Source organism: Campylobacter sp. 2018MI13, assembly GCF_018501135.1.
GTDB lineage: Bacteria > Campylobacterota > Campylobacteria > Campylobacterales > Campylobacteraceae > Campylobacter_E.
In genome coordinates this window covers 1-57,671 of record NZ_JAHCZC010000002.1, presented here as the reverse complement: position 1 = coordinate 57,671, position 57,671 = coordinate 1, and the positions used below count along the sequence as shown (strand labels likewise).

Sequence of the window (57,671 nt, the reverse complement as noted above, 5' to 3'; positions counted from 1 at the left end):
GTGCTAAAAAAATAATAGAAGCGTCTAAAAGTATTGCTGAAGTTAAAGATTATAAGGCTGATTTTAATTCTAAAGATTTAGTTATTACTTTTGCTAAAGATGTAGATATTAAAGCAATAGTAGAAAAAATCAACGAAATCGGCTATAAAGCAGTGCAACAATGAAAGCATTTTTTATAATGCTTTTAGCACTTAATCTTAATGCAAATGTTTATTTTATAAAAGATATGGCTTGTGAAGTTTGTGTTGATTTTATTAGTTTTTGTGCTAGTAAAGTTAGCAAAAATTATAAAGTAGATTTAAATTCTAAAACTCTAAAAATAAGTGATAAAACTTATGATGAAAAATCACTTTTAAAATGTTTAGCAAAAGATGGCTATGAAGCAATTTTGCAAAAATAAAATTAGGCTAAGCATATTTTTAGCTACATATATTTATGCAAATACCTTAGATGAAATCAATATTAATGCAGTGCAAAATATTGATTATTTAGAATTTTCTAACACTATTTACAATAAAGCCTATCTTAATACTCAAATAAAACAAAATCACACTTTAGATGAACTTATCAAAAATCATACAAATATAAGAATTACTACTAAAGATAGCGATAATTCAAATTCTTTAAAGCCAGATGATTTTTCAATCAATGGTGCTAAAACCTATCAAAATCAAATGTTTATAGATGGAATAAACATAACAAGCACCATTCAACCAGCTATGTCAAAAACGCTATATAAAAATGTCTGGTATAACCCATCTCTTGGTTCATATTCGCTTAATATAGATAGCGAAATTATAGATAATTTAAGCATTTATGATAGTTTTGTAAGTGCTAGTTATGGTGGATTTTTAGGTGGAGTAATTGATGCAAAAATCAAAAGCCCATCAAAAAATCCAAGTGGTGGATTTAGTCTTGGATATAGCTTTCAAGATAATATTTTTATAGATGATAAAATAAGGCAAAAATATTCTAGTGGATATGGTTATCAAGATTTTAGTAATTATTATAAAAGATATTTCAGTGCTAATTTTAGCTCATATTTAAATGATACTTTTGGAATTTTATTTTTTATAAGTAGTAATTATTCAAATACAAAAATAAAACAAAAAGATATATACACAATAAATAAAATCAGCGATACAAATAACTTAATTTTGCTAAAAACTCAAAAAGATTATGATAACCATATTCTTAGCTCAACTTTTATTTATAATCCTTATTTAATAAATCAATTTCAAGAAGGCGTAATTGATTCTAATATGAAAGTAAATTATGGTGGATTTAGCCTAGCTTTTAATCTTGAAAGTGAATTAAAAAATATAAATCTTAATCAGCATTTATCATTTTTAAAATCAAATTCTTCAAGAATTTATGATAAAAAAGTTCAGTATCAATTCATCTTACCTTCAGGTATAAAGCAAAGTTATGGTGGGCTAGGAGATACCTTACAAACTGAAAAATCATATCAATATAAATTAGACGCTAAAACTAATGAATTTAAAAATAATGATTTAGAATATAGCTTTAATTTTGGTTTTGAACTTAGTAAAAATCAAGGCAAAATAAATAGAATTAATCCTTATACAAGATATGAAAAACCAATTGATATTCTAGCTTGTAAAGAAAATGATATTAGTTGCATAAATAATCAATATTTTTCATATTATGAAACACATTTTGCAAAAGCTAAAAAATCAATAAATAACTACGCTCAATTTATACAAAGCGATATTAAATATCATAATTTTAGATTTAGATTAGGTCTTAGAAATGATTATGATAGCCTTAGCAAAAGATTTAATATAGCCCCTAGAACAGGACTTGAGTATTATTTAAATGATAATCAATTTTTAGGATTTGGATTTAATAAATATTATGATAAAGGGCTTTTAGCTTATATTTTATATGATGATTATTTTAGTGGATATGAAGAGTATTCAAGAATTGATTATAATAGCCCTTGGATACAAGATACAAAATGGCAAAAAGATAGAGTTTTTATGGGATTAAAAAGCCCTTATGCTAATGAGTTTAGCCTATATTACAACGCAGAATTTAAATATTTTAAAATGCTATTAAAATACATTAAACGCAAAACTTATAATGAAATTTATTCAGCAAATCAAGAAGAATTAGGCTTAGAAAATATAAAAGATACTGATAATAATTATAAAGTTTATTATAATGGCAAAAAAACAGCTAATGATATTATAAGTCTTAATTTATCTAGCAATGAAATTAGTATATTTAATACTAAAAATTATTTTGATTTCAATCTTAGCTATTTACATAAAAAAGGTAGTGCGACTAATTATTTAAGCACAACTGGTAAAAACATAATCTATAATGGTAAAACTATAAAATCAAGTGAATTGCCATTTGTTTATGAGCCTTTTATAGCTAATTTTACTCATAATTTATTTTATGATAATTTTAACTTGATTAATGAAATCACTTATCATTCAGCGAAAAATGATTTATACTCACAATACGATAAGAATTTAAATATGCAAATATTTAGCGATACTAAACTTAAGTCATATTTGAATTGGAATTTAGGATTTGGCTATACTAAAAATATTAAAAATACTAAATTAAAAATAAGTTTTAATATCTTAAATATTTTAAATAGCAAAAATAAAATCAGCGTATTTAATTGCAATAACGAATTATGTTATAAATACGCTAATTCAAGGCTATATACTTTTAATCTAAATTATAATTTTTAAATTAGTGCAATTAAGCACTAATTTTTAATGTAAACTAAACTTAAGCGGCACACTAATATCTAAAACTCTTTCATAACGCTTAAATTTCGCTATCTCAACGCTTTTAATTCCTGCTTGATTTAGATTTTCATATTTTGATGGCTTAAGTATTTTTATATTTTTTGCCTTACCATAATCATAGGTAAATCCTACAACCACTACTCCTTGCTCACGCCTTTTTCTTGAACTCATAGGATAATTGCTCTTAGCAGTTTTATTTAAAACTGATTGAATATGAGAGATTAATTCATCTTGATTATTCCCACCTGCAGGAGTATTATTACTAATTGTAGTAGTTGGTTTAGCTTCATTTATCTTACTTGCTAAAGGTTCGTTTTTAGGTGTGATTGGCTCATCTTGAGTTTTTTTTATTTCTTTTACTTCTTGCTTTGGTTTTGGTTTTTTATGGTGCTTTTTTTTAGGTTTTAAAGCAAATTTTTCTTCTTTTATCTCTTCTTTGATTATTTCTTCTTTTATTTCTTTTACTTCTTCAATTATTTCTTCTTTAACAGCATTTTGGGGTATGCTAGGAGCATAAAAAAGCACTGCTAAAGCTTTATCATTTTTAATCTCACTTGTCTTTACATCAATTCTAAAAAAACACGCCAACAAAACCGCATGAACTAAAAAGGAGATGAAAAATGCGATTTTATTTTTCTGTTGCAATAGCAAAATTTTCATGCTTTAACTCTTTTAAAATATCCACTATTTTTACAAAATGTTTATAACTAGCGTTCTCATCAGAGCGTAAAATTACAATTTCATCTTTACTAATGCTTGATAATTTTGTCTTTAATTCATCTACGCTAAGCAAACTTTCATTATAAAATATCTCGCCAGTTTCATTAATACTTATAAATACTTTTTGCTTATCATCAATGCTTACGCTATTTTCTGATTTTGGTAAGTTTATAGCGATTTTTTCTTCTGCTATAAAGGTGCTAACACTTAAAACAATGCAAAGTAAAACTAGCATAATATCAATAAATGGAACTAGATTTAAGCCTTCTTTATTTACTCTCATTATTTTCCTTAAATCTTGATAATACAACATCAACTTTTCTAATAAATGCGTTATATATCATAAGAGTTGGGATTGCCACAACAAGTCCAAGTGCTGTTGCTTTTAGTGCTAGCGAAAGCCCTAGCATAATACTTTTTGTGTCCATAGTAGCCGCATTTGCCATATCATAAAATGTAATCATTATGCCTATTACCGTGCCAAGCAAACCTATATAAGGAGCGTTTTGATAAACGATGTAAAGACAGGTGAGATTTTTACTAAGTGCTATTTCTAATTCATCTTTACATTTATAATTTTTAATATCAATATTTTTAAAAAATATTAGCCTTTCAATACTAAATGCCAAAACTAAAAAGCTCATAAAAAATAATATCGCAAACACAAAATAATCTAAATATTCTTTTAAAAATTCCACATTTTCTCCTAATAATTGATATTCTAAAAAAGGCTAAAAAGCCTTTTTTAGTTTAGAATTTGTAACTAAAGCCTAGTTTTATATTTCTTCCTGCTTCATAGTCATTTGCAGTCTCAACCCCAAATCTTCTTTGAGAATGTGAAACATAAGTTTTATCAAATAGATTGCCAACGCTTAAGTTTATTTCAAGATTTTGAGTAGGCATATAACTTGCATATATTTCGCTTACTCCATAACCTGCTTTTTTAGTTCCATCTTCTAAAGTCTTACCAGCAAAAGCTATTAGGTTATAACCAAATAATGTATCAATTGGACTAGCAAAATATTCAGCATTAAATGTATATTTATCCCCACTATCACTATATGCCATTACGCCACCAACTTTACTTTTATCTTTATGTTTTGTTGTTTGATGAGTATAACTTGCACTAAATTTTAAATTCTCATAAGCATAAGAAGCATATAATTCAACCCCACGAACATTAGATTTACCCATATTCATACGATTATAATTATTTGTAACATTTTGTCCGTTTTGAGTAGTTGTTACGCTTACATTTTCTTTAATTAAATTCTTATAATCAGTATAAAAATACTTAGCTACAAAATTAACATTATGTTCATTAAAGTTATTTTTATACCCAAATCCAGCTTCATAAGCATCACCTGTTTCAGGCTCTAAATTCTCATCAATATAATTTGTATTAAATGTATTTTCACTAAGTCTTAAAGCTTCAATCGGATCAGGCCCTCTAAATACTTTTGAATACCCAGCAAATAAATTAATGCCGTTTTCTGCCTTATAATCAAGTGCTAACGCAGGGCTAAAATTATTAAATCCTTGAGTTTTCTTACCAAAATTATCTATAGTAAATCTATCAAATCTAACTCCAGGAATTATGCTAAATCCACCTATTTGAATAGTATCTTGTAAAAATACTGATAGGTTGTTTGCTACTTCTTTAGGATGATTTTTAGTAGGAGTTACCGAAATTGCTCCATTTGTTGCATCTTTTAAACTTGAATGATTTTTTCTAAAGCTTGTAGTTTGATACCACTCAAGTCCATAAAATACTTCTTGATTAAAGCTAGTATTTTCAAATCTTGATTTATTGTTTAAATAAGCACCTGTGGTTTTTACTCCATCATTTGATAAAAATGCTTTACCACCTGATTTTTTAAATTCTGCATAATTTGGAACTTCATCTTTTATAAGCCTATGCTCTGTATGATAAACTCTAAATTCGCTATCAATTAATTCATTTGGATTGTAATTGTAATTAAATGTATAGGTATCTCTTTGCATTTTTTGAGGCAAAATAGGTTGAGCTCTTTCTCCTGCTTTTAGTGTGCCTGTATCAAATGCCACCGAGCCACCAAACTCACCTCTAAATGGAAAATCACCATCATATTCAGTATGCTCATAGCTAAGACCTGCTTTATGCTCATCTTTTTCATAATTTACTTTAAATAAATAGCTTAAATCATGACCCTTACCACCAATATCATTGCCATTTCCATCTTTTCCAAAGCCATAATTTTTATGATTGATATATGCTAAAAGACCAAAATTATTATCAGTTTTACCATAAGCCATTATGCTTTTTTGCCATTCTTTATTATTAGTTGAATAGCCTGTCTTAAACTTACCACCAAAACTCTCATCACCTTCTAATAAATCAAATGCACTTGCAGTCTTAAACGCAACCGAACCACCTAAAGCACCTGAGTTATTAGCAACACTTAAAACACCCACGCCAACATCAATAGCTTTTAATAAATCAACATCTAAAACTAAATCAGCCGAGTGATGAAAAATATTTCCACGTTGTCTTGCACCATCAATAGTAATATTAATACCCCTATCATTTACGCCACGCATATAAAGTTTTTGATTAAACTGATTTGTCCCTGCTACATAAACACCTGGAATATCACGCATAACATCTCTTATTGCACCTGCGTTTTTGTTTGAGATTTTTAGCGAATCAACATTAGAATATCCAATTGAACTAGCATTTACTTCAATAGTATCAAGATTAGCATTCTCATTAGCCAATAAGCCAACACCACCAAATAAGCATAAAGCCAAAGAAAGTTTTAAAGATTTTCTCAAAATATCTCCTTAATTGATAATAAAAATGATATTCTATAATATTTTTAGTTAATAACAAAAATAATTATCATAATATTTATAAGTTTTAAATAAATGATAGTTATATTGATAATAAATTTTATTTAAAATTCAAATTCATTGTAATATTGTTTAAGATTTTTAAAATAAAGAATTTAATTTAGCTTTTGTAGTTTTATAATTTTTTAGAAAATACTTCGTATAATAAATCTATTTCGCCATCTTCAAATATAGCTGAATTTTTATTTTTTAGATAATCTTTCATCTTAATTTTATTGATACTTACACTCACTTTACAACCCCTACAATACATTAAAAATCCTTCTCCTAAAGAAAAAAAATCATTTAATTCTTTATTGCATTCCGTGCAAGTTTCACTAAAATAAAGCCTGCCTTCATACTCAATCATCAAGGCATAAGCATCTAAAAATACTCTTTTATAATGTTGAGTTTTTAATCTATTAATTATTCTTAAACTTAAATCATAATAAAAACTTCCGCACTCTTGATTATCTTTTAAATGCTCATACAAAAGCACACAAAAACTCTGCCAAGCTTTAATAATCTCATAATCATTCCAAGGTAAGGCTAATTGCATTGTTGAGTGTAGTTTTGGCAAAAATAAAGGCTGAATACTTAGCTCATAATCAATAATATTTCCGACTATTAAATGTGAGTGTCTAACTCCGTAAAATCTATAGCATTTTACTAATTCTTCGCTGCTTAGGATAAAGACTATTAAATCTTTATCCCTAACGCTAAAGGTATTTAAAATTATTCCTTGCAATAATTAGCACCTTCGTTTGCAAAAAAAGTATCATAATGAATGTTAAAAAAGGCGTTTTCAAGGCTTTTAAATAATTTTGGATTTTGTGCTTCAAGACTTGCTAAAAGCTCTTTTGTTTCTGCTCTTGCGTGTGGCATTTTCACATCAAATCTCATAGCAGGGCAAGCTTCATCACCTATTGTTTTAAGACCATTTTTAATAGCATTTTCTCTTAACATTCTTTCACGAACAAATATCAAAGGACGAATTACGGTAATTCCTTGTGCTGAAGTGAATTTCGCAGCAAGTGTTCTTAAAGCCCCATTATAAGTAAAATTCATAAAAAAGCTCTCAATAGCATCATCTAAATGGTGTCCTAAAGCTAATTTATTAAAACCATTTTCCTTAGCATAAGTATATAAATATCCCCTTCTCATACGAGAGAAAAACGAGCAAAAGCTTGAATTTTGACGGATTTTTTCGCTAGAAATCTCATAAATATTACTTTCAATTATTGTATGCTTTATACCTAAAATCTTGCAATAATTACTTAGATATTTATAATCTTCACCCATTCCATAACTAAGCGTTACTGCTTCAAATTCAAACTTAAACGGTACTGCTCTTTGCATATGTTTAAGTAGCATTAGTAAGCTTAAGCTATCTTTTCCACCGCTAAGTCCTACTAAAACCTTATCGCCTTCTTCAATCAAATTAAACTTATCACAAGCTCTTGCTACTTCTTTAATAAGTCTTTTGCTAAGCTCATTTTTAAACAAATGTTCGCACATTTTTAAGACAAATCTAGCACTATTTTTAGCAGCTAGTTCTAAAAACTCATCAAAACTAACATCAGCATTTCCACCTGCATCATCGCTAATTGCTCTTAGTATAAAACAAGGCACATTAAGGCTTTCGCAAACTAAAGCAACGCTTGCTCCTTCCATCTCAACCGCATCAGCATTAAAAGTATCTTTAATCCAATTTTTCTTAGTTTCATCGCAAATAAATTGGTCTGATGTCGCAATAATGCCGCTAACTACATTTAAATCAAGCTCTTTTGCTACTTTTTTAGCAATATTATTTAATTTTTCACTTGTTTTTATAAAAACGCTAGTTTCAGGAACATAGCCAGGTTTGTGTCCGAATGCTGTTATATCTATATCGTGCTGCACTAATTCTTCTGCAATTAATAAATCACCTATTTTTAAATTAGGATTAAGCGACCCTGCAACGCCTGTAAAAAGCAAACAATCAGCCTTATATTTTTCTATCATTACACTAGCACTTAGGGCTGAATTTACTTTGCCTATTTTTGAATAAGCAATAATTAGTTCATGACCTGCGTAATCAATGAAATAATAAGTATTATTTGCATATTTACTCTCTTTATAAGAATACTCATTTAAAATTGGCTCAATTTCTTCACGCATAGCACCTAAAATTGCTATTTTCATAGGTTTTCCTTAAATGTTTTTATAAAATTTTCAATATCTTCTAGGCTTTTTATACTAATACTTGGTTTGTTTGTTATTTTTTTATTAAGTCCGCATAAAACACTGCTTCCAAATTCTATAAAACCATCAACGCTATTTTCTATACTTTTTATGCTTTGTTTATATAACACAGGCTTAATAAGTTGCTCTTTTATAGCTAAAATAGCTTCATTTTTAGTGCTATAAGGCTTTGTAAAAGCATTTGAGATTACTGGTATGAAATCATCATTAAATAACAATTCTTTTTCTAATTTATTAGCTGCACTTTGCATTAAAGGGCAATGACTTGCTACGCTCATATTAAGTAGCATTGCTCTTTTTGCTCCAGCATTTTTAAAATCATCTATGCTATTTTCTAAATCTTTTTTAAGCCCAGCTACAACTATTTGACCATCACAATTGTAATTTGCCGCATAGATTTGCTTATTTTCCTTATTTGCTTTAGCACAAATTTCTTCTACTAAATTATCATCTAAACCTAAAATAACCATCATAGAAGCAGGATTTTCGCTACTTGCACATTCTTGCATATATTTTCCACGCATATTTACTAGCTTTAAAGCATTTTTTAATTCAAGTGCATTATTTGCACATAAAGCCGAAAATTCTCCTAAAGAATGTCCTAAAGATGGAGTGTTTTCATAACTAATAAAAGGCTTTATATCATCTTTTTTTCTTAAAGAAATTCCATTTTCTTCTAATAATTTTTCAAATACTTTATAATACATAATACTATTTAGTAATATTGCAGGTTGGGTAAATTCACTTATATCTAATCTATCATTTTTACTAAAAATTAATTCTTGAAAATCAATACCACAAAAACTACTAACTTCATCATAAGTTTTTCTTACAAACTCAAAATTATCAAATAATTCTTGACCCATAAAAGCACTTTGAGAACCTTGACCTGGGTATAAAAATGCGTAATTCATATTTTTCCTTTTTAATTTATTTTATTATCAAATCTTATAATACAAGTATTAAAATCTTTTAATTACAGCTATTATAAATCTTTTTTACATTTTGTATAATATTATAAAAATATACATTCCATTATTAAAATAATAAACGAAGTTTAACTTGCAATACTAATACATTCTATATTTTTAATATCATAATTTTAGCACTTTTTTATGATTGAATTAAAAATCAAGTTAAAAATAATAAGTTTTGTATATTTATAACTTACGATTATATATTCAAGATTGCTTGTAATTTATGAATTTGATAGCAATAAATGTATTTTAAAGATTTGACATAAAAAATAAAATTATAAAAATGATTAATTTTAAAAAACTGAATACTTTGAGTATATAATAAATATTAGTATAAGGCGAAATAAATCGCCTTATATTTTAGCTAAACCTTAGCTCTTAACCTCTGCAACAACCGCCGCCGTGATGATGGTGGTGATGATCATCTTCATCATCATGATGATGACCGCAACTTCCATCGCCTTTGCAACCACTATGTCCGTGATTTCCACATCCACATCCACCAGCTTGTGCTACTGCACCACTTTCTAATTCTTCAGGAGTAGCATCTCTTACTTCTTTAATATTTACGGTAAATAATAAATCTCTTCCTGCATAAGGATGATTATAATCAATTACTACGCTACTATCTTTGATTTCTTTAACAACAACTCTAACTGTTGAGCCATCTTCGTTTTCTCCGAATAATTCTAAGCCAACATTTAAATCAATGCCTGCGAATTGTTCTTTTGGTAATTCTTGAACCAAATTCTCATCATATTCTTGCCAAGCTTTATCTTTAGTGATTAAAATATCACTTTCATCACCCTCATTTAGTTTAGCAATTTCATCTTCTAAAGCCTCTAATACTTGATTTCTACCTAATAAAAATGAAATAGGATGAAAATCAGTATTATTTTCTAACACTTCATTAGTTTTTGCATCACGCAATATAAAATTAAGTGATACTACGCTGTCTTTTTTTATAGCCATTTTTAATCCTTTCTATTAATTTATACTTTTAGCTTCACTTGAATCTGGAAATTGTTTTTTAAGTGCTGCATAAAAATTATTTGCTTTTTCTGTTTCATTAATTGCCTTCAACGAATTTGCGGTATTTAATAAAATTAAAGGCATATTAGGAGCTTTTACCCCTTGATTATTATATAAATCTGAACTTGTTTTGTAATAATATATAGCATTTTTATAGTCTTTTTGTGCGTATGCAATTTGTCCTAAATAAAAATTACATTGTGCAGGTTTATGTTTTGCATTTGCTAATTCTTCAAAAATTTTTGCGGAATTTTCATAATCTTTACTATTATATAAACTTATAGCATTTGCCATTTTTTGAGCTGGAGTTTCATTTTTAGCTGCAACCTCATTTGCTACTACTTGCTGAGTTGTAGATTTTACAGCTTTATTCTCGCCCAAACTACTAACTAAATTTGTTAATTCACTTAAAGCCTTTTTTAACTGATTAATGCTGTTTTTTTGATTTTTTAATTCTTGTTTTATTTCAGAAATATCTTTATCATAAATATCAAGTTTTTCTTTTGAAAACTTTTCTACTTCTAATAATTTACCTTCAAAATTATAAGTTTTGTTATTCAAATCATCAACTACACTTTGAATACCTTCAATTCTTTCTAAAGCCTTATTTGTTTTAAAATCAACACCAGTATAATCTTTACTAAGAGTTTCAACCTTTTTTTTGTTCTCTAGTAAAACTTTTTCATTTTCTGTTAGCCCATAAGGCTCTTTAATATTTATATTACCTGCATTAAAGGCTGAAGTTTCTGCGTAAATAATAGGGGCTAAAGCCCCTATAAAAAGTATTTGTTTTAGCATAAATTAAAACTGAACTTTTGTTTCTGCTCTACGATTTTGAGCATCGCATTCTTTTGTTTTATCATTACATACTGGGTTGTTTTCGCCATAGCTTTTAATTGTAATTCTTGAGCTGCTAACTCCTTGAGATTCTAAACCATCTTTAACAGCTTTAGCTCTTTTTAAACCTAAAGCTTGGTTATATTCTTCACTACCCCACTCGTCGCAGTTACCTTCAACAACAATATTTAAATCTTTACCATCTTGATTTAATAAACTTGCGTTATTTGATACTACGCCATACATATCTGAACGAATATCATATTTGTCAAAGTCAAAATATACTTTACCTAAAGAATTATTAATTCTTTCTAGTTTAGTATTAATATCTTCCTTAACATCTACATTCATATCTGGAGCAACCTCCACTTTTTTTGGAGCCTCAACTGTAGCCTTTTGACTACAACCAACAACTAAAGCTGCTAAAGCAACTGCATAAGCTAATTTTTTCATTTTTTTCCTTTCATAAAAAGTAATTGAAATTATAATTTCCAAAACTAAAAATTTATTTAATTACCAATCCAAAGTTGAAATTTTACCAACTTTTAGTGGGAAATGATACACTTTATTCTCATCAAGTCTTAAAATTCCTAAAGAACTTTGCATTCCTAATAATTTTATAAACATAATCGTCTTACCATCGCTACTAAAATTAGGGAAAATATTTCTACCATTTAATGTCAATTGTCTTACATATTGCGAATCAGTTGCCATAACATATAAGTTAAAATCTCCTGATTTTTCACGACTTGAATAAACTATATAATTATTATAAACACTAAAGGCAGAATTGTTTTTACCATGATAAACTAATTGAGTTGCATTAGTTTTATCAAGACCTTGTAAATATAAATTAGGATAAGAACTTCTATCGCTAACAAAAGCAAAACTATCACTACCTACAAATCTTGCACTAACATCTATTCCTTTATACATAGTAAGTCTTTTTGTATTTTTAGTATTTAAATCTAATAAAAATATTTCTGGTTGATCTTCCGTTGTTTTAGTAATTAATGCTTTAGTTCCATCTTTGCTAATATCACTAAGTGCTAACATACCAGAACCTTGAGTAATTAAAGTTTTTTGATTATTCAATAAATTATATTTATATATACTCAAAATATCTTTATTATAATCTGTATAATAAAATTCATTTTGATTGCTATTTGCCCATTTTGCAAATAAATTTAACCCACCTTGCATAATAATTTTTTGATAATTTAAAGTGTAATCTGCAATAAGAATTTGACTTTGCTTAGCAGCTATTTTTCTAGTAATTAAAATCTTTTTATTCATCCAATCTAAATCTGCTAATTTTAAGTCCTTAAACATTTGTGAAATTGCTTTGTGAGATAAAAACACATAAGCACTTTTTGGATAAGTAAAAGTATTGTTATACTTAATTTCGTTATTCATACCCTTAAGAGTTATGCTTAACTCATAATTATTTCCTACAGGATTTAAATTATAATTTAATTCATAATTTGCATTATTTTCATTAGTAATTTCAAATTTAGAACTTACTAAAACATCATTTTTAATTACCTTATCAAAATCAAAATTAACCAAACTACTTGTAGTTATTCTAATCTTAGGCAACACCTCTTGCTCGCTAACCACATCCATAATAATATCAGCAGTTAAGCATACTAAACTAAAACATAATAAAAATATCTTTTTCATTTTATCTCCTTGATACTTAATATAACCGAAAGCCTTAAACTACCACTATAATCTTGTTGATTTGGTGGAATTCCTAAATTTTTGTTTTGTTGATTAATAGTTTGTATAAAAATTCTTGCCTTTTGTCTTAAAGCAGAGCTTTCATTAAAACCATTATCTTTGATTTTTATTATACCATTTTTTGATATTGTAAAAGCTACTTCAAAAATTTCCTTATCATTAATATCTGAACTATTAGCAGTTACTAAACTCCAAACATTTTTCAAATACGCATTCACTCTACCAAAATATTCATCATAAATTCCAGAAACCTTAGCAGATGTTTGTGTAGTCTCTGAATTATTATTTGACTTAATTGTTGTATTAGCTAATTGTGATTGTATTTTTTTTAAAGCATCTAATTGTGATTGATTTAATTTATTTTCTTCTTGCTTAGTTTCCTTTTTTGGATTTTTTCTTTCACTTTTGCTAACTTTTAAATCCCCAAACAAACTACTTAAATCACTATCACTATCTTTACTATCAGTTTGTTGTTCTACTTTTTCATTTTGTTCAATTACTTTATTTTGATTATCTTTTGTAGCATTATCATTGCTTGTATTTTCTGGACTTTTATTTATTTTTTTTGCTACTTCTTTAGTATAGTCTTGTTTAACCTCGGCTGGAGTTTCAACATTATCTTCTACGAACAATATATCCACTTCACTATTGCCATATTTAATAACTTCTTCATTTTTAGCAAAAATATTTATTAGCAAAATAAATATTAATATAGTAAGCACATATATTAAACAAGATAATAAAAAAGCTTTTGATTTACTCATTTTGTTTGAAGTGAAATTTTTACAAATCCTGCTTTTGAAAAAGTTGACAATACTTGCATTAGCTTATCGTAACTTATATCTTTATCTCCAGATATATAAACTATTTTATCTTTATCAAATTGATTTTTAATTAAACTAAAATTATCAAAAAAAGCAATATAAGGATATTTTTTCTTATTTAAAACTACTTCATCTTTTGTAATACTTACGAAAATATCATCTTTTTTTGCTTTGCTAACACTTGATTTTGAGCCATTTGGTAAATTAATATTTTCATCATATTTTAAATTAGGAATTACTAACATTAAAATTACCAATAATACTAACATAACATCAACTAAAGGAGTTATGTTTAACTCTGGGTCTTCGTGTAAAAAATCATTTTTCATCGCTAATAATCTTTATTTGACTCTCTAAAATATTTAAACATTCAAATACTTTTCGTTTCACAATTAAATGAAATGTATAAGCTAAAATAGCAGAAATAATCCCACTAGCAGTAGCTATTAAAGCATGACCAATTGGAGAAGCGATTTGAGTAATATCACCATTTCCATTTAAAGATATTAAAGTAAAGTATATTGAAACAACGGTTCCAAACAATCCTATAAAAGGCGAAGTAGTAGCAATAATACTAAGCCAAGTAAGGCCTTCACTAAGATTTTTAGAAGCCTCATTATAATAAATCTCTAATTTTTTCATAGAACCTTCACAAGGTTTAAAATAGGCCTCAAAAGATAAATCTTGATTTTTTAATAACCTATCTAAAGTTCTTAACTCTTCTTGATAAAATTTAGAAATATTGCTTAAGCGATATAAAAAAATCGCTAAAGCAATAATAGAATAAAAACCTAAAATCCCAACTGCTAATAAAGTAGCTAAGTCAAAATCCGAAATCAAATTCATTTAGAATCCAGTCTTCCTAAAGTTGCGGCAAGGGTTGCTGAATTTGCACCTGCTGATTTTAATAATTCTTTAGCTTCTTCTAACTTTTTTTTGCTTATTGAATTATCATTACCACCTAGATAAACAGCACCTTGAGCTAAAATAACAACACTATTTTCATCAACTTTTACATGGCCTGAATCAATAGCTATAAGCTCCTTTGAACCATCATAATTTTCCACACTAATTACACCAGCTTGAAGCAAAGAAATTACAGAAGCGTGGTTTGGCAAAACACCAAACTCACCTTCACTTCCTGGCACTAACACTGATTTAACTTCTGAATTAAAGATTTCTCCGTGTGGAGTAACTATTTCTAAAGTTAATTTATCCATATTAAGCCTTTAATTTTTCTGCTTTCTTAATAGCCTCTTCAATATTTCCTACCATATAAAATGCGTTTTCAGGTAAGTCATCATATTTACCTTCTAATATACCTTTAAATCCAGCTATAGTTTCTTCAAGGCTTATATATTTTCCAGGACTACCTGTGAAAACTTCAGCTACGAAGAATGGTTGTGATAGGAATTTCTCAATTTTTCTAGCTCTTTCAACAACTAATTTATCTTCTTCGCTAAGTTCATCCATACCTAAAATAGCTATGATATCTTGTAAATCTTTATATTTTTGAAGCACACTTTGAACTCCACGAGCTACCTTATAATGCTCTTCACCAATAATTTGTGGGTCAAGCATTCTTGAAGTTGAATCAAGTGGGTCAACTGCAGGATAAATTCCTTTTTCAGCAATACTTCTATTTAAAACCGTTGTAGCATCTAGGTGAGCAAAAACGGTTGCAGGCGCTGGGTCTGTTAAGTCATCAGCAGGAACATAAACAGCTTGAACTGAAGTAATTGAACCTTTTTTAGTTGATGTAATTCTTTCTTGGAATTTACCCATTTCACTTGCTAAAGTTGGCTGATAACCAACAGCTGAAGGAATACGACCAAGTAAAGCTGACATTTCTGAACCTGATTGAGAAAATCTAAAGATATTATCAATAAACATTAAAACATCAAGTCCCATTTCATCTCTAAAATATTCAGCCATTGTAAGACCTGTTAAAGCAATACGATTTCTTGCCCCTGGTGGTTCATTCATTTGACCATAGCATAAAGCAACTTTATCTAAAACATTGCTTTCTTTCATTTCATTATAAAGGTCATTTCCTTCACGAGTTCTCTCACCAACACCAGCAAATACTGAATAACCACTATGTTTAAACGCAACATTGTGAATTAATTCCATAATAATAACTGTTTTACCAACACCAGCACCACCAAATAATCCTACTTTACCACCTTTTGCATAAGGAGCAAGTAAATCAACTACTTTAATACCAGTTTCAAATATTTCACTTTTTGTGCTTTGGTCTTCAAATTTAGGTGGTTCTCTATGAATAGCCCATTTTGTTTCATAATTTTCTGGAGCACCTTCATCAATTAAATCTCCAACCACATTGAAAATTCTTCCTAAAACTTTTTCCCCAACAGGAACACTAATTGGAGCACCTAAGCTAACAGCTTTAGTTCCTCTTACTAAACCATCAGTCATATCCATAGCAATAGTTCTTACACGGCCATCACCTAAATGTGCTGCTACTTCTAATATTAAACGAATTTGCTTACCTTCAACCTCATAATTTACTTCAATAGCTTCATTGATTTGTGGTAAATAATCGCTAAATTCAACATCTACAACAGGTCCTAATACCTGAGATATAAATCCTTGCATATATTCTCCTATTCTTTCATTGATTCAACACCACTGATAATTTCAATTAATTCAGTAGTTATGCTTTCTTGTCTTGCTTTATTATAAGCTAAATTAAGTTCTTTAACCCTTGCTTTAGCATTATTAGTTGCGTTATCCATTGCTTGCATTCTAGCACTATGTTCAGCTGCTAAACTATCTATCAATGAATAAAACATACTATATTCTATATATCTTTTTAGTAATTCTTCTAAAACTTCCTTTTCTTCAGGTTCAATTTCTAATAAAGAATTTGAATTAGTAATTTCAGAATTACTTGAATCTACAGGTAATAAATTACACACTGATAATTCTTGAGAAATCATATTTTTATAGCCATTATGAACTAATATTATCTTATCAGTTAATGCTTTTTCATAATCACTAATAGCTAAATTAATAATTTCTCTAGCTTTTTCATAATCAGGTGAAGAACTAACGCCTGTATATTTATCTAGTATTTCAATTTTTTGAAAATTAAAAAACTCAATACCAACTTTTCCTATAGCTCTTAATCTAGTTTTAATACCTTTTTCTTTATTTTCTTTAATAATTTTACTAACTTCTTTTAAAGTTTTTATATTAAAACCACCGCACAAACCTTTGTCCGAAGTAATAAATACAACATCCACAATCTTAATCTCATGCTTACCAAAAAATCTACTATCTTTAGCCATATCAAATTGATTTAGCTTAAACGAAATTTCTTGCATAACCTCTTGCAATTTACTTGCATATACTTTAGACTTCTTAGCAAGCTCTTCTGCTTTTTTTAATTTAGCAGTAGAAACTAATTTCATAGCATTAGTAGTCTTTTGAGTATTATGAACGCTCTTTATTTTTCTTTTTATCTCTTTTAAATTCGCCATTACAAAACCTACGCTTGTGTTGCTTTAAACTCATTTAATAAATTTTTAATTTTATCTTCTAAATCACTATCTAAAGCTTTTTTAACTCTAATTTGCTCAAAAATCTCAGGAGACTTTGTTTCAATATAAGCATATAAATCATTTTCAAATTTAGTAATCTTATCTACAGCAATATCATCTAAAAATCCTCTAGTACCTGCATAAATTAGAACTATTTGCTTTTCAATAGCTAATGGGCTATATGGAGGTTGTTTTAATACTTCAACCATTCTTTGACCACGCTCTAATTGTTTTCTTGAACTCTCATCTAAATCACTTGCAAATTGTGCAAATGCTTGTAATTCACGATATTGCGCAAGGTCTAATCTTAATGTTCCTGATACTTGTTTTGTAGCTTTAATTTGAGCAGAACCACCTACCCTAGATACTGATAAACCTACGTTAATAGCAGGACGAATACCTGAGTTAAATAAATCTGTTTCTAAGAATATTTGTCCATCTGTAATTGAAATAACATTAGTTGGAATATATGCTGAAACATCCCCTGCTTGAGTTTCAATAATAGGTAAAGCTGTTAACGAACCTGCACCTAAAGCATCACTTAATTTTGAAGCTCTTTCTAATAATCTTGAATGTAGATAGAATACATCGCCTGGATAAGCTTCACGACCTGGAGGACGGCGTAAAATCAAGCTCATTTCACGATAAGCTACTGCGTGCTTACTTAAATCATCATATACTATTAAAGCATGTTTGCTATTGTCTCTAAAATACTCACCCATTGTAACGCCTGTATAAGGAGCAAGGTATTGAAGAGCCGCTGAATCACTCGCAGTTGCACTTACTACTATTGTATAATCCATAGCCCCATGTTCTTCAAGTTTTTTAACAACTTGCGCAACAGTGCTTTGTTTTTGTCCAATAGCTACATAAATACATACAACATTTTGACCTTTTTGATTAATTATGGTATCTACTGCTACGGTTGTTTTACCTGTTTGTCTATCTCCAATGATTAATTCTCTTTGACCGCGACCAATTGGAACAAGGGCATCAATTGCTTTAATACCTGTTTGTAATGGTTCATGAACGCTTTTTCTAGCCATAATACCTTTAGCTTTTTCTTCAACGAATGCAGTTTTTGTAGTATTTATAACACCTTTTGCGTCGATTGGCTCTCCTAAAGCATTAACAACACGACCAATTAATTCTTCACCAACTGGAACTTTTAATAATTGTTTTAATCTTTTAACAGAGCTACCTTCTTTAATATTTGAAAAACTTCCTAAAACTACAACACCAACACTATTTTCTTCAAGGTTTAATGCCATACCTTTTTCGCCATTTTCAAATTCAACCATTTCTCCTGCCATAACATTTTTTAATCCAAAAACATTAGCAACACCATCAGCTATTGAAATAACTTTACCAGTTTCTTCAATTTCTAAATTTAAATTAAAATTCTCAATTCTTTCTTTAATAATTGAGCTAATTTCATTTGCGTTAAAACTCACTGTTACTCCTCTTAAATTGCTTTCATTATATGCTGTTTGATTTTATCTTTTAATGAAGTTTCTGATACTATTATTTCATATCCTAAGTCTTCAATATAAATCTTTATTTCATTTTTATCATGAATTATATTTTTTAGTTTTATTTCTTTTTTAAAATAATTTGATAATTCTTTTTCGTGCTTTAATATATCATTATCACTAATTTTTTCTTTAGAATAAATATCAGCATAATAAATATTATTTTCTAAAGCTAATTTTTTAACTAATCCATCATAAACAACTGGAACTTTATCAAGTTTATTATTTACTCCTAATACCTTTAAAAAATTAATAATTTCTTTTTTGTTTGTATTAGATAAACTCACTAAAAACTCTATCTTTTTATCTAAGCTAATGCCAACTGCATTTATTATCACTAATGTTTTTTTATCTTTAAAGGCTTCTTTTAAAATCTCAAAACAAGATATAAATTCTTCCCTATCTTTTCTTTGCATTATTATATTTACATACTTTTCCATTAGCTAACTTTCCTTGAAACAATATCTAACAAATCAGATTGTTTTAAATTAACATTAGTATTTAAAAGCTCTTCTATAAGTTCATTAACAACTTCTTCTTTAGCCTTTTTCTCTTCAAATATTTTTTGCTCTTCATAAGATTTTTTCATATTTTCTATCTCATTATTAGCATCTTTTAAAATATTTTCATTTAATTTTATAGCTTGTTCTTTAGCTAATTCTATTAGCTTATCAGCCTCGTTATTAGCTATCTCTATTTTTTTAATTGCTTCTTCTTTATTTTTTTTAGCCTCATCTAAGCTTTTTTCTATTGATACTAATCTATTTTTAATATTATCAATTCTATCACAATATATCTTTTTAATTGTCTTAGCAAGTAATAAATACATCATAACAGCAAAAATTACAAAATTTATAGTTCTATAGAAAATATCTGTATCACTAGCTAACAAATAAGTAGGTAATAAAATCCATATTAATCTGTTCATAAAGCAACCTTAAATTTTTTCTATACTTGCTCTTAAAGCATTTTCACACTGAAACAAATCAGCTTTCAACTCATTTTTAAACTGAATTTTTTTTGCTTCAAGTTCAGTTAAAAATTTCTGATAGTCTAAATCAAGACTAGCCTTTTTTTCTGCTATAGCTTTGCTTGCTTGCTCTTTTGCTACGGCAACTTGCTCGCTTTTGATGGCTTGAGCTTTAGCTCTTGCATCAGCATAAATCTTAGCAATTAATGTTTCATTATTACTAGCGTCTGTGTTATTTTGCTGAATTCTAGCTTCATCTTCTTTTATACCATCATCTCTATTTTTCATAAAGGTTAGCAATGGTTTGTATAAGATGTAATCTAAAATCCAAAGCAATATTAAAAACAACATAGCTGTTAATAACATCATTTTAAGATCTAAGTCATCAAACATACATTCTCCTTATTTTGATAAAACTTTATATTAACATAAAAAAATCAAATAATATTTAAATTATAAGTTTTTTATAGCATTTTCAACAAAATTTTTAGTATTTTCTTGATTTAAATTAAATATAAGTTTGCCATTTTGTATTTTAAAATCTATTTTAAATTCTTTTAATTTTTTTAACAAACTATCATCAATTATGTTATTTGTATTTTTACCCTTGAGTTTATTTGCTAGTTTTTCACAATCTCTAACATTTAATTTTTGACCAATAATTGTATTTACTAAAATCTTTTCATCTTCTTTTTGACCTGCTATTACTTTAGCATGACCTGCACTTAATTTGCCATCAATAATTAATTTTTGAGTATCTTCACTAAGAGTAAGTAATCTTAAAGTATTTGCTATATTTGCTCTACTTTTTTGAATACTATGCGCTAATTCTTCTTGAGTAATTTTTCTAACTCTCATTAACTCTTTATAAGCTAAAGCAAGTTCAATGGGATTTAAATCTTCTCTTTGAATATTTTCAAGTAAAGCTAATTCTCTTGTTTTACTTGAATCTATATTTGCAATAATTGCTTTAATTTTTGTTTCACCTAAAGCTTTAATAGCCCTTAATCTTCTCTCGCCAGCAATTAAAAAATATTTAGTTACTTTTTCTAAATTTTCTCCATTTTCCATTGCCTTTTCACAAAGCTCATCAGCATCTATTACAACAATTGGTTGTAATAATCCGTGATTTTTAATGGAATTAGCAAGTTCATTTATACTATCTTCATTAAAACTTTTTCTTGGCTGATATGGATTTGGAGTTATATCATCTATACTAATATCTCTTATAGTATCTAAATCACTTCTAAAAACTCCACTTAACTCATCATCATAAGCTAAAGATATATCATCTAAAATACTACTAAAATCTGAACCTAAAGATTTTTTTGCCATTTTCTATCCTATTAAAGAATGTGCTAAGCTTTGATAAGCAACACAACCTGGAGATTTTATATCATACAATATTATAGGTTTTCCAAAACTTGGACTTTCTGCTAGTTTTACATTTCTTGGAATTATTACTATCTCTCCATCTTTTCTAAATAACTTACCACTTAAATGCTTTTTAAGTTCGGCAACCGTATCCTTTGAAAGATTATTCTGTGGGCTATACATAGTAGGTAAAATTCCCCTTATTCTTAACTTCGGATTTATTGCTTCTCTTATATTATGAATTGTCCTTAAAATATGTGCCAAACCTTCTAATGCTAAATATTCACATTGAATCGGGATTATTACATCAGTGCTTGCTGCAAGTGCATTAATTGTGATATTTCCTAATGCAGGTGGCGAATCTATTATTATATAATCATATCTATTTACAACATCTTTTAAAGCTTTTCTTAAAATTTGTTTATTATTTACACCTGTTCCTAATTCTTGCTCAAAATTAGTAAGAACAATATTTGATGGAGCAAGGTCTAGTTTATTCAAACTTGTCTTTAAAATAATCTCATCTAATGTTTTTTTACCACTTAATACATGATATATATTAAATTCAAAATCACTTCTTTTAAATCCGTAACCTGTGGTAGCATTACCTTGTGGATCCATATCTATTAGTAAAACACTTTTTTCAGCTACCGCAAGAGAAGCTGCTAAATTCACTGCCGTTGTTGTTTTACCTACCCCACCCTTTTGATTAGCTATTGTTATAATTTCACTCATCTTAAACTATATATCCTTTTGTTATCTACTAAAATAGAACCATCTTCATATAATTTTACATCATTTAATGAATAAGTATTATCATCATTTTTAAAATAAAACGATCTACTTAATTCAAAATCACTCTTATAATAATCAAAAATTTCTTTCCAAGAAATATTAAGATTTATTCTATCAAAAAAAGTTTTAAGTAATGTTGAATATGAAATATCTATATCTAAAATATTAGCATCTACTGGTGCTGTAGTTATGTTTATACCAATACCACAAACTAATTTATCTTTTATTTTTGCAGTGATTAGCCCTCCAATTTTTTTATTATCTAAATAAAAATCATTAGGCCATTTGATAAAAACTTTTGAACCAAATTCTTTTAAGACTATTTTCATTATCATAGAATAATATATACTAGCTGATTGAATAGGTAAATCATCTGGTAAATTATCATTAAAAAAAGATAAATATAAATTATTTTTTATATCTAAATTAAATTTATTATATTCATCAAAAAATATAAAATCTATATCTTTAAAATACTGATTATGAATCTGAGAATTTATATTGCCAAATGAATCGGTATTATCGCTAACCCAATTTCTATTACAAGAGCCAATTCCGTTAGTTTGTTTAAGCGTAGCCAATGCAAATGCGTGTTCTTTAAAACCATTTCTAATAGCATTTATAAGCTCAACTTGAGTTGAACTTATACAATTACAAAAAGCTAGATTATACAATGCTATCTCCTTGTTTTAACCTTTTACCATTTACATATACATTAGCATCTAAAGACTTTTTACCTGCATCTTGCAATTTATAAACTTTTAAGCTGCCTTTTTTACAAGTTAAAATTAAATAATTTTTACCTATTTCTTTTATAAGCCCTTCTTTATTATCACTTTCACATTCATTCAATTCAAGTTCATTTAGCTTTAAACCATTTTCTAAAAATATATTAGGCCAATCATAAAATGCTAAATATTTTTGGTATATTTCTTTAGCATTATTTAGCTCAATTAAACCATCTTGTTTTTTAATAATTTTTGTATGAGTTGCCTTTGAATCATCTTGTTTAATAGGTTGAAAATAATTTGGATTTTCTAAAAATTCCAAAAGCATTTTTGCTGATAATTTAGACATTTTTTCAAATACTTGTGGAGAATTTAAATCCTTAATATTTAATTCTTGTTGATATAAAATATCTCCAGTATCAAGACCTATATCCATATTCATAAGTGTAACTCCACTTACAATATCACCATTTAAAATAGCACTTTGTATAGGTGAAGCTCCTCTATAATAAGGAAGTAAACTAGCGTGAGTATTAATACAAGGTGCTATGTCTAAAATCTCTTTTGGCAGTATTTTTCCATAAGCTGCAACTATTATAAAATCTGGTTTTTTATTGTTAATTAAATTTCTAATCTCTTCATTATTTCTTAAGCTTTTTGGTTGTGCTAATTCTAAGTTTAGTTTTAACGCAATCTCTTTTACTGGACTTGGAGTTAATATTTTTTTTCTTCCAACTTCTTTATCTGTTTGGGTTAAAACTAGACTTACATTATGAAATTTACTAAGCTCTTCTAAAATAAATGCCGAAAATTCGGGCGTGCCCATAAATACTATATTTTTTTTCATGATATACCTAAAAATTAAGATATGTTATTCAAATAACATTTTTGATAAAGATAATTTTAACTCTTTAATACCATCATTAGTAACTGAAGATATTTTTGTAACAAAAACTAAATTATCATATCTTTTTAAATACTCATTTAAAAGTTCTAATTCTTGAATTAAATTCTCTTTAGCCACATCACATCTTGTGATTGCAACTGCAAATTTAAAATCATTCAAGCCATAAGCTTCAAGTTCTTTGTATAAATTAATAAATTGTTCTTTAATGCTCATTTCTTTAAAACTATCTAGCATAAATAATAAGCATTTTGACCTTGATATGTGTTTTAAGAACTCATATCCTAAACCTTTTCCTTCGCTAGCACCTTCTATAATTCCTGGTATATCAGCCATTACAAACGAGTAATCATTAATATCTACAACACCTAATTTTGGAGTAAGAGTTGTAAATTCATAATCAGCAATTTCTGGCTTAGCATTACTTACTATACTAATTAAAGTAGATTTTCCAACATTAGGATATCCAACTAATCCAACATCAGCAATTAATTTTAATTCAAGTCTTACTTCTAGACTTTCTCCTTTTTTGCCAGGTTGAGCGTATGTAGGTCTTTGATTAACAGAACTTTTAAAATGTCTATTTCCAAGGCCACCTAAACCACCATTTAATAAGACTATTTGCTCTCCTAAACTCGTAAAGTCATGTAAGATTTCATTGGTATTAATATCAATAATTTGAGTACCTATTGGAACCTTTATTTCTAAATTCTCACCTTTTTTACCACTTTTATTTCTAGGTAATCCACAATCACCATTACTAGCTTTTAAATGTGTTTTGCCTTTAAAATGTGCTAAAGTATGAAGATTATTATCACAAATAACCACTACATCGCCACCACGACCGCCATCGCCGCCATCAGGACCACCTAGTGGTACATGTTTTTCACGGCGAAATGAGCTAGCACCCGCTCCGCCGTTACCAGAGCTCAGCCTAATTTTTATACTATCAACAAACATTACCTAAGCTCCTTTTAATTTAAATTATACTGCAGGATATACAGAAACTTTTTTGCGGTTTTTGTCTTTTCTTTCAAATTTAACAAAACCATCAACTAAAGCAAAAATAGTATGATCTCTTCCCATACCAACATTTGCTCCTGCGTGAGTTGCTGTTCCTCTTTGGCGAATAATAATATTTCCAGCTCTTACAAATTCTCCACCAAATTTTTTAACACCTAAACGTCTACCTATAGAATCTCTATTATTTTGAGTTGAACCTTGACCTTTCTTGTGTGCCATTGTATTTCTCCTTACGCTTTAATTTCTTTTACTACTACGCGAGTAAATTGTCTTCTAAAACCTCTTTTTAATTTAGAGTCTTTTCTTCTTCTTTTCTTAAAAATTACAACTTTTTTATCTTTTCCTTCGTTGATAACTTCAAGAACAACTTTCGCTCCACTAACAAAAGGGGTACCGATTTTTAATTCTTTATCGTTAACAGCTAAAACATCTGTAACTTCTACGATAGACTTTTTCTCTGCTTCAAAGCGATCTAACTTTAATTCGTCGCCAACACTTACTTTGTACTGCTTACCGCTATGTTTAAAAATAGCATACATAATTCATCCTTTGTAATTTAGTAAGTCCCATCAAGCACTTTAAATATTAGAAATTTAAAGATTTAAATAAGCTTAAATGAGTTGTAAAAAGCGAATACTATCAAAAAATCATTAATTTTTATTTAAAAATTTATTTTTTTTGCTACACTAATGCTATTTTTAGTTTAAAAGGAAACAAAAACATGAGTTTTGAAGGAAGAGACGAACTAGTTAATTCTAGTATTAATTATTTTGAAAAATATACACACAAATTTATTAATAACATACAAGCTTATTATAGAAGCGAAGGCAAAATTTTATCAAAAAATTGTGAAGATGCTTACGAAGAATTATTTTCTATGTTACTAACAAAAGATTTTAGTATAGAAAGAGGTAAGGAATTAGCCAAGACAAAAGACTTTGATAGAGCTTGCTTTTTTGAATTTTTATTAAAAACTTATATAGATTTTTCTAAGCATATTATGAATAATGGATTAAACAATAAATTAGTTGTTAATCTCGCCTTTGCATTAGAAAGATATGGTTCAATTTTTTGCACAATTTGTCACGATTCTACGACTGCACAAAGTTCAATTAATGTATTTTCAGCAAGTAGTTCTGGTGGATTTTTTATACACGAGAATTTTATAGATACATTTAAAAAAATGTATTCTGTAGGAGAAAAATTAGAATTTTTAAATCTTTATAATGGTGTTCCTGTTAGAACTTACGGAGAAATTTTACAAGTTGAAGATGCGAGTATAGTTGTAAAAGTTGATTTAATGCAAATTTTAGCTATGAAAGAAGAAGATTGCGCTTATATAGTTCAAAATCAATATTTGCAAAAAAATATTAAAGCAAATATTTTATCTGTTAATATTGTAAATTGCACGGTAACTTTAAATAATTTTGAAAGCCAACCATATATGCACGCATTAAAAAGAGCATATCCTAGAGTGCATCCTAATGAATTTACTAAAATAGCACTAACTCATGAAGATGGAAGGGTTGCTAATGGAAAATTATTTGATATTTCAGAGGGTGGAATTGGTGTTGTTTCTAATGAAGATGTAGGATTTAAAAGAGGTGATATTTTATCATCTTATATTTGTTTACATATGCCTCATTCAAATGAAGCAGTTGAGTTTAATTTAAAATTTAAATTAGTTGTTTTAATTGTGTATCAAAATGCTTACAGATATTGTTTAGAGATTTTACCAGACCAAGAAGATGCTAAAAAAATTCAAGAATTTGCAAGCAGAAGAGTAGAAGAAACTTTAGTAGAGCTTAAAAATCAATTAAGCCTATATAAAAGAGATTAAGATATGAATTTTATTACATTCATAATTGATTTGTTTACAAATAATAATTTAATTTGTATGCTAATAGCCTATTTAATAGGCTCAATTCCTTTTGGATTAATATATGCTAAAAAATTTGCGAATGTTGATATTAAATCTCAAGGTTCAAAAAGCATAGGAGCTACAAATGTATTAAGAGTTGTAAAACAAGTTAATCCAAAATTGGCTAAAAAATTAGCAATAGCTACTATGTTAAGTGATTTTTTAAAAGCTATGCTTCCAATTTGTATTGCTATGTTTTTAGATATAAATGAAGCAACAATTTGGGCTATGGCAGTTCTTAGTGTTATAGGACATTGCTATAGCATATTTTTAAGCTTTAATGGCGGTAAAGGCGTAGCTAGTGGGGCTGGAGCTTTAATACTATTAGTTCCTTATTCTGTAATTATAGGTCTTATTTTTTGGCTAATAATCGGAAAAGTATTTAAAATATCTAGCTTAGCATCATTAATAGGATTTAGTATTGGAGTAATTAGTGCAGAATTTTTATACCCTAATATTAGTATTAATTCTCACGCACCAATATATTTAATATTATTTTTTGTGTTCTATAAACATATACCAAATATTATTAGATTGATTTTTAAAGACGAATGCAAAGTCATATAAAAATAAAAACAAAATTTAAATGTATAATAGGCTTATTGGAATTTGAAAGATTAGAAAAGCAAACAATAAGCCTAAAAATAAATGCAAAAGCTGATAGTTTTTTAGACTATGCTAAAGTAACTAAATTATCAAAAAAATATTTAAAATCAAAAAAATTCTTTACCTTAGAAAAAGCTAATAAAAAACTAGCAAAAAAAATAAAAATCAAATTTCCACAACTAAAAAAAATAAAAATTGAGATTATTAAATTAGAGATTATGAAAAATACAAAACTTAGTGCTAAATACAAAAAAAAATATTAAAATAACTTTAAAAAAACTTGAATATTTGCTTAAATTGTGTTAGCATAACCTTAATTTTACTTTAAGGAAAAAAAATGCGTATTTTAGTAGTGGAAGATGAAATATCTTTAAACAAGACACTAGCCGAAGGTTTAACTGAATATGGCTATCAAATAGATGCGTGCGAAAATTGTAAAGATGCTGAATATTATATCGGTATTAGAAACTACGATTTAGTATTGACAGATTGGATGCTTCCTGATGGTGATGGCACTGACTTAATACATGTTGTAAAACATAAATCTTCAAGAACTTCAATCATAATTTTATCTGCGAAAGATGATAAAGAAAGTGAAATAAGCGCTTTAAAAGCAGGTGCTGATGATTACATTAAAAAACCTTTTGATTTTAATGTATTATTAGCTAGAATTGAAGCAAGACTTAGATTTGGTGGGTCAAATACAATTAAAATTGATAATTTAGAAATAGACCCAGATGAAGAAAAAATTACTTATAAAGGTAAAGAAATTGAATTAAAAGGTAAACCTTTTGAAGTATTAACCCATCTTGCAAGACACTCTGATCAAATAGTATCAAAAGAACAATTATTAGATGCAATTTGGGAAGAACCTGAACTTGTAACTCCTAATGTAATTGAAGTTGCAATCAATCAAATTAGGCAAAAAATGGATAAGCCTTTAGGTATCTCAACTATTGAAACAATAAGAAGAAGAGGCTATAGATTTTGCTTTCCCAAAAAAGCATAAGAAATAAATTTTTCTTGCAACTAGCATCTACTATTACGGTGCTAGTTGTTATTTTTTCAGTTCTGTCGTATCAAATTCTAAAAATTAATATAATGCAAAATGAATTTGATAATTTAATCAAAAATGCTATTAGTATTATTGAAGTGAATAATAGTTCAAACTTTATTATTTTTAAAGACTATAAAATAATTCATTTAGATAAAAAAACTATGAAACCAAACTTTCAAATAATCAATGAAAATGATAAAAAAGTCTTGATTTTAACATATCCTTACAATGAATTTGGGGATTATATAATATTGAAAAAAGATATAAGTCAATCAATTAAAATTCTTGATACTATTTTTATATCTTTATTTTTAATAATTATTATTGCTATTAGTTTGATTATTTTTTATTCATTATTCTTATCAAGAATATTATCAATGCACCTAAAAGAATTAAGCGTTAAAGTTAGTAGGTTTGATGATAACTTTACAAATAGATTAGATTATAAAAACTATCCATTAGAGTTTAAAGAAATCATAAGTAGTATTAATCACTTAATTACTAGAATTCAAAACTATAATATGTCTCAAAAAGAACTATTTATAGGAATTGCTCACGAATTAAAAACTCCTTTAGCAGTTATAAAAGCTAAAAACGATGTAACGCTAATTAAATCAAGAGATAGTGAATATTATATTCAAACCATTAAAAACTCTAATGATAGCATAGATAATATCAATAAAATCATAAATGAAATTCTTAAAATTGGCAGATTAGAAGGTGCGCAATTTGAAGAGCCAAATGAAATAGACTTAATTGATTTTATTAGACAAGAAAGCAAAAATTTTAGCCTATTAGGCTCAAAAACAGGACAAAAAATAGAACTTAATCTAAACCCAAATGAATTAAAGATAAAAATACAAAAAACCTTATTCTCACAAATTTTACAAAATTTTATTCAAAACGCATTTAAATTTTCTCAACCAAATACAACAATAACAATTACAACTTTCATCAATAATATGACTTTTTATCTATATGTAGATGATATGGGTTGTGGAATTAGTGAAGATAAAGATTATTTTGCACCATTTAAAAGATTTGGAGATAAAGAAGGCGTTGGATTAGGACTTTATTTATCAAAATCAGCTGCAACCGCACTAAAAGCTGAAGTATCATTAGAAAATAGAAAAGATATGCAAGGAACAAGGGCTATTTTTTCTATGAAAATCAAAAAAAATTAAGAGAAGAAATATGGCAAAAAAAACTGCAATTATTGATTTAGGTTCAAACGGAATTAGAATGGCAATATATGAAAAAACTTCAAGATATGGTTTTTATATATTAAACGAACAAAAAGTTAAATTTCGTTTGGCACAAGGTGCTTATGAACAAGATAATGTATTGGTAGAAAAACAAATCAAAAAAGCTTACGAAATAATAAAATATTTTAAAACTCAAGCACTTAATTTTAAGTGTAATAAAATATTTTGCATAGGAACATCAGCTCTAAGAGATGCAAAAAATAAAGCTGATTTAATTAACCTATTAAAAAAAGATTTAAAACTCAATATCAAAACTTTAAGTGGAATGGAAGAAGCATATTTAAGTGGTTTTGGAGCTATTAATTTACTACCTAAATTAGATGAAAAATCAATTTGTTTAGATATTGGTGGTGGTAGTGCTGAATTGTGTTTGTGTGAGAATACAAAAGTAGTTAAAACTTTCTCGCTTGACCTTGGAACGGTGAGATTAAAAGACTTATTTAAAGACAAATTTAATAAATTAGAAAAATATATAGATAATTATTTAGAGCAAATCCCTGATGATTTTAAAGCTTCTATCTTAATTACAATAGGCGGCTCATTAAGAGCTATTAGCAATGCTATTATGGAAAAAAACAATTATCCTTTAAGTCAAGTTCATGCTTTTTCTTATCAAGTAGATGAAGAAAGTGAATTTATAGAAAAAATTATAAATTGCAAAAATTCAGAACTTAGCTCGCTAGGAATTAAAAAAGAAAGACACGATACCATTAAAATGGGTGCTTTAGTCTTTTATAAAATAATTAAAAAATTAAAAATTAAGCAAATAATTACAAGTGGTGCTGGAGTTAGAGAAGGAATATTTTTAAAAGACTTATTTAAACACCACAAAGGGTTTCCAGCCAATTTTAATCCGAGCTTAAAAAGTCTTGAAGATAGACTAATTAAATACAAATCAGGCTCACTAGTTAGTAATGTTACAAGATTATTTAATACTTTAAATGAAATTCATTATGTTGATAAAAAATATCTAAAACACTTAACTTATGCAGCAAAACTCATTGAAACGGGTTTATTGCTTAGTTATTATTCAAACCATAAACATAGTGCTTATTGTGTTTTAAGTGGTCTAAATTTTTGTATAAAACACGAAGATAAAGCACTAATAGCAACTATAATAGAACAACACGGCAAAAAAATAAATTATGAGAATTTAAAATTAAAAAAATTATTGCCAGATGAAAATACCATATCTTGGCTTAATTTTATTCTAGCATTTTGTAATGCTTTAAATAAGGCTAAAGAAAACGAAATTTGTGATTTTTCTTATAAAAATAAAACTTTATATATAACAAAAAATACAAATAATTTCATTATGCAAGAAGCTATTAAAAAGATTAGCAAGCCAAAAAGTTTTAATGTATATATAAACAATGAAGAGATTTAACTCTTCACTAATTATTTAATAGAATTAATAGTCTTTAAAATATAATTTTTTGAGATTTCAAGTTTTTCTTTTTCATCTTTGTTTAAGTCTAATTCAAGAACTTTTTTAATACCACCCTTACCTACTACAACCAATCTTGAATAAGCTAAATTATCTTGAGTAAAACTAATAGGTGTGATTAAATTCTCATCATCTTTAATAGCTTTAATAATTCTTGCAATCACACTTCCTATTCCAAATTCTGTTTTACCTTTTACTTTAAAAATCTCTCCACCCTTAAAGCGAACTCTGTTTTCAATCTCATCTAAATTAAGGTTAAACTCATTAATATTTTTACCGCCCACAAAGGCATTGCTCTTATAAAAAAACTGCGTATCTCCATGTTCTGCTAGCATAAAAGCATTTATATTTTTATAAGAAATTCCTAATTTATTAGCAATTTCAATCTTAAGCCTTGCACTATCAAGCGTTGTGCCTGTGCCAATTACTTTAAAAGCATCTAAGCCGCTTAATTTTTGAGCGTAATAAACAATGCTATCATTTGGATTTGTGGCTATTAAATATATACCATTAAAGCCCTTTAAGGCATTAATAATTTCTTTTAAAGGTTCATAATTAGCCTTAAGTTCAAGCGTTCTATCAGGCTCGATACAAGTTGTATATGCTAAGACAATAAGATCACATTTTACTAATTCTTCTACCTTGCTAACAGCAAAAATCTTAGAATTTGAATTGGTATTTTCAAGACTATCTTCTAAATCAATCTTACTTGCATTTGCTAAGCCATCTTTAATATCGTATAAATAAAGCTCGTTTGCTATATTTTGACTACTTAGCATAAAACTTGCAGCCGAACCAACGGCTCCAAGTCCAATAATTCCTATTTTCATTTTAATAAACTCTTAAATAATTCAACGCTATCAAGCTGCTCCCAAGGATAACTTGCAACTCCAACTTGCCCGTAAGTCGCAACATCAGCATAAGAAAATCCAGCTTTACTAGGCTCATCTAATCTAAATTTTTCTTTAATCCATCTAGGAGTTAATGCGAAATTTCTTTCAACAAATGCACTTAAAATATTATCATCAACACTTGCATTTGTCCCCATACAATCAACATTTACGCTAATTGGTTTTGCAATTCCTATTGCATAGCTAATTTGCACTATACATTTTTTAGCTAAGCCACTTGCAACTATATTTTTTGCTACATATCTAGCTGCATAAAGCCCACTTCTATCAACTTTTGTGTAATCTTTTGAGCTTTGTGCACCTCCTCCTATTGGGCTATATCCACCAAAACTATCTACTATTAATTTCCTTCCCGTTAAGCCACTATCGTGAAGGCTTGAGTGATTTACATATCTTCCTGTTGGATTAATATAAATAATGCAATCATCTTTATTAAATAGCTCTTTTGGTAAGCCTGAATTACAAATTAAATTCATAATTTTTGAGCGAACTTCATCAAGACTTAGACTACTTACGCTAGGAGCTGAAACTACTATTGTATGGATTTTTTTAGGCTTACAATTTTCATAATTTTCCTTGCTCTCATAGTCAATTGTAACTTGAGTTTTAATATCTACTCCAAATTCATGTGGATTATTTAGAGCATATTCATATACTTTATTACAAATCATTCTCGCATAAAAAATCGCAGCAGGCATAAATTCAGGTGCTTCGCTACTTGCAAAGCCAAACATCATACCTTGATCACCCGCTCCCATTTCTCCATCACTTTTATCAACGCCTTGATTAATATCATTACTTTGCTCGTTTAATAACACTTGCACTTTAACATCACTTGGGTGTAAGCATTCAGCCTTGCTAAAATGAGAATTTTCTTTATAACCTATTTTAATTAAAGCGTTTTTAACTACTTCTTCATATTCACTTTCACTAACCTTTAAATTAGATTTAATCTCTCCACCAATTATTACATTCTTTCCAGCGACAAAAACTTCACTAGCAACGCGAGCATTTTTATCATAATTTATATGCAAATCAACAATGCTATCAGCAATGATATCAGCACATTTATCAGGGTGTCCTGCACTTACTACTTCACTTGTAAATAAATACATTTATTATCCTTTAATAATTAAATTTTGCCTAATTTTAGCCTTTATAGTTAATGTTTTGTAAGAGAGATTTGCTATATTTTTGCCTTTTTAAGGAGATATTATGAGCGTCTTAAGTTCAATGATTAAAAGATATAAAAGTACTAATTTAATTATAAAAATTATGATTGGTATTGTTGTAGGTGTTTTTGTTGGAATTTGTATTCCTAGTTTTACTGATTATACTTCTTTATTAGGAGATTTTTTTATAGGTGCTCTAAAAGCAATTGCTCCGATATTAGTATTTATTTTAGTTCTTAGTGCAATCTCTACTAGAGAATATGGAAATGGAACTAAAAAAATAAAACAAGTAATAATTTTATATTTAATAGGAACTTTCTTAGCTTCTGTTTGTGGTGTTGTTGCTAGCTTTTTATTTCCTACAAAACTTATATTAGAAATACCAAATAATATTGATTTAACCCCGCCAAGTAGTGTTGCTATGGTATTTAAAGATTTATTATTTAAAATGATAGAAAATCCAGTAAGTGCATTAGCTAATGGAAATTATATTGGAATTTTAACTTGGGCTATAGCTGCTGGAATTGCACTTAAAACTTGCTCAAAAGAAGTAAAAAAAGTATTTATAGATATTAATGAAGGCACTATTAAAATTGTTGCTTTCATAGTTCGTCTAGCTCCTATTGGTATTTTTGGTCTAGTAAGCACAAGTGTTGCTAAAACTGGTGTAGAAACTTTAGCTGATTATGTTTTATTACTATTAGTATTAGTTGGGACTATGCTATTTGTAACATTTATAATCAATCCATTAATAGTATTTGTAGTTACTAAGAAAAATCCTTATCCATTAGTTTGGGTTTGTATAAAACACTCTGCAATTTATGCGTTTTTTACAAGAAGTTCAGCTGCAAATATTCCTGTAAATATGGCACTATGTTCAAAAATTAATGTTGATAAAGAATTATATGGAGTATCAATTCCACTAGGTGCTACAATTAATATGGCTGGAGCTGCTGTTACTATTTCTGTTTTAGCACTTGCTGCAGTTCATACATTAGGACTTAATATTACTTTTACAAACGCTATACTACTTAGCTTTTTAGCTGCATTTGCTGCTTGTGGAGCTAGTGGGGTTGCTGGTGGCTCACTTTTACTTGTTCCTTTAGCGTGTTCATTATTTGGGATAAATGATGATATTGCTATGCAAGTAGTTGGGGTTGGCTTTATAATTGGAGTTATTCAAGATAGTGTTGAAACCGCTTTAAATAGCTCTACTGATGTGCTATTTTCTGCAATTTGTTCTGATACTAAAATAGATTTAAGTAGGGTATAAAATGGAATGGGATTTAAGCATAATTTATAAAAACAAAGAAGAATTATATAAAATTTTAAAAGATTTAGAAAATCAAGCAAACGATTTTGCTTTAAAATACGAAAATAATTTAAAAAATGAAAAAGAATTTGAAAATATAATTTCAAAATTAGAAAGCATTTATAATGAGTTAAGCCGTGCCGGAGCTTATGCGTATTTACATTTTGCAAAAGATAGTGCAAATGGAGCGTTTTTACAAGAAATAAGCACAATTTGCACTAATATTGAAAGTAAATTGGTGTTTTTTGAAATTGAGTTTTGCGAATTAGAAAACGCACAAGAAATTGCAAATAATTGTAAAAAATATTCATATATGCTAAATAATTGGCTAAAAGCTAAAAAATATCAATTAAGCAAAAGCAACGAGCAAGTATTTATGAAAATGAATATAAATGGTAAAGAAGCATTTTCAAGATTATTTGATGAATACTTAAGTAATATTACCTTTAAACTTGACTTAAAAAAAATCAGCGAAGAAGAACTATTAAGCAAACTTTATAGCCCTGATAGAGCTTTAAGAAAAAGAGCAGCCGATGCACTTACAAAAGGACTTAAGAAAAATATAAAAACTCTATGCTTTATTTTTAATATGATTAAAAATAATCACTTAAGTGAATGCGAGCTAAGGGGCTATGAAAATCCTATGCAAGCAAGGAATTTGAGTAATCAAATTGAAGATGAAAGTGTAAAAAGCCTAATAAAAGCAGCCGAAAATAATTATCATTTAGTAGAAAATTATTACAATAAAAAGCGTGAAATTCTAGGTCTTAAAGAATTAAAAGACTATGATAGATACGCTCCACTTTATGATGATATTAGCAATGATTGGGATTTTGAGAAATCTTGTAAAGTTGTAAAAGATACTTTTAATAAATTTAGCCCAAAATTTGCTGAACTTATGCAAAAAGCACTTAATAATAAAGCTCTTGATGTATACCCTGCTAAAAATAAGCGTAGTGGAGCATTTAGCTATGGCATAAATCCTCAACCATTTGTAATGCTAAATCATACAAATAATAGAAGAGATTTATTCACTTTAGCACACGAATTAGGGCATTTAATCCATCAAAGTCTAGCAGGAGAAAATCTAGGGTATTTTAATGCAAATACTCCGCTAACTACAGCTGAAACTGCTAGTGTTTTTGCTGAAATGCTAGTTTATGACGCTATTAAAGATACACTTAGCCCTAAGGATAAAAAAGCACTTTTAGCAAGTAAAATTGAAGATATATTCGCAACATTTTTTAGACAAATTAATTTTACAAATTACGAAATCGCTCTACATAATCACGAAGGCGAATTAAGTGTTGATGAGTTTTGCGACTTATGGCTAGCTGAAGGGCAAAAAATGTTTGGTAGTAGCGTAAAATTACGCAAAAAATACAAATATTGGTTTAGCTATATCCCACATTTTATCCATTCGCCGTTTTACTGCTACGCGTATTCTTACGCACAATTATTAGTTTTAGCATTATTTGGGCTTTATAAGAGTGGAAAATGTGCTAATTTCGTAGAGCTTTATACAGAATTTTTAGCAAGTGGTGGAAGTCGCTCTCCGGCTGAATTGGTAGGACTTTTTGGACTTGATTTAAATAGTGATGAGTTTTGGCAATTAGGAATTAATGAAATTGCTAAAATGGTTAAGGAATTTTGCGAATGAATTATTTAGATAGACTAAATCCTGCTCAAAAACAAGCCGCTACATTTGTAGATGGAAGTTTATTAATCTTAGCTGGTGCTGGAACTGGCAAAACTCAAACAATGATTAGCAGATTAGTCTATTTAATAAGTGAAGTTGGAATTAGCCCTGAATCAATTTTAAGCCTTACATTTACAAATAAAGCCGCGGCTTCAATGAAAGAAAGAGCTATAAAAATGCTAAATGAAATAGGCTATAGTAATAATTTACCAATTTTAAGCACATTTCATAGCTTTGGAATGGAGTTTTTAAGTGAATATATAGAATTATTAGATGGAAGAAGAAGGAAAAATTATAGACTAATTGATACTGATGATAAAAAGGCTATGATTAAAGAATTTGTTTTAGAAAAAATTAGAAAAACTGATATAAATTTTTTAAGTAAGGATAAAAAAGATAAAGAAATCTTAAAAGATGAAAAAGAGTTTTTAAGAAATAAAACCAACGAAGCTATGGCTTATATAGATAGGGTTAAAAATACCTTAGAATTTGAATTAGAAAATGAAAATCACGAAATATATTTAGATTATGAAAAAGCTTTAGAATACAATAATTTAATAGATTTTGATGATTTAATAATTCTGCCACACGATATTTTAAAAAATAATCCAACAACAGCTACAAAAATTAGCAATCAATATTCATACATAATGGTAGATGAGTATCAAGATACTAATTTAGCTCAATTAAAATTATTAAAATTATTATGTAAAGCTCATCAAAATATCGTTGTAGTTGGAGATGATGATCAAAGTATTTACTCATTTCGCCACGCAAGAATACAAAATATATTAGGATTTTCTGATGATTTTCAAGACGCAAAAATCATTAAATTAGAAGAAAATTATAGAAGCACAAAAACCATATTAAATCACGCAAATAGCTTAATAGCAAATAATAAAACAAGATATGGAAAAGAGCTATTTACAAATAATGAATTTGATATAGATATTACTAAATTAGAAAATTATTATGAAGTAATTTATGAGATTAAAAGTCTTATAGAAAAAGGCGTAAAACACAATGAAATCTGTGTTTTATATAGAATGAATATGAGCGGAAATTTCATTGAGCCTAGATTAATTAGTGAGAATATACCTTATAAAGTTATTGGTTCTGTTCCGTTTTTTGAAAGAGCGGAAATTAAATTACTCATAAATTATCTAAGACTTTATGTGGATTTTAACGATAACTTGGCCTTTAAAAAAATCATCAATATGCCTAAAAGAAAATTTGGTGAAAAAGCCTTAGAAAAATTAGAGAATTTATCTAAAAAACCATCTTTATTTGAAAGTTTAAAAGATAATTTAGATAGTTTTAAAAATATTGAAATTAAAGAATTTATAGAGCTTTATACTACAACTCAAGATAAATTCGCTTTATTTTTAAATAAATTAGCTTCTCTTGAAGTTCATAATTTATTTGATAATCCAAAATCAAGAGCTGAAAACTGCTCGGTATTTTTTGATATTATCAAAAGAGAATGCGGCTTTAATGCTGATATTGCTAAGCTTACTAATTTTTTAAATAAAATCATCTTACAAGAGCAAATAATAAAAGAAAATAATAACGCAATTAATCTTATGACTATTCACGCTAGTAAAGGATTAGAATTTGAATATGTATTTTTAATTGATTGTGATGGTGGCAAAATGCCTTGCACTTTTATGGGTATTTTTGATATTGAAGAAGAGCGAAGATTAGCTTATGTAGCGATGACAAGGGCAAAACATAAATTCTATTTACAATATGATTATACAAATCCAAGTATTTTTGTAAATGAAATTATGTATAAAAATACTAGCAATACTACTATAAATAATTCTACTAATGAATTTAAAGTAGGAAATGTAGTAAATCATAAATTATTTGGTAGTGGAAAAATACTTGCCATTGAAGGCAATTTAATTAGCGTAAATTTTCAAGGAAAAATTAGAAAGCTCAATAAAGACTTTCTAAGTTTAGCTTAAATAATATTAGTATTTAAACTAATATTATTTATAAATCTCTTTAAAATTCTTATAAAAATTAGCAAAAGTTTTATTAGCTATATTTTCTCTAATCTCACTCATTAAATTTAAATAATAATGCAAATTATGAAGACTTGCTAAGCGAAAAAATGTAATCTCTCCAGCTTTAAACAAATGATGAACATAAGCACGGCTGTAGTTTCTGCAAGTATAACAAGAGCAGTTTTTATCAATTGGCTCATTATCATCTTTCATAAAACTAGCCTTTATATTTATTTTGCCAAAACTTGTAAATAATGTGCCATTTCTAGCATTTCTAGTAGGCATAACGCAATCAAACATATCAACCCCACGAGCGACATTTTCTACCAAATCAAGCGGAGTTCCAACTCCCATTAAATATCTTGGGCGATTTTGTGGCATTTGTGGGGCTAGTTTTTCTACCGTTTCATACATTAATTCATTTGGCTCTCCAACGCTTAGCCCACCAATTGCAAGTCCATCAAAATAGTATTCATTTTCAGCATCTAAAATACCTTTTAAACACTCACTTCTTAGCGTATGATTAGTCCCACCTTGAACGATAGCAAAGATATTTTGCTCTCTTTTTAATTCATTTGTATAAAGCTTTTTAAACTCGCTTTTATAAAGCTCTTTTGAATATTTTTGAAGCAAGGTAATTTCATCTGTATTTTGAAATTCTTTTTTCATCTCAAGCGAGAGTTTAGCCCAATAAATAGTGCGTTTAAGACTTGCTTTAATTCTTTCTTCACTAGCAGGTAAAGCACATAAATCATCTAAAACCATACAAATATCACTATTTAATAAATACTCCGTTTTTAAAACACTTGCAGGTGTAAAATGATGTAAGCTCCCATCAATGTGGCTTTTAAAGGTAATTCCATCATCACTATGTTTTGTATTTTTACTTAGTGAAAAAGCTTGAAATCCACCACTATCAGTTAGAAAGCTTCCATTAAATTTAGTAAAATTATGTAGCCCGCCGTGTCTAGCTATCAAATCAGCACCTGGTCTTAAATAAGTATGATAAGTATTTGCTAGGATTATTTTTGCTCCTAGACTTTGCATATCGGTTGCATCTAGAGCTTTTACGCAGCCTTGAGTTCCTACTGGCATAAAACAAGGAGTATTAAATTCCCCGTGAGCTGTGCTTACTTTACCAAGCCTAGCATTATTATCTGTTGAATATAAATCAAATTTCATTATAATTTTCCTTTATAAAATGGAGTTGTTATGAAAAAAATATTAGTTTTAGCTAAGGTTTGTGTTGCAAATCACTTCTTAAAAGAACTTGCAAAGTTTAAGGATAGCACAAAAGAATATATAATCGTTTGCCAAGATGATATTAATTTTAAGCATAGTTTTACTCATATTAAAATTGACCCTACAAATGCTGCAAGACTTAAAAATTATGTAAATAATAATCTTGAACTTGTATATTTATTATTTGATAATGATTTAGATACAAGGCTTGCTTATGATGCTATAAGATTTATTGATAAAAGAGTAAGAATTGTAGTATTATCAAACAATAAAGAATACGAAAATGATAGCTTTTGCACTCTTATTAATCAAGAAGAAATGACTACAAATCATTTAATAGATATTTTGCCAAATATGCCAATGATAGCAAGAGATATTGGGCTTGGAATTGGCGAGATTATGCAAGTATTTGTTCCTGTTGGCTCAATTTATGCAAACAAACATATAAATGCAATTGCGCAAGAATTTTATAAAATCGCATTAATTTATAGAGATAATGAAATAATTTTACCAAAACCCGATACTCAAATTCTAGCAAATGATGAGCTAGTTTTAGTAGGTGATCCAAATATTTTAAATCTAATGTTTTCAAGGATTAAAGGTCAGGTAGGACAATTTCCTAGCCCTTATGGAGATAGTATTTGCGTTGTAATTGATATGAAAATTGATGAAAATATAGATAATTTAATAAATACAGCACTTTTATTACACGCTAAATCTAATAGTTCAAGACTAATTTTTTATGTAGTAAATCCTACAATAAATAAAGACCTAGAAAAATTAAAGAAACTTAAAAGAAAGACAATAATAGTCCATATTAAATATGAAGATATATCGGTAAATAATGTAGTTTTAGAGTTTTGTAATATGTATTCTGGACTATTTATTACAAGTAAAGAAATTTTTAAAAAAAATATAGCAACTTTTTATGATAGTTCTATGCCTGTTTTAAAAATAGGAACAATAGATTTTGCAAAGCTAAATACTATAGCTTGCATAGGTTCAGGCTCTCTTAGAGTGGAGAATTTGACATCTACTTTATTAGATATTTCTTTAATACTTAATTTAAATGCAAAAATGATGTATTTTGATAATGCAAATCCTGTAAGTGATGATTTAATAGAGCATATAAATATGCAATCACAATTTTTTAATAAGAATTTAGAATTAGTAGAATACAAAAGCAAAAACCCATTATTAGAGCTAAAATTTAATCCATATATAATACATTGTTTAGGATTTGAAAAGCATATAATCAAAACGAATACTTTAAAATATTTATCTAATGATTTTTCAAAACTTTACGAAATACTAGACGATAATTATCAATTATTCATACCAATAGTTTAAAACTTCTAGGAATTTAAATCATTTTAAATTCCTAAAAATTAATCACAAATTTTTATTAATTTTTTTCATACATTTTTCTTCAAAAATTTTTATCATAAATTTAATTTTTTTTGTATAATATTTTTTTATTTTTTAAAGGAGAAAAAATGAGTGCAAAATCTTATGTAAATGAAACACTTGAATTAATCAAAACTTATTCATCTAGACAACCTATATTCTTACAATGTGCAACTGAAGTTTTAAAATCAGTTACACCATTACTAGAAAGCAACAAGCAATACGAACAACACGCAGTATTACAAAGACTAGTAATGCCAGAAAGAACAATTATTTTTAGAGTTGTATATATTGATGATAGTGGCAAAGCTCAAACACATTTTGGCTACAGAGTTCAATTTTCTAGTGCTCTTGGACCTTATAAAGGTGGTTTAAGATTTCACCCTACGGTAAATCTTGACATTTTAAAATTCTTAGCATTTGAGCAAATCTTTAAAAACTCTTTAACAGGACTTTATATAGGCGGCGGTAAAGGTGGGGCTAATTTTGACCCTAAAGGCAAAAGCGATGCTGAAATAATGAGATTTTGCCAAGCATTTATGAGCGAACTTAGCAAACACATAGGCTATTCAACCGATGTTCCTGCTGGAGATATTGGCGTTGGTGCTAGAGAGCTTGGATATATGTTTGGAGCTTATAAAAAAATTACTTCTAAATTTGATGGAACTTTAACAGGTAAAAAAATTAGCTGGGGTGGTTCATTAGTTAGAAAAGAAGCTACAGGATATGGAACGGTTTATTTCTCAAAAGAATTATTAAAAGAAAAAGGCGAAGGCTTTGAAGGAAAAACTTGCGTAGTTTCAGGTAGTGGAAATGTGGCTATTTATACTATTGAAAAACTTTATGAATACGGAGCAAAAGTTGTTGCAGTAAGCGATAGCGATGGCTATGTTTATGATAAAGATGGAATTGACTTAGACCTTTTAAAAGAAATTAAAGAAAACTTAAGACTTCGTGTAAGTGATTATGCTAACCGCAAAAAAGGTGCAGTTTTTGTATCTAAAGTAAATTATGAAAAAGGAACAAACGGAATTTGGAGTATTCCTTGTGATTATGCTTTCCCTTGTGCAACACAAAACGAACTTAGCTTAATAGATGCGAAAAACTTATATAAAAATGGCTGTAAATTAATCGCTGAAGGTGCTAATATGCCTTGCACACTTGATGCACAAAAATTTATTTTAGAAAACAAAATATATTATGCACCAGCAAAAGCAGCAAATGCTGGTGGTGTAGCTACAAGTGCGCTTGAAATGCAACAAAATGCAAATATGACTTCTTGGACATTTAACGAAGTTGATGAAAAATTACATAAGATTATGAAAGATATTTACGCTAGAACTGCAAATACTGCTAAAGAATTTGGATTTGAACACAATTTATTAGCAGGAGCAAATATTGCAGGCTTTAAAAAAGTTGCAGATGCTATGATAGACCAAGGCTATATTTAAGCCGAAAAGCCCTATTTTTAGGGCTTTTTTTACAAACTTAATATTAACTTTCTTTTATTATTATTCTTTCTTCAAAATCAAAAAATCAGGTTAAATATGAAAAAAATTATATATGTAAGTGCTATTAGTTCTTTGATTTATGCAAATACAATAAGTGATATTGAATTTAAAGGCTTATATCACTTGTCAAAAGAACAAGCCTTAAAGGCTGTGGATTTAAAAATTAATGATGAAGTTAATATATATAAGATAAATGATGCGGTTAAAAACCTTTTTTCTTATGGATATTTTGATGATATTTATGTTGATGAAAATAATGGAAAGCTAATATTTAATGTTGTAGAAAAACAATTCATTGCAAAAGTAAATATCAAAGGAACTTCAAGTAATGATAAAAAGCAAATAGAATCGTTTTTAAGTATTAAAAAAGGCGAAGCTTATAATGATAGAAAAATAGAAGAAGCAAAAGAAAAAATAATTCTATACTACCAATCTCGTGGATTTTATGATAGTGTAGTTGAAGTTGATACTCAAGAGCTTGAAAATAATGCTGTTGTATTAAATTTCAACATAAATAGAGGCGAAATCATAACAATTAAAAAAGTTAATTTAATAGGTGCTAAAAAATTAGACTATAGTGATTTTGACCCTGTAATAGCAAATAAAGAAAAAGAACTATTAGGTTGGTTTTGGGGATTTAATGATGGTAAATTATACTCAACCGAACTACCAAACGACCCTGCTAGAATTAAAGATGAATATATGAAAAAAGGCTATCTTGATGCTAATGTATCAAATCCTTATTTAGAAGCTAATATGCAAACTTACAAAGCAGAATTAACCTATTATATAAGCGAAGGCAAACGCTATAAAATAGAAGAAATCACAATAGAAAACCCACTAGAAAATGAAGTGAAATTTAACTTAAGTGATTTAAGAAGTAAAAAAGGAAAATATATTAATTCAGAAAAAATTCGTTCTGATATAGAATTAATTAAAACCAAATTCCAAGATAAAGGATATGCTTTAGCAGAGGTTTATCCTGATATTGCTAAAAATGATGCTGATGGAGTTGTAAAAATTTATTTTAGAGTTAATCTAGGAAATAAATACAATATTGGTAAAGTAATAATTAAAGGTAATGATAAATCTTTAGATAAAGTAGTAAGAAGAGAATTATTCTTAACCGAAGGAATGCAATTTAACAAAACAGATTTAAATGATAGCATTATAGCACTTAGAAAAACCGGTTATTTTGAAGAAGTAAATATCACTCCAAAACCAAGCTTTACGGGAGATATTGATTTATTAGTAGATGTAAAAGAAAAATCAACAGGCTCAATTACTGGTGGTGTTGGTTATAGCACATCTGATGGATTCTTAATTAACGCATCTGTTAGCGATAGGAATATCTTAGGTAGCGGAATGTATGGTGGGATTAATTTAGAAAAATCAGATAAAGATGTAACTGGTAAAATCTTTTTAAATAATCCTAGGATATTTGATTCTAAATACTCAACAGGCTTTGATATATATAGCTACAAAAGAGATTGGGATACTTACGAAGAATACAATAATGGTTTAGAACTTAGCATTGGTAGAGAATTAGCTAGATTTTGGGGAATTGGAGCTATTTATAATTACGAGCAAAGTGATTTAAGAAAAGCAACTATTGAAATGATTGCAAGTGGTGAAAAATTAGGCAAATCAAGAAAATCAGCTATAACTCCATATTTATATTTTGATAATACTGATGATTTTTACTTACCAAGAAGTGGTATTTATAGTAGAGCAGCATTTACTTATGCAGGGCTTGGGGGAGACCAAAAATATAAAAAATTTGCCTTTGATTTTAAATATTATAAAGGTTTAAAAGAAGATTTTGACACTGATTTAATTTTTAGATTTAGAACATCATTTAATAAATTATTTAATTATAAAGATACACCAATTAACTCAAGATTATATCTTGGTGGTTTAAGAAGTGTTAGAGGATATGAAAGTGATAGCATAACTCCAAGGGGTATTGGATATTATGATACAAATACTCATACTAAAGTAGATAAATTAGGAAACGGAGTTATTGCTTATCCTTACGATAAAGGTGGAGCGATTTCACTTAATTCTAGTGTAGAAATCAATTTCCCATTAATTAATAAATTAAAACTTCGTGGTTCAATTTTTTATGATTATGGTATGATAGGCGAGAAAAAATTAAATGAGATTAAAAGACAAAGTGCAGGAATTAGTCTTGATTGGAGCACACCAATGGGACCATTAGTGTTTGTATTCTCAAAACCTATTGATAAAAAATCAGGGGATAAAACAAATACATTTGAATTTAGCATAGGAAGTCAATTTTAGGAGATAAGAATGAGTTTTGCAGATATTTTTAAAATTAGAAGAACACAATCAAAGCCAAATGAAGCACCAAATCACTGGGTAAAATGTGATAATTGTCATGCTTTAATGTATTATAAAGAAGTTGCAAGTTGCTTTAATGTATGCCCTAAGTGTGGCTTACATATGAAAATAAGCCCTAATGAAAGAATAGAAATGCTAGTTGATGAAGGAAGTTTTATTGAATATGATAAAACTTTGAAAGCTAATGACCCATTAAAATTCGTAGATTCAAAAAGCTATAAAAAACGCTTAAACGAAAGCGAAGAAAAAACAGGCAGAACGAGTGCGGTAATTTCAGGAGAATGCAAAATCGGTGGAATTGGCGTTCAATTATGTGTGTTTGACTTTTCTTTTATGGGTGGTTCGCTAGGAAGTGTTGAAGGCGAAAAAATCGTTCGTGCAGTTCAACGCGCTATGCAAAAAAAAGAAGGACTTATAATAATTAGCGCAAGTGGTGGTGCTAGAATGCAAGAGAGCACATATTCACTTATGCAAATGGCTAAAACATCAGCTGCATTAAAATTACTTGCTAGAGAAAGACTTCCTTATATATCAATTCTAACTAACCCTACTTTTGGTGGAGTATCAGCGTCTTTTGCTTGGCTTGGAGATATTGTAATTGCTGAACCTATGGCACAAATTGGCTTTGCTGGTGCTAGAGTTATTAAGCAAACTATAGGAGCTGACTTACCTGAAGGATTTCAAAGTGCTGAGTTTTTATTAGAGCATGGACTTATTGATTCTATTGTTCCAAGAGCTAATCAGCGTGAATTTTTAAGTGATTTTTTACGATATTTTAAATGAATATAAATATTTATTTTATTCAAAAAAAATTAGAAAAATTAAGCGAATTTGAAAATAGATTTATAAAATTAATAAATCAATTTTCAAAACTTAATCTAAATAATGTATTTTCAAAACAAATCGCAAAAGCACAAGATTTGGGCTCAAATGAAGCTAGAATAGAATATGCAAAAGCTTATATGCCTTATAAAAAAACTTTTAGTATAGCTTTAAGTGAAAGGGGCAAGAGCATTGATAGTATTGAGTTTGCTAAGTTATTGCAAGATAAAAATGAAATTAATTTTTTTGTAGGTGGAGCTTTTGGATTTAATGATGAGTTTTTAAATGAATGTGATTATGTATTGAGTTTTTCAAAACTTACATTTTCACACGAAATTGCAAGGATTGTATTGTTAGAACAAATTTATAGGGGTTTTTGTATAAATTCAAATCACCCTTATCATAAGTAAAGGATTGTTATGAAAATTAGAAATTTTTTAATTTATTCTATTTTATATTTAATGTTAATTGGACTTATTATTGTTGTATTTTTTAATGATTTATTTAACTCTACAAGAGTAATTAATTTAGGAATTTTCAATTTTCAAAAAACATTTGAATTTGATAGCTTTACTTGGGTTTGTATGCCACTTGTTATATATGTTATATTTGCATTACTTTATTTTTATTTTTCATTTATTTCTTTTCATTTTTCAACAAAAAGACTTATTAAAGATGGTAAAAAATTTGAAATGTTTTTAGAAGATTTAGTTTTAGATAAAAAAAATATTTACAAGTTTAAAACAAAAGAATTTCAAGACGCTAGTGAATTAGTAAAATCACTTTATTACAATCAAGCAGGAACAAGTGCTGATAAATTAAATAATGCAATAGCTATAAAAGCAATGGTTGAAAATGGAGAAATCTGTGATTTAAAACCATTTAAACTATCTAAAGACAATACAATTTATTTAAAAAACGAAGCAAATAAAGCTAAAAATGATTTAAATTACGCTTATAACTTACTAAAAAATCAAGAAGAAATTCAAGATGAAATCAGCCTAAGTGCTTACAATAATCTAATTTTAAACGGCATTTATGCAAATATTAAAACACTAAAAATTCAAAAAAGCAAAGAAGATATTAAAATCCTTTTAAATAGATTTGCTAATGATGATTTAAGTCTTAGCAATGCTGAATTAGAAGTTTTAATTTTTAATGATAATTTTGAAGAAGGCGAATATTTAGATTTTGCAAAAGAATTATTTACAAAAATTGAGCCAAATAGCCTAAAAGCAATATTTTTAAAACTAAAAAATGAAAAAGATAACGCATTTAGAGCGTATTTATATATACTTGCAAAACTTGCGCTATTTGATGAATTAATAGAAGAAATTTATGGTAGCGAAGCTGATTTAGAAGATTTTAAATTAATTGTATTTTTAAAAGAACAAGGTAAAACTTACGATGTTGATAAACTTATTTGCTAATTCTAAGCCCTTATTTCTAGCACCGATGGCAGGTCTTAGTGATCTTGCCTTTAGAAGACTTGTTAAAAGATTTGATTGTGATGTAACAATTAGCGAAATGATTAGTTCAAACGCTCTTGTTTATGAGAGTGAAAAATCTTTAACTATGTTAGAAAAAGATAAAAGCGAAAGACCTTTCATAGCTCAAATTGCAGGCTCAAATAAAGAAATTATAAAAAAAGCAGTTGAGATTATAAATAAAGAAGAAAACATTCACGGGATTGATTTTAATTGTGGCTGTCCTGTAAATAAAGTTATTAAGCAAAATGCAGGTTCAGCACTACTTAAAGACTTAGATAATCTAAAATCACTCCTAGATATTATAAAAACCAATAATAAAGTAGGCACAACAAGTGTTAAAATAAGACTTGGTTTTAATGAGTGCGAAATAGAAAAAATAATAAATGCTTTAAACGAATTAGAGCTAGATTTTATAAGTATTCACGGAAGAACTAGAGCAGGAATGTATAGTGCTAAGGTAGATTATAACGCTATAAAACTAGCAAAATCTTTAGCAAAAACCAAAATAATTGCAAACGGCGATATATCTTATGAAAATCATCAAATGGTATTAGAACAAACCAATGCTGATGGGCTTATGATAGGAAGAAATGCTGTTGGAAATCCTTGGATTTTTTCTCAAATTAAGGGTAAATTTAATGAAATTAATAAAAGCGAAATCATACTTACACATTTTGAATTTATGTGTGATTTATACAAAGATTATGCTTGTTCGTTGTTTAGAAAACACTTGCACGAATATTCAAAAGGCTTAGCAAATGCGAGTGAATTTAGAAATGAAGTAAATAAAATTAATGAGCCTAAAATTATGCTAAATACGATAAAAGAGTTTTTTGATGCTACAAATTATTAAAAACCTTGATTTAGTTGAATATTTAGATGAATTATTTGCTTTATTTGCTAGAAATAAACCTTTATTTATTGAAGGGGATACTAATTTACACCTAGCAAGAATTAATGAATTATGCGAATATGAATTAAAAGAATTAAAAAGCGTAAAAGATTTAAGCAAAGCATTAAATCATCTTAGTAAAAAAGGCATTTTACACCTTGATGAGATAGAAGAATTTGTAAAGATTTTAAATTATTTTAAATACTTATTTCAAATTCCGTTTTCAAATTCTTTTAAAAAATACCTTGAAAAAATCATAATTCCTAATGAAATTGAAAATATATTAAAATATTTTAAAGACGATGTATTTGATGAAGAAAAAGATGAGCTTTTACAAAGTATAAAAATCAAAATCAAAGAATTAAACCAAAGCATAAATCAAAATCTAAGAAGCCTGTTAAACTCAAAATCACTTGAAAGCTATTTAATAGATACTCAAATACATTTTATATCAAATACTGAATGCTTATTGGTTAGGGGCGGATTTGCTAAAGTGCTTGATGCTAGTATTGTTGCAAGAAGTAGTGGTGGTGGATTTTATGTAGAACCTAGCAGTATTTTAAACTACAAACAAGGCATAAAAAGATTAGAAAATGAAGCCGATGCTAAAAGATTTGAATACGCAAAACAATTTAGTGAAATTTTATCTAAGCATTTATTATTTTTAAAGTTCATAAATAAAGAATTTGATTTAATAGATAGCTATATTGCAAGGGTTAATTTTGCTAAAAAGAAGGATTTAAACTTCATAACTCCAAGTAATGATGATAAAATTATCTTAAGTGAGTTTTGCCACCCCGCTTTAAATAATCCAAAACCTGTTAGCGTAGAGTTTAAAGAGCAAGTTTTATTAATAACAGGTGTAAATGCGGGTGGAAAATCAATGCTACTTAAAAGCATTTTAGCTGCTAGTTTTATGACAAAATATCTAGTTCCTATGAGAATTAATGCAAACAAATCTCACATAAGCACTTTTAAAGAATATATAAGCATTATTGAAGACCCACAAATGGCTAAAAATGATATTTCTACTTTTGCAGGAAGAATGTTAGCATTTGCTAAAATGAATGGTAAGAAAAATTTCTTATTAGGGGTTGATGAGATTGAGCTAGGAACTGATTTTGAAGAAGCGAGTTCATTATTTTTTACCCTAATTTGTGAGCTGAAAAAACACGGAAAACTAATAATTACCACCCATCACAAACGCTTAGCAATGCTACTTGCTAAAGAAGATAAAGTAGAATTATTAGCAGCTTTATATGATATTAAAAATGAGCGTCCTAAATATGAGTTTTTAGCGGGAATTGTAGGCAAATCATACGCATACGAGACGGCTTTAAGATATGGAATAAGTGCTAGTTTGGTTGAACTTGCTAGAAAAAGCTCTAGCGAAGCTGAGCAAAATATAAATGAAATGCTAAATAAAAACCTAGAACTTGATGCAAAACTTAAAATGCTAATTGCAAACAACGAAAAAAAAGAAAATAAATTAAACAATCTCCTAGAAAGCCTAAAAGATAAAGAAAATAAATTAATTGAAGAATACAAAAAACGCAAAAATGAATTAGAAAATGAATATTTTAAAGCAATAAATGCGGCTAAAAAAACTCTTGATTTTTCTGATTTAAAAGATAAACAAAGACAAATTAATGCAGCAAATGTATTAAAGCAGCAAATAAAACCAGAAAGCGTTAAAAGAGAAGAATTTAAAATAGGAGATTTTGTAAAATACGAAAAAATTAAAGGCAAAATCATAGCTTTAAATAAAAATATAGCAACCGTGCAAACTGATATGCTACAATTAAAACTTGATATTTCAATGTTAAAAAGAAGTGGCGAAATTCCTAAATCAAATTCTAGCAAAGTAACTTATGAAAAAAGTGTAAGCAATGCTAGCACTAAATTAGATTTGCATGGATTAAGAAGCGAAGAAGCTATTGAATTATTAGATAAATTTATTTCAGACGCACTAATAATTGGATTTGATGAGATTATCGTATATCACGGCATTGGAACAGGTCGCTTAGCTTATGCTGTAAAAGAATATTTAAAAACTAATAGGAGTATAAAAAGCTTTTGTGATGCACCTGCAAATGCTGGTGGATTTGGGGCTAAAATTATAAGATTGTAGGTTGAAAAATGGAAAACAAGGATTTTAAAAAAATAAAAAATATTTTATATTTATTAATTGGTGTTTTTGTTCTACTTAATTTTTATCTTTTTATGGATTCTAGAAATTATGTTAGATTATTTACAGAAAGCTACTTACATTCATTAGTAAATAAAGAAGAATTTAAATCTTCTAAAATATTAAGCGAATTTATCGTTCAAGACAATAAAATTATCTCAAAAAATGATAATAGTCCTAAATTAAGTGAATTAGAAATTAAAGAATTAGTAAAAAATAATAGTTTTTACGAAGCTATAAAAGTAGATAAAAATCAATTTGACATAAGATATTATGAATTAATTAATGGGGCTTATTATGGCTTTAATAACCAATTTTACCTTACAAATTCTAGATTTTACCAATTTTACATACCTGTGCTTTTAAATATTTGTTTTTTTATTTTAATTTATAACTTATATAAACAAAAAAATCATATCTCAGCACAATATCAAAGAAGTATTAGCACATACACTAAAAGAATAGAAAAACTTGAAATTGAAGCAAGTATAGACCCACTAACTCAACTAAAAAATAAAAGAAGCTTGGAAAAATCAATCGTTCTTATGAAAAATCCAAAATTATTATTAGTTGATATTGATGAGTTTAAAAAAATTAATGATTATTTTGACGCTAATACTGCTGATGATTTATTAAAACATATTGCTTTAATTATGAGCGATTTTGCTGATGAAAACCACTTAGAAGTCTATAAGCTTGATGGAGATTTGTTTGCGCTTTTAGAAGATAATATTGAAGATGAACAAAGGTATGAAGAATTAGTAACGGAGCTTATGCAAGAGCTTAAAAATAAAGATTTAACAATAGAATATAATCACCAAATAGCTAGCATAGTTCTAACACTTACAATGGGACTTTGTTTAGAAAATGAAAATACACTTAAAAAAGCATTTATTGCACTAAAAAGAGCAAAAAGAGATAATAAGAATTTCGTTTGTTATTCTAAATTTATAGATGAAGAAAAAGAATATTTCCATCAACTAAGCACAGCAAAATCAATTCAAAGTGCAATAGCAAAAGATGAAATCTTACCTTTTTTCCAACCTATTTTTGATAAAGATAAAAACATTACTAAATTTGAATCTTTAGTAAGAATTGTCAAAAAAACTCCTGAAGGAACTGATGTAATAACTCCAGGTGCTTTTTTAGCAGTTTCAATTAAAATGAAACAATACGAAATTATTGAAAATTTTGTGATAGAAAAAGTTGTTCAAACTCTAGTTGAAAATCAAGACATTGTTTTATGTGTAAATCTTGGCGGAAGAGATATGATTGATAGTGCTAAAAATAATAAATTCATAAATCTTTTAAGAAGAACAGGGGTTGCTAATCGCTTAATTATTGAAGTATTAGAAGATGAGAATATTTCACAAAATGAAAAAATAAAAGACTTCTTAAAAAGAGTGAAAGAATTAGGCTGCAAAATCGCATTAGATGATTTTGGTAGTGGATTTAGTAATTTTTCGTATTTATTAGAATTAATGCCTGATTATATTAAAATAGATGGAAGTATTATAGAAAAAATTACAAAAGATGAAAAAAGCGAAAAAATAGTCAAAACTATAGTTTTATTCTCAAAATCTCTAGGTATTAAAACCGTTGCAGAATTTGTAAGCACAGAAGAGATATTTAAAAAATGTATTGAAATTGGTGTTGATGAATTTCAAGGATTTTATTTAGGAAAACCAAGTCCAACTTTTACTCAAGAAGAAATTGATTTAGACTTTTATCATTTAAAGGAAAAAAATGCTTAAAAAATTATTTATAGACCTTTTAAAAGAAGCTAGTGTTACTCCTGATGCTAAGAATTGTTATAAAATTACAAGTGAGTTTTTATCTAATTTTGATAATGAAATCATAGCTATAAATAATACTACAAATCAAATCTTAAGCAAAGAATTTAACAAAGTTGGTTTGCATATTTGTTTTTGCGGACATATTGATGTAGTTCCTAGTGGAAATGGCTGGGAAAGTGAACCATTTTTACCAACTATAAAAGATGATTTAATAATAGCGCGTGGCACTCAAGATATGAAAAGTGGCGTTGCAGCATTTTTGTATGCAATTAAAGAATTTAGCAAAAACAATATTAAAAATATAAGAAAAATCAGCATTGTTTTAACAAGTGATGAAGAAGGAGATGGTAAAGATGGAGTTATCAAGGTTTTAGAAGAATTAGACAAAAGAAATGAGTTGCCTAATATGTGCATAGTTGCCGAGCCAACTTGCGAAAAAAACTTCGGTGATAGCATAAAAGTTGGTCGTAGGGGTAGCATTCACGCAAGCATAAAAATATTAGGAACTCAAGGTCATGCAGCCTATCCATCAAAATGTAAAAATCCCGTTCATTTAGGGGCTTCGTTTTTAGCTAAAATTTCAGGATTTGATTTAGATAATGGCAATGAGTTTTTTGAACCAAGTAAAATAGTAATTACTAATTTAAGTGCAGGAATTGGTGCATCAAATGTAACTCCTAGTGAGTTTAAAATTATGCTAAATGTTAGAAATTCTCCACTTACAAGCAAGCAAGATTTAGAAGATTTTTTAAGAGAAAATTTAAAGAATTTAGATTATGAATTAGAAATCAAACAAAGTTCAGAGCCATTTTATACAGACGCTAATTCAATACTTGTAAAAACTCTTAAAAAAGCCTTAGAAAATCAAGGTATTTTCAATACTAGCTTAAACGCAAAAGGCGGCACTAGCGATGCAAGATTATTCGCAAAATACGGCGTTTTAGTCTGTGAATTAGGCGTAGTAAATGATAAAATCCATGCAGCAAATGAAAGCGTGCCTTTTAGTGAAGTTGTAGCTTTAAGTAATACATTTTTAGAGTTTTTAAACTTAATGGAGGCAAATAATGTTAATTAATAGTGAAATTGAACTTATTAAAAAAGAATTAAATGATGATTTAGGTAGGGGAGATTTATTCTCACAACTTGAAAATAATGAAATAATAAAAGCAAATCTTAAGGCTAAAAGTGATGGAGTTTTTGCTGGAGAACCTTATTTTAAAGAGATTTGTAAAATGCAAAATATTGAATATGAATTATTTATAAAAGATGGGCAAAGCTTTAAAAAAGGCGATATTTTAGCAAAATTTAAAACCTTAAAAACTACTTTATTAATGAGTGAGCGAACCATACTTAATTTTATTCAACACGCATCAGGGATTGCTACAAAAGTTGCTTCAATGAAAGCTTTAATAAAAGATTATGATGTAGCTTTGCTTGATACTAGAAAGACAAGACCTGGATTAAGAGTGTTTGAAAAATACGCAATTCGTTGTGGTGGTGGGCAAAATCATCGTTTAGGTTTAGATGATTGTATTATGCTAAAAGATACTCATTTGCTTGGAGTAAAGGATTTAAAATCTTTTATAAAAGAGCTAAAAAGCAAAATCCCATATTACACTCCAATTGAAATTGAGTGCGATACAATTGAGCAAGTAAAGGCTGCTTTAGAAGCTAATGTAAATGCGATTTTACTTGATAATATGAGCCCTAGTGAGTGTGCTAATATAGTAAAATTAAGAGATAGTTTAGGCATTAAAGTTATCTTAGAAGCTAGTGGGGATATTAATGAAAACACCATAGTTGAATATGCTAAAAGCGGAGTTGATGTAGTAAGTTCAGGCTCAAATATTTATAAGGCTACTTGGGTTGATTTTTCTATAAGACTTGGTGAGTAATTATGGCTGATGATGCAGAAAAGACAGAAGAACCCACAGATAAAAAGATAGAAGACGCCAGAAAAGAAGGAAATGTCGCTAAAAGTCAAGATGTGGCAGCACTTATAACTCTTTGCGTTGGTTTTGGCTTTGCTTTATTTTGGGTTTATTTTCTGCACGAAAGAATTACGGCTTTATACATTTATTATCAGAGTTTAATAGGTAGCGAAATTGATAATAAATTGCTTTATAAAATAGGTATTAAAACCCTTTTAGAGCTTACATTAATGGTATTACCACTTGCTATTGCAATTGCTATTGCTGGAATTATTGCAAATGTTATGCAAATAGGCTTTAATTTCACACTCAAACCCATAATGCCTAATTTTGGCAAAATCAATCCAATCAAGGGCATTAAAAATATAATTTCAATGAAAAAGCTAATAGAATTAGTAAAAATCATTCTAAAAGTTAGCGTTATTTTCGGCATTGTTGGGTATTTTATATATAGCTTTTTGCCAGGACTTAGTCATTTAGCAATTTTGCCACTGATTAAGCAAATGGAGTGGTTAAGAGATAAAATCATAATCCTTTTTGCAGCCGTTATTTGCTCATTTTTAGTATTTGGAATACTTGATATTTTTATAGTTCGTTTTCAGTATTTTAAAGGGCTTAGAATGAGTAAGCAAGAGATTAAAGATGAATACAAGCAAATGGAAGGAGACCCGCAAGTAAAGGCAAAAATCAGACAAATTCAAATGCAAGCAGCAAGAAATCGTATGATGCAAGATGTCCCTAATGCTGATGTGGTAATTACCAACCCAACTCATTACTCAATCGCAATTGCTTATGATAGGACAAAGCATAAAGCCCCTGTGGTATTAGCAAAAGGAGTTGATAATATCGCCTTTAAAATCCGTGAAATAGCACAAAAACACGATATTCCAATATATGAGCAAAGAGAATTAGCAAGATCACTTTATAAAATTTGTGAAGTAGGAGATGAAATCCCTGTAGAATTATATAAGGCAACGGCTGAAGTCTTAGGCGTAATTGCTAGAATGAGTAGAAGATAATTTAAATTCTTTTTAAGCACAATACAAAATATAAGCACCAAAAATCTTCATAAAATCAAAAAACAATATCGCCAAATATAATTTTGAAAAATACTTTTAAATAGTTTTAATAGCTATTTAATAGTCATTTCAACGCTCCAATAAAAATTATCTACTCCAATAGCTTCAACAATACCGCTTCTTTTCATAATTTCTTTAATATCAGGAGAAACACCTGCAATAAATACGGGAATTTTTCGCTTTTTAATGGCTTCTATTACTTCAAGAAAGGCACTTGCTCCTGAAATATCCATATAAGTTGTCCCACGCATAGAAAATATAATCGCTGTTTTATAATTTATTCTGCTAGTTAATTCTAAAATTTTATCCGTATTAGAAAATATAATAGCTCCCATTATATAAATTACTTCAGCTTGTTTTATATGTTGTGGTAAAGGAGAATTTAAATCAGTAAATTTCTCACTATCAAAATAATCAAATTTAATTTTTAAGTTTGAAATCTGAACCATTAAAAGCATTAAAGATAAAATCACGCCTATTAAAATTGCAATTGTTAAATCAAAAATAATAGTTGCTAACATAGTTGCAAAAAACTGAACTAAAGCACCTTTAAATCTGTTTTTAAAAAAATATTTAATAGTATGCCACTCATTCATTCTAAATGCAGTTACAAATAAAATTCCAGCTAACGCACTAAGTGGAATTAAACTCATAATCGGTGCTAAAACAAGCATAGATACCAATAAAATTATAGAATGAAATATACCAGTAAGCCTAGTAACAGCACCAGACTTAATAGCCACGCTAGTTCTAGCAATAGCAGCAGTCGCAGGAACTCCACCGCAAAAAGGAACTAAAATATTGCCTAAGCCTTGAGCTATTAATTCTCTATCGCATTTAAGTCTAACACCAACCATTCTACCACCACTTGCACCACATAACAAGCTCTCTATCATACCCAATAAAGCAATACTTATTGCAGGAGTTATCAATTCTTTTAAGTGCAAAATATCAAAATCACTAAAAGCAAACCTATCATCTAAGATTATGTTAGTAGGAATTACCCCTATTCTTTGAATATCTAATGAAAAAATTATACTTATTAATGTAGCGACTATCAATGCAATTAATGAAGCAGGAGCATATTTTTGATATTTTTTAGGATAAGCTAACATAAAAACTACTACGAAAATACATATAAAAACTGAAATATAATTAATATCTAAATCCATTTTAAAATAATTTATTGTTTTTTCTAAAGTTGTAATTCCACTAGCTTTAACACCTAATAAATTATCAATTTGACCTAAAGCAATAATAACAGCAATTCCTGAAGTAAAACCTGTAATTACAGGCATAGGAATAAATGCAATCACTCTACCAAAATGAAATAATCCTGCAAAAATTAATAATAATCCAGCCATCAAAGTAGCCACAAAAACACCTGTTAGTCCATATTGAGTAGTTATGGCAATTAAAATAGCAGCCATTGCACCGGTTGGACCTGATATTTGATAATAAGCTCCACCAAATAACGATATTACAAACCCAGCTAAAATAGCAGTAATAAGTCCTGAAGCTGCACTTGCCCCACTACTAACACCAAATGCAAGCGCTAAAGGCAGAGCAACAGCAGCAACCGTAGCACCAGCCATTAAATCTTGTAATAATTTCATCTTGTTATATTCGGTAAATTCTAGTCTTAAATCTTGAAAATAGCTTTTCATCAAAACATTCCTTAGGTATATTTTGTTAATCATATCAATGATTGTTTTAAAACTAGCTTTTAATACAAAATCGTAATTTCTAATTATTCTATTAATACTATGTATAAATACTATTACCCCCCCCCAACCACTCTAAACAACATAAACAATACTTTAAATTAAAAACTAAAAAGCAATTAAAATCTCATTCTAAAAACAACCTTCACTAACTACTAAAAACAATTAAAAACACACACCATAATAAAACAATCTTAAACATAATCACTAAACATAAAAAGCTATTTTTATTAAAAGAATTTAAAACTTATAAATACTTTATAAAAACATTAATTATATTAACTATTAAAAATACAACTAATATTTTATTTAATAGTAAAAACATAATTATCACTTATAATTTAAATTACTTATTACTATAAGAATTATTTTAAAAAGATAATATATATGCTACCAAATATCACACCACTTCAATAAGTATTATAATTTGTATAAAAATAACTTTAAACATAACTACAAGCTAAATAAGTAAAAATAAGTATTCTTAAATAAATTCAAATATCATTAAAAATATAAATATTATTTATAAGCTTCAATCTAAAATAAATACACAAGTAAAACCTAAAATCATACTAAAACTACATATATTAAAAAGATTTAAAAAAATAATTTAAAAGATAGATAAAAAGAATAAAAATGGTGGGCCTAACAAGACTTGAACTTGTGACCTCACCCTTATCAGGGGTGCACTCTAACCAGCTGAGCTATAGGCCCTTAAGAAGTAGAATTATTGTTATCTTATTTCATTTCAACCTTTGATATCCAAACAAGCTCTCAAGAGCTCTTGAAATATTTATTATTACTCTTTAGTGTGAGTTAAAGAGTATGTACTCTAGAAAGGAGGTGATCCAACCGCAGGTTCTCCTACGGTTACCTTGTTACGACTTCACC

Annotated in this window: 56 protein-coding genes, 1 tRNA gene, 1 rRNA gene and 1 pseudogene (1 of these 59 running past the window's edge); 24 read left to right on the top strand and 35 right to left on the bottom strand. The window is 27.9% G+C overall.

Going from position 1 to position 57,671, the window contains the following annotated elements; all coding sequences use genetic code 11:
• The 3 genes in view from KJQ99_RS00605 to KJQ99_RS00595 are tightly spaced (each overlapping or abutting the next) and all read left to right on the top strand, a layout consistent with a single transcriptional unit that may run on beyond the window.
• Positions 1–164, top strand: the 3' portion of a protein-coding gene (locus tag KJQ99_RS00605; protein ID WP_214117354.1) for a heavy-metal-associated domain-containing protein. The gene continues 94 nt to the left of window position 1, outside the view; 164 of the gene's 258 nt are visible here — the last part of the coding sequence; its start codon lies beyond the left edge, outside the window; the stop codon is at positions 162–164.
• Positions 161–400: a hypothetical protein gene (locus KJQ99_RS00600; protein ID WP_214117355.1), complete on the top strand. Its 240-nt coding sequence runs from the start codon at positions 161–163 to the stop codon at positions 398–400. The genes KJQ99_RS00605 and KJQ99_RS00600 overlap by 4 nt, the downstream gene beginning before the upstream one ends.
• Positions 372–2,732, top strand: a complete 2,361-nt coding sequence (locus KJQ99_RS00595) for a TonB-dependent receptor plug domain-containing protein (protein ID WP_214149704.1) — start codon at positions 372–374, stop codon at positions 2,730–2,732. The genes KJQ99_RS00600 and KJQ99_RS00595 overlap by 29 nt, the downstream gene beginning before the upstream one ends.
• A gap of 24 nt (positions 2,733–2,756) precedes the next feature.
• On the opposite strand, the gene KJQ99_RS00590 is transcribed toward KJQ99_RS00595, so the two are convergent.
• The 29 genes and pseudogenes from KJQ99_RS00590 to rplU all read right to left on the bottom strand — a co-directional run bounded on the left by KJQ99_RS00590 (position 2,757) and on the right by rplU (position 25,471).
• The gene (locus KJQ99_RS00590) at positions 2,757–3,452 is read right to left on the bottom strand and encodes a TonB family protein (protein ID WP_214149703.1); all 696 of its coding nucleotides are present in this window, start codon (positions 3,450–3,452) and stop codon (positions 2,757–2,759) included.
• Positions 3,421–3,795 carry a TonB system transport protein ExbD gene (exbD, locus tag KJQ99_RS00585; protein WP_214117358.1) on the bottom strand — a complete coding sequence of 125 codons (375 nt, stop codon included), beginning with the start codon at positions 3,793–3,795 and terminating at the stop codon, positions 3,421–3,423. Before exbD ends, KJQ99_RS00590 begins: the two co-directional genes overlap by 32 nt.
• Positions 3,782–4,210 (bottom strand): TonB-system energizer ExbB, encoded by a 429-nt coding sequence (gene exbB, locus KJQ99_RS00580; protein ID WP_214149702.1) that lies wholly within the window; start codon positions 4,208–4,210, stop codon positions 3,782–3,784. The genes exbD and exbB overlap by 14 nt, the downstream gene beginning before the upstream one ends.
• A 52-nt stretch (positions 4,211–4,262) precedes the next feature.
• On the bottom strand, positions 4,263–6,326 hold the full coding sequence (locus KJQ99_RS00575) for a TonB-dependent receptor domain-containing protein (RefSeq protein ID WP_214149701.1): 2,064 nt from the start codon (positions 6,324–6,326) through the stop codon (positions 4,263–4,265).
• A 193-nt stretch (positions 6,327–6,519) separates the two neighbouring features.
• Complete coding sequence (gene recO, locus KJQ99_RS00570; protein ID WP_214149700.1) at positions 6,520–7,131, bottom strand: recombination protein RecO; 612 nt, start codon at positions 7,129–7,131, stop codon at positions 6,520–6,522.
• The gene (locus KJQ99_RS00565) at positions 7,119–7,901 is read right to left on the bottom strand and encodes a PP-loop family protein (protein ID WP_214117410.1); all 783 of its coding nucleotides are present in this window, start codon (positions 7,899–7,901) and stop codon (positions 7,119–7,121) included. Before KJQ99_RS00565 ends, recO begins: the two co-directional genes overlap by 13 nt.
• A pseudogene (locus KJQ99_RS00560) lies at positions 7,887–8,567 on the bottom strand (5'-methylthioadenosine/adenosylhomocysteine nucleosidase); the annotation flags it as partial. The pseudogene KJQ99_RS00560 and the gene KJQ99_RS00565, both read right to left, overlap by 15 nt.
• On the bottom strand, positions 8,564–9,541 hold the full coding sequence (locus tag KJQ99_RS00555; RefSeq protein ID WP_214149699.1) for an ACP S-malonyltransferase: 978 nt from the start codon (positions 9,539–9,541) through the stop codon (positions 8,564–8,566). The pseudogene KJQ99_RS00560 and the gene KJQ99_RS00555, both read right to left, overlap by 4 nt.
• A 441-nt stretch (positions 9,542–9,982) precedes the next feature.
• Positions 9,983–10,576 (bottom strand): FKBP-type peptidyl-prolyl cis-trans isomerase, encoded by a 594-nt coding sequence (locus KJQ99_RS00550; RefSeq protein WP_214117363.1) that lies wholly within the window; start codon positions 10,574–10,576, stop codon positions 9,983–9,985.
• Between the two features lie 15 nt (positions 10,577–10,591).
• Positions 10,592–11,434 (bottom strand): tetratricopeptide repeat protein, encoded by an 843-nt coding sequence (locus KJQ99_RS00545; RefSeq protein ID WP_214117364.1) that lies wholly within the window; start codon positions 11,432–11,434, stop codon positions 10,592–10,594.
• 3 nt (positions 11,435–11,437) lie between these two features.
• On the bottom strand, positions 11,438–11,926 hold the full coding sequence (locus tag KJQ99_RS00540; protein ID WP_214117365.1) for an OmpA family protein: 489 nt from the start codon (positions 11,924–11,926) through the stop codon (positions 11,438–11,440).
• A gap of 60 nt (positions 11,927–11,986) precedes the next feature.
• Positions 11,987–13,156: a PD40 domain-containing protein gene (locus KJQ99_RS00535; protein WP_214117366.1), complete on the bottom strand. Its 1,170-nt coding sequence runs from the start codon at positions 13,154–13,156 to the stop codon at positions 11,987–11,989.
• Positions 13,153–13,980, bottom strand: a complete 828-nt coding sequence (locus KJQ99_RS00530; RefSeq protein ID WP_214117367.1) for a hypothetical protein — start codon at positions 13,978–13,980, stop codon at positions 13,153–13,155. The genes KJQ99_RS00535 and KJQ99_RS00530 overlap by 4 nt, the downstream gene beginning before the upstream one ends.
• Positions 13,977–14,369, bottom strand: coding sequence for a biopolymer transporter ExbD (locus KJQ99_RS00525; RefSeq protein ID WP_214117368.1), 393 nt, complete (start codon positions 14,367–14,369; stop codon positions 13,977–13,979). The genes KJQ99_RS00530 and KJQ99_RS00525 overlap by 4 nt, the downstream gene beginning before the upstream one ends.
• A complete protein-coding gene (locus tag KJQ99_RS00520; protein WP_214117369.1) occupies positions 14,359–14,886 on the bottom strand; it encodes a MotA/TolQ/ExbB proton channel family protein in 528 nt (175 codons plus the stop codon). The genes KJQ99_RS00525 and KJQ99_RS00520 overlap by 11 nt, the downstream gene beginning before the upstream one ends.
• A complete protein-coding gene (atpC, locus tag KJQ99_RS00515) occupies positions 14,883–15,260 on the bottom strand; it encodes an ATP synthase F1 subunit epsilon (protein WP_214117370.1) in 378 nt (125 codons plus the stop codon). Before atpC ends, KJQ99_RS00520 begins: the two co-directional genes overlap by 4 nt.
• Position 15,261: 1 nt before the next feature.
• Positions 15,262–16,659 carry a F0F1 ATP synthase subunit beta gene (gene atpD, locus KJQ99_RS00510; protein WP_214117371.1) on the bottom strand — a complete coding sequence of 466 codons (1,398 nt, stop codon included), beginning with the start codon at positions 16,657–16,659 and terminating at the stop codon, positions 15,262–15,264.
• 8 nt (positions 16,660–16,667) lie between these two features.
• Complete coding sequence (gene atpG / locus KJQ99_RS00505; RefSeq protein ID WP_214117372.1) at positions 16,668–17,546, bottom strand: ATP synthase F1 subunit gamma; 879 nt, start codon at positions 17,544–17,546, stop codon at positions 16,668–16,670.
• Positions 17,547–17,554: 8 nt separating this feature from the next.
• Positions 17,555–19,060, bottom strand: a complete 1,506-nt coding sequence (gene atpA / locus KJQ99_RS00500) for a F0F1 ATP synthase subunit alpha (protein ID WP_214117373.1) — start codon at positions 19,058–19,060, stop codon at positions 17,555–17,557.
• Positions 19,061–19,071: 11 nt separating this feature from the next.
• Entirely contained in the window at positions 19,072–19,578 is a 507-nt protein-coding gene (locus tag KJQ99_RS00495) for a F0F1 ATP synthase subunit delta (protein WP_214117374.1), read from the bottom strand.
• Positions 19,578–20,066: a F0F1 ATP synthase subunit B family protein gene (locus KJQ99_RS00490; protein ID WP_214117375.1), complete on the bottom strand. Its 489-nt coding sequence runs from the start codon at positions 20,064–20,066 to the stop codon at positions 19,578–19,580. Before KJQ99_RS00490 ends, KJQ99_RS00495 begins: the two co-directional genes overlap by 1 nt.
• Before the next feature lie 9 nt (positions 20,067–20,075).
• Positions 20,076–20,501 (bottom strand): F0F1 ATP synthase subunit B family protein, encoded by a 426-nt coding sequence (locus KJQ99_RS00485; protein ID WP_214117376.1) that lies wholly within the window; start codon positions 20,499–20,501, stop codon positions 20,076–20,078.
• A gap of 60 nt (positions 20,502–20,561) precedes the next feature.
• Positions 20,562–21,443, bottom strand: coding sequence for a ParB/RepB/Spo0J family partition protein (locus tag KJQ99_RS00480; RefSeq protein WP_214117377.1), 882 nt, complete (start codon positions 21,441–21,443; stop codon positions 20,562–20,564).
• A 3-nt stretch (positions 21,444–21,446) separates the two neighbouring features.
• Positions 21,447–22,217 (bottom strand): ParA family protein, encoded by a 771-nt coding sequence (locus tag KJQ99_RS00475; protein WP_214117378.1) that lies wholly within the window; start codon positions 22,215–22,217, stop codon positions 21,447–21,449.
• Positions 22,214–22,951 (bottom strand): biotin--[acetyl-CoA-carboxylase] ligase, encoded by a 738-nt coding sequence (locus tag KJQ99_RS00470; protein ID WP_214149698.1) that lies wholly within the window; start codon positions 22,949–22,951, stop codon positions 22,214–22,216. Before KJQ99_RS00470 ends, KJQ99_RS00475 begins: the two co-directional genes overlap by 4 nt.
• A complete protein-coding gene (gene fmt / locus KJQ99_RS00465) occupies positions 22,944–23,852 on the bottom strand; it encodes a methionyl-tRNA formyltransferase (protein ID WP_214149697.1) in 909 nt (302 codons plus the stop codon). The genes KJQ99_RS00470 and fmt overlap by 8 nt, the downstream gene beginning before the upstream one ends.
• A 24-nt stretch (positions 23,853–23,876) precedes the next feature.
• Positions 23,877–24,869, bottom strand: a complete 993-nt coding sequence (obgE, locus tag KJQ99_RS00460; RefSeq protein WP_214149696.1) for a GTPase ObgE — start codon at positions 24,867–24,869, stop codon at positions 23,877–23,879.
• A 24-nt stretch (positions 24,870–24,893) separates the two neighbouring features.
• Positions 24,894–25,151: a 50S ribosomal protein L27 gene (rpmA, locus tag KJQ99_RS00455; protein ID WP_214117382.1), complete on the bottom strand. Its 258-nt coding sequence runs from the start codon at positions 25,149–25,151 to the stop codon at positions 24,894–24,896.
• A gap of 11 nt (positions 25,152–25,162) precedes the next feature.
• Positions 25,163–25,471, bottom strand: a complete 309-nt coding sequence (gene rplU, locus KJQ99_RS00450) for a 50S ribosomal protein L21 (protein ID WP_214117383.1) — start codon at positions 25,469–25,471, stop codon at positions 25,163–25,165.
• A gap of 182 nt (positions 25,472–25,653) precedes the next feature.
• Between rplU and KJQ99_RS00445 the strand changes: the two genes are divergently transcribed.
• The 6 genes from KJQ99_RS00445 (at position 25,654) to KJQ99_RS00420 (ending at position 31,168) form a co-directional block, all read left to right on the top strand.
• Complete coding sequence (locus KJQ99_RS00445; protein WP_214120243.1) at positions 25,654–26,772, top strand: PilZ domain-containing protein; 1,119 nt, start codon at positions 25,654–25,656, stop codon at positions 26,770–26,772.
• 3 nt (positions 26,773–26,775) lie between these two features.
• Entirely contained in the window at positions 26,776–27,420 is a 645-nt protein-coding gene (gene plsY / locus KJQ99_RS00440) for a glycerol-3-phosphate 1-O-acyltransferase PlsY (protein WP_214117385.1), read from the top strand.
• Positions 27,405–27,722, top strand: a complete 318-nt coding sequence (locus KJQ99_RS00435; RefSeq protein WP_214117386.1) for a dihydroneopterin aldolase — start codon at positions 27,405–27,407, stop codon at positions 27,720–27,722. Before plsY ends, KJQ99_RS00435 begins: the two co-directional genes overlap by 16 nt.
• A 74-nt stretch (positions 27,723–27,796) precedes the next feature.
• On the top strand, positions 27,797–28,468 hold the full coding sequence (gene hsrA, locus KJQ99_RS00430; protein ID WP_214117387.1) for a response regulator transcription factor: 672 nt from the start codon (positions 27,797–27,799) through the stop codon (positions 28,466–28,468).
• 38 nt (positions 28,469–28,506) lie between these two features.
• Complete coding sequence (locus tag KJQ99_RS11035) at positions 28,507–29,700, top strand: sensor histidine kinase (protein ID WP_214117388.1); 1,194 nt, start codon at positions 28,507–28,509, stop codon at positions 29,698–29,700.
• 10 nt (positions 29,701–29,710) lie between these two features.
• A complete protein-coding gene (locus KJQ99_RS00420) occupies positions 29,711–31,168 on the top strand; it encodes a Ppx/GppA phosphatase family protein (RefSeq protein WP_214149695.1) in 1,458 nt (485 codons plus the stop codon).
• Positions 31,169–31,179: 11 nt separating this feature from the next.
• Here the strand turns inward: KJQ99_RS00420 and KJQ99_RS00415 are convergent, their stop codons facing one another.
• Positions 31,180–32,058, bottom strand: a complete 879-nt coding sequence (locus KJQ99_RS00415) for a lactate/malate family dehydrogenase (protein ID WP_214149694.1) — start codon at positions 32,056–32,058, stop codon at positions 31,180–31,182.
• On the bottom strand, positions 32,055–33,254 hold the full coding sequence (gene metK, locus KJQ99_RS00410; RefSeq protein ID WP_214117391.1) for a methionine adenosyltransferase: 1,200 nt from the start codon (positions 33,252–33,254) through the stop codon (positions 32,055–32,057). Before metK ends, KJQ99_RS00415 begins: the two co-directional genes overlap by 4 nt.
• A gap of 100 nt (positions 33,255–33,354) precedes the next feature.
• On the opposite strand from metK, the gene sstT reads away from it, so the two are divergent.
• Genes sstT through KJQ99_RS00395 form a run of 3 tightly spaced genes read left to right on the top strand, consistent with a single transcriptional unit; the run spans position 33,355 to position 38,292 of the window.
• Positions 33,355–34,584 (top strand): serine/threonine transporter SstT, encoded by a 1,230-nt coding sequence (gene sstT, locus KJQ99_RS00405; RefSeq protein ID WP_214149693.1) that lies wholly within the window; start codon positions 33,355–33,357, stop codon positions 34,582–34,584.
• A 1-nt stretch (position 34,585) separates the two neighbouring features.
• Positions 34,586–36,283 (top strand): M3 family oligoendopeptidase, encoded by a 1,698-nt coding sequence (locus KJQ99_RS00400; protein ID WP_214149692.1) that lies wholly within the window; start codon positions 34,586–34,588, stop codon positions 36,281–36,283.
• On the top strand, positions 36,280–38,292 hold the full coding sequence (locus tag KJQ99_RS00395; RefSeq protein ID WP_214120061.1) for an ATP-dependent helicase: 2,013 nt from the start codon (positions 36,280–36,282) through the stop codon (positions 38,290–38,292). Before KJQ99_RS00400 ends, KJQ99_RS00395 begins: the two co-directional genes overlap by 4 nt.
• Before the next feature lie 24 nt (positions 38,293–38,316).
• On the opposite strand, the gene KJQ99_RS00390 is transcribed toward KJQ99_RS00395, so the two are convergent.
• Positions 38,317–39,516, bottom strand: coding sequence for a tRNA guanosine(34) transglycosylase Tgt (locus KJQ99_RS00390; RefSeq protein ID WP_214120062.1), 1,200 nt, complete (start codon positions 39,514–39,516; stop codon positions 38,317–38,319).
• 30 nt (positions 39,517–39,546) lie between these two features.
• Between KJQ99_RS00390 and KJQ99_RS00385 the strand changes: the two genes are divergently transcribed.
• The 12 genes from KJQ99_RS00385 (at position 39,547) to flhB (ending at position 54,996) form a co-directional block, all read left to right on the top strand.
• On the top strand, positions 39,547–40,926 hold the full coding sequence (locus KJQ99_RS00385; RefSeq protein WP_214117396.1) for a TrkA C-terminal domain-containing protein: 1,380 nt from the start codon (positions 39,547–39,549) through the stop codon (positions 40,924–40,926).
• Between the two features lie 146 nt (positions 40,927–41,072).
• Positions 41,073–42,434 (top strand): NADP-specific glutamate dehydrogenase, encoded by a 1,362-nt coding sequence (gene gdhA, locus KJQ99_RS00380; RefSeq protein ID WP_214117397.1) that lies wholly within the window; start codon positions 41,073–41,075, stop codon positions 42,432–42,434.
• 96 nt (positions 42,435–42,530) lie between these two features.
• The gene (gene bamA / locus KJQ99_RS00375; protein ID WP_214117398.1) at positions 42,531–44,798 is read left to right on the top strand and encodes an outer membrane protein assembly factor BamA; all 2,268 of its coding nucleotides are present in this window, start codon (positions 42,531–42,533) and stop codon (positions 44,796–44,798) included.
• A gap of 9 nt (positions 44,799–44,807) precedes the next feature.
• Positions 44,808–45,641 (top strand): acetyl-CoA carboxylase, carboxyltransferase subunit beta, encoded by an 834-nt coding sequence (gene accD, locus KJQ99_RS00370; RefSeq protein WP_214149691.1) that lies wholly within the window; start codon positions 44,808–44,810, stop codon positions 45,639–45,641.
• Entirely contained in the window at positions 45,638–46,090 is a 453-nt protein-coding gene (locus KJQ99_RS00365) for a 23S rRNA (pseudouridine(1915)-N(3))-methyltransferase RlmH (protein WP_214117400.1), read from the top strand. Before accD ends, KJQ99_RS00365 begins: the two co-directional genes overlap by 4 nt.
• 9 nt (positions 46,091–46,099) lie before the next feature.
• Positions 46,100–47,110, top strand: a complete 1,011-nt coding sequence (locus tag KJQ99_RS00360; protein WP_214120064.1) for a hypothetical protein — start codon at positions 46,100–46,102, stop codon at positions 47,108–47,110.
• The gene (locus KJQ99_RS00355) at positions 47,088–48,023 is read left to right on the top strand and encodes a tRNA dihydrouridine synthase (RefSeq protein ID WP_214117402.1); all 936 of its coding nucleotides are present in this window, start codon (positions 47,088–47,090) and stop codon (positions 48,021–48,023) included. The genes KJQ99_RS00360 and KJQ99_RS00355 overlap by 23 nt, the downstream gene beginning before the upstream one ends.
• A complete protein-coding gene (locus tag KJQ99_RS00350; protein ID WP_214149690.1) occupies positions 48,007–50,193 on the top strand; it encodes an endonuclease MutS2 in 2,187 nt (728 codons plus the stop codon). The genes KJQ99_RS00355 and KJQ99_RS00350 overlap by 17 nt, the downstream gene beginning before the upstream one ends.
• An 8-nt stretch (positions 50,194–50,201) precedes the next feature.
• Positions 50,202–52,004, top strand: a complete 1,803-nt coding sequence (locus tag KJQ99_RS00345; RefSeq protein ID WP_214149689.1) for an EAL domain-containing protein — start codon at positions 50,202–50,204, stop codon at positions 52,002–52,004.
• Positions 51,997–53,121, top strand: a complete 1,125-nt coding sequence (gene dapE / locus KJQ99_RS00340) for a succinyl-diaminopimelate desuccinylase (protein ID WP_214149688.1) — start codon at positions 51,997–51,999, stop codon at positions 53,119–53,121. Before KJQ99_RS00345 ends, dapE begins: the two co-directional genes overlap by 8 nt.
• A complete protein-coding gene (gene nadC, locus KJQ99_RS00335) occupies positions 53,111–53,941 on the top strand; it encodes a carboxylating nicotinate-nucleotide diphosphorylase (RefSeq protein ID WP_214149687.1) in 831 nt (276 codons plus the stop codon). The genes dapE and nadC overlap by 11 nt, the downstream gene beginning before the upstream one ends.
• A complete protein-coding gene (gene flhB, locus KJQ99_RS00330; protein WP_214117411.1) occupies positions 53,941–54,996 on the top strand; it encodes a flagellar biosynthesis protein FlhB in 1,056 nt (351 codons plus the stop codon). Before nadC ends, flhB begins: the two co-directional genes overlap by 1 nt.
• 113 nt (positions 54,997–55,109) lie before the next feature.
• On the opposite strand, the gene KJQ99_RS00325 is transcribed toward flhB, so the two are convergent.
• From KJQ99_RS00325 to KJQ99_RS00315, 3 genes are all read right to left on the bottom strand, one after another.
• On the bottom strand, positions 55,110–56,723 hold the full coding sequence (locus KJQ99_RS00325; RefSeq protein ID WP_214117407.1) for a SulP family inorganic anion transporter: 1,614 nt from the start codon (positions 56,721–56,723) through the stop codon (positions 55,110–55,112).
• A 694-nt stretch (positions 56,724–57,417) separates the two neighbouring features.
• Positions 57,418–57,494, bottom strand: a tRNA-Ile gene (locus KJQ99_RS00320).
• Positions 57,495–57,616: 122 nt separating this feature from the next.
• Positions 57,617–57,671: ribosomal RNA gene (locus tag KJQ99_RS00315) — 16S ribosomal RNA — on the bottom strand; the annotation flags it as partial.

Coding starts and splice junctions, on each gene's coding strand:
- KJQ99_RS00600 (WP_214117355.1), top strand. CDS start 161: ATGAAAGCATTTTTTATAATGCTTTTAGCACTTAATCTTAATGCAAAT.
- KJQ99_RS00595 (WP_214149704.1), top strand. CDS start 372: ATGGCTATGAAGCAATTTTGCAAAAATAAAATTAGGCTAAGCATATTT.
- KJQ99_RS00590 (WP_214149703.1), bottom strand. CDS start 3,452: ATGAAAATTTTGCTATTGCAACAGAAAAATAAAATCGCATTTTTCATC.
- exbD (WP_214117358.1), bottom strand. CDS start 3,795: ATGAGAGTAAATAAAGAAGGCTTAAATCTAGTTCCATTTATTGATATT.
- KJQ99_RS00565 (WP_214117410.1), bottom strand. CDS start 7,901: ATGTGCGAACATTTGTTTAAAAATGAGCTTAGCAAAAGACTTATTAAA.
- KJQ99_RS00555 (WP_214149699.1), bottom strand. CDS start 9,541: ATGAATTACGCATTTTTATACCCAGGTCAAGGTTCTCAAAGTGCTTTT.
- KJQ99_RS00550 (WP_214117363.1), bottom strand. CDS start 10,576: ATGGCTATAAAAAAAGACAGCGTAGTATCACTTAATTTTATATTGCGT.
- KJQ99_RS00545 (WP_214117364.1), bottom strand. CDS start 11,434: ATGCTAAAACAAATACTTTTTATAGGGGCTTTAGCCCCTATTATTTAC.
- KJQ99_RS00540 (WP_214117365.1), bottom strand. CDS start 11,926: ATGAAAAAATTAGCTTATGCAGTTGCTTTAGCAGCTTTAGTTGTTGGT.
- KJQ99_RS00535 (WP_214117366.1), bottom strand. CDS start 13,156: ATGAAAAAGATATTTTTATTATGTTTTAGTTTAGTATGCTTAACTGCT.
- KJQ99_RS00530 (WP_214117367.1), bottom strand. CDS start 13,980: ATGAGTAAATCAAAAGCTTTTTTATTATCTTGTTTAATATATGTGCTT.
- KJQ99_RS00525 (WP_214117368.1), bottom strand. CDS start 14,369: ATGAAAAATGATTTTTTACACGAAGACCCAGAGTTAAACATAACTCCT.
- KJQ99_RS00520 (WP_214117369.1), bottom strand. CDS start 14,886: ATGAATTTGATTTCGGATTTTGACTTAGCTACTTTATTAGCAGTTGGG.
- atpC (WP_214117370.1), bottom strand. CDS start 15,260: ATGGATAAATTAACTTTAGAAATAGTTACTCCACACGGAGAAATCTTT.
- atpD (WP_214117371.1), bottom strand. CDS start 16,659: ATGCAAGGATTTATATCTCAGGTATTAGGACCTGTTGTAGATGTTGAA.
- atpG (WP_214117372.1), bottom strand. CDS start 17,546: ATGGCGAATTTAAAAGAGATAAAAAGAAAAATAAAGAGCGTTCATAAT.
- KJQ99_RS00495 (WP_214117374.1), bottom strand. CDS start 19,578: ATGGAAAAGTATGTAAATATAATAATGCAAAGAAAAGATAGGGAAGAA.
- KJQ99_RS00490 (WP_214117375.1), bottom strand. CDS start 20,066: ATGAACAGATTAATATGGATTTTATTACCTACTTATTTGTTAGCTAGT.
- KJQ99_RS00485 (WP_214117376.1), bottom strand. CDS start 20,501: ATGTTTGATGACTTAGATCTTAAAATGATGTTATTAACAGCTATGTTG.
- KJQ99_RS00480 (WP_214117377.1), bottom strand. CDS start 21,443: ATGGCAAAAAAATCTTTAGGTTCAGATTTTAGTAGTATTTTAGATGAT.
- KJQ99_RS00475 (WP_214117378.1), bottom strand. CDS start 22,217: ATGAGTGAAATTATAACAATAGCTAATCAAAAGGGTGGGGTAGGTAAA.
- fmt (WP_214149697.1), bottom strand. CDS start 23,852: ATGAAAAAAAATATAGTATTTATGGGCACGCCCGAATTTTCGGCATTT.
- obgE (WP_214149696.1), bottom strand. CDS start 24,869: ATGTTTGTTGATAGTATAAAAATTAGGCTGAGCTCTGGTAACGGCGGA.
- rpmA (WP_214117382.1), bottom strand. CDS start 25,151: ATGGCACACAAGAAAGGTCAAGGTTCAACTCAAAATAATAGAGATTCT.
- rplU (WP_214117383.1), bottom strand. CDS start 25,471: ATGTATGCTATTTTTAAACATAGCGGTAAGCAGTACAAAGTAAGTGTT.
- KJQ99_RS00445 (WP_214120243.1), top strand. CDS start 25,654: ATGAGTTTTGAAGGAAGAGACGAACTAGTTAATTCTAGTATTAATTAT.
- plsY (WP_214117385.1), top strand. CDS start 26,776: ATGAATTTTATTACATTCATAATTGATTTGTTTACAAATAATAATTTA.
- KJQ99_RS00435 (WP_214117386.1), top strand. CDS start 27,405: ATGCAAAGTCATATAAAAATAAAAACAAAATTTAAATGTATAATAGGC.
- hsrA (WP_214117387.1), top strand. CDS start 27,797: ATGCGTATTTTAGTAGTGGAAGATGAAATATCTTTAAACAAGACACTA.
- KJQ99_RS00420 (WP_214149695.1), top strand. CDS start 29,711: ATGGCAAAAAAAACTGCAATTATTGATTTAGGTTCAAACGGAATTAGA.
- KJQ99_RS00415 (WP_214149694.1), bottom strand. CDS start 32,058: ATGAAAATAGGAATTATTGGACTTGGAGCCGTTGGTTCGGCTGCAAGT.
- metK (WP_214117391.1), bottom strand. CDS start 33,254: ATGTATTTATTTACAAGTGAAGTAGTAAGTGCAGGACACCCTGATAAA.
- sstT (WP_214149693.1), top strand. CDS start 33,355: ATGAGCGTCTTAAGTTCAATGATTAAAAGATATAAAAGTACTAATTTA.
- KJQ99_RS00400 (WP_214149692.1), top strand. CDS start 34,586: ATGGAATGGGATTTAAGCATAATTTATAAAAACAAAGAAGAATTATAT.
- KJQ99_RS00395 (WP_214120061.1), top strand. CDS start 36,280: ATGAATTATTTAGATAGACTAAATCCTGCTCAAAAACAAGCCGCTACA.
- KJQ99_RS00390 (WP_214120062.1), bottom strand. CDS start 39,516: ATGAAATTTGATTTATATTCAACAGATAATAATGCTAGGCTTGGTAAA.
- KJQ99_RS00385 (WP_214117396.1), top strand. CDS start 39,547: ATGAAAAAAATATTAGTTTTAGCTAAGGTTTGTGTTGCAAATCACTTC.
- gdhA (WP_214117397.1), top strand. CDS start 41,073: ATGAGTGCAAAATCTTATGTAAATGAAACACTTGAATTAATCAAAACT.
- bamA (WP_214117398.1), top strand. CDS start 42,531: ATGAAAAAAATTATATATGTAAGTGCTATTAGTTCTTTGATTTATGCA.
- accD (WP_214149691.1), top strand. CDS start 44,808: ATGAGTTTTGCAGATATTTTTAAAATTAGAAGAACACAATCAAAGCCA.
- KJQ99_RS00365 (WP_214117400.1), top strand. CDS start 45,638: ATGAATATAAATATTTATTTTATTCAAAAAAAATTAGAAAAATTAAGC.
- KJQ99_RS00360 (WP_214120064.1), top strand. CDS start 46,100: ATGAAAATTAGAAATTTTTTAATTTATTCTATTTTATATTTAATGTTA.
- KJQ99_RS00355 (WP_214117402.1), top strand. CDS start 47,088: ATGTTGATAAACTTATTTGCTAATTCTAAGCCCTTATTTCTAGCACCG.
- KJQ99_RS00350 (WP_214149690.1), top strand. CDS start 48,007: ATGCTACAAATTATTAAAAACCTTGATTTAGTTGAATATTTAGATGAA.
- KJQ99_RS00345 (WP_214149689.1), top strand. CDS start 50,202: ATGGAAAACAAGGATTTTAAAAAAATAAAAAATATTTTATATTTATTA.
- dapE (WP_214149688.1), top strand. CDS start 51,997: ATGCTTAAAAAATTATTTATAGACCTTTTAAAAGAAGCTAGTGTTACT.
- nadC (WP_214149687.1), top strand. CDS start 53,111: ATGTTAATTAATAGTGAAATTGAACTTATTAAAAAAGAATTAAATGAT.
- KJQ99_RS00325 (WP_214117407.1), bottom strand. CDS start 56,723: ATGAAAAGCTATTTTCAAGATTTAAGACTAGAATTTACCGAATATAAC.